Raw genomic sequence first — 55,687 nt, forward strand, 5'->3', positions numbered from 1 at the left:
GACCTGCGCGGCGAATCCTACGGCCTGCTCATCGACCAGATCGGCGAGGTGCTGCGCCTGCCCGAGGACGGCAAGGAAGACAACCCCGTCAACCTCGACTCCCGCATGGCCAAGCTCGCCGGCGGCGTCCACCGCCTCGACGGCCAGCTCATGGTCGTCCTCGACGTCGATCGCGTCCTCGAGCTCGCGCCCGAGATGATGGCAGCCTGATACGGCGGCATCGCCGTCATCGGGCCTGCAACTGAAAGCGCCCCGGCAAAGGGGAAGGAAGCAGAGGTTCACATGCGAACTTGTCTCGTCGTTGATGATTCCAGCGTCATCCGCAAGGTTGCGCGCCGGATCCTGGAGGGCCTCGACTTCCAGATCCTCGAAGCCGAAGACGGTGAGAAGGCGCTGGAAGCCTGCAAGCGCGGCTTGCCCGATGCGGTGCTGCTCGACTGGAACATGCCCGTCATGGACGGCTACGAGTTCCTCGGCCATCTCAGGCGCATGCCCGGCGGCGACCAGCCCAAGGTGGTGTTCTGCACCACCGAGAACGACGTCGCGCACATCGCGCGCGCGCTGCACGCCGGCGCCAACGAGTACATCATGAAGCCCTTCGACAAGGACATCGTGACGGCGAAATTCCAGGAAGTCGGCCTTATCTGAGCGACCGTCCGGAGGCTGAACGGATCCTTCGGCGCTTGTTTTCAACTGAACCGTTTCAGTCTGAGTTGGTGAGTAATGAGTGTTGCGTTCGCAGGTAATTCGACCACGGGCTCGTCGCGCGAGGCCGGGCCGTTGCGGGTCATGATCGTCGACGATTCCGTCGTCATTCGCGGTCTGATCTCGCGCTGGGTCGGTGCCGAGCACGACATGGAGGTTGCGGCCTCGCTGCGCACCGGGCTCGAGGCGGTCAACCAGATCGAACGCATCAACCCCGATGTCGCCGTGCTCGACATCGAAATGCCCGAGCTCGACGGCCTCTCGGCGCTGCCGCAACTGCTGGCGAAGAAGCGCGATCTGGTCATCATCATGGCCTCGACGCTGACCCGCCGTAACGCGGAGATCAGCTTCAAGGCGTTGTCGCTCGGCGCGGCCGACTACATTCCGAAGCCGGAATCGACGCGCGAGGCGTCGGCCGCGGACATCTTCCACCACGATTTGGTCCAGAAGATCCGCCACCTTGGCGCGCGCCTGCGCAGGAGGTCCACGGTTGCGAGCCCGCCGCTGGCGCCCGCGAGCCCCGCGCCGGTTGTACGTGCACCGGCCGTCGCGCGGCCCGCCGCGCCGGCTTCGGCCGCGCCGTCGGCGGGAGCGCCGGCCACGCGCCCGTTCTCGACCCAGGCGCCAAAGGTGCTGCTGATCGGCTCCTCAACCGGCGGTCCGCAGGCGCTGATGGCGCTCGTCACCGAGCTCGGCCCGGTGATCGATCGCGTCCCGGTGCTGATCACCCAGCACATGCCGCCGACCTTCACCACCATTCTTGCCGAGCATCTGGCGCGTTCGAGCCGCAAGCCGGCGGCCGAGGCGATCGACGGCGAGCCGGTGAAGCGGGGACGGATTTACCTGGCGCCCGGCGGCAAGCACATGCGCGTCGTGCGCAGCGGCACCGACGCTGTGATCGCGCTCGACGACGGCCCCGCCGTCAATTTCTGCAAGCCTGCGGTTGATCCGCTCTTCACCTCCGCCATCGACATCTGGCACGGCGGCATCCTGTCCGTGATCCTGACGGGCATGGGCGCCGACGGCATGCGCGGCGGCAAGGACATCGTCGCTGCCGGCGGCAGTGTCATCGCGCAGGACGAGGCTTCCAGCGTCGTCTGGGGCATGCCGGGCGCGGCCGCCAATGCCGGCATCTGCGCGGCGATCCTGCCGCTGAACCAGATCGGCGCCAAGGTCAATCGTCTGTTTGCGGGGGACCGCTCGTGACGCCGGTAGACTACGAATATTTGCGCAAGTTCCTGAAGGAGCGCTCCGGTCTCGACCTGTCGGCCGACAAGCAATATCTGGTCGAGAGCCGGCTGCTGCCGCTGGCCCGCAAGTCGAGCCTCTCGGGCATTGCCGATCTCGTATTGAAGATCAGAAATGGTGACGGCCGGCTCGCGACCGACGTGGTCGAAGCCATGACCACCAACGAGACCTTCTTCTTCCGCGACAAGATTCCGTTCGACCATTTGCGCGAGACGATCATTCCAGGTCTGGTCGAGAGGCGCGCGGCGCGCAGGTCACTCCGGATCTGGTCGGCGGCATCGTCGACGGGGCAGGAGCCCTATTCGATCGCGATGTGCCTGAAGGACATGGGTGCTGCGCTCGCCGGCTGGCGTATCGAGATCGTCGCCACCGATCTGTCGCAGGAGGTGCTGGAGAAATCCAAGGCCGGCATCTACAGCCAGTTCGAGGTGCAGCGCGGCCTGCCGATTCAGCTCCTCGTGAAACACTTCACGCAAGTCGGGGACGTCTGGCAGCTCAATCCTGACATTCGATCGATGGTGCAGTTCCGCCAGCTCAATCTGTTGCAGGACTTCTCCCATCTCGGCACGTTCGACGTGATCTTCTGCCGTAACGTGCTGATCTATTTCGACCAGGACACCAAGGCGGTGATCTTCGAGCGGATGGCGAAGGGCATGGCGGCCGATGGCACGCTGCTGCTTGGCGCCGCCGAATCCGTCATCGGCATCTCCGATGCGTTCCGCCCCATCGCCGATCGCGGCGGTCTCTACCAGCTCAACCCCTTGCGCTCCGGCCGCCCCATGGGCGGATTGATGCCGCCGTCGTTGAAGGTGGCTGCGGCGCGGTGATCTCATCTGTCATTCCGGGGCGGCGCGATAGCGCCGAGCCCGGAACGACACGCCTCACAAAATCGCATGTGGTAGAAACCGCGAGCGGTTGCCCGTGATCGGGCTCTCGTCTTCTCGGATCGAGAGCCACACGGCTCGTGAGCCAAGCCAGATCGCCGGGGCAAACTCGCCGGCAGAGATCCGCGCCGACAGGTTCGGCACCGGGACCTTCACGAGGAAGAACACGATGACCTGCACGACCAGTGCGATCGTCGCCCAGATCACGCAATCCAGCACATTGGCCGAATGGGCGATGGCGCTGACCAGCGGTGCCACGAAGCCGAGCAGGATGATCGTTCCCCCATCGTGCAGCGACCATTCGTCGGCGGGGAAAGGATAGCGGTTCAATGGCGGGAGGACGATGAGGCGGCGTTGGCGACCCCAAAAACAAAACCCCGCCATTTGCGGCGGGGTCCAGGCTGGAAGGAGCGAGCCCGAGGGCGCGCGACGTAAACCCAGGATCAGGCCGGGATGCGCTCGTCGGCCTCGTGCGGCTCGCGCAGCACGTAGCCGCGGCCCCACACCGTCTCGATGAAGTTGCGTCCCTCGGAGGCGTTGGCGAGCTTCTTGCGGAGCTTGCAGATGAAGACGTCGATGATCTTCAGCTCCGGCTCGTCCATGCCGCCATAGAGGTGGTTGAGGAACATTTCCTTGGTGAGGGTCGTGCCCTTGCGCAAGCTGAGGAGCTCCAGCATCTGATATTCCTTGCCGGTCAGATGCACGCGCTGGCCGCCGACTTCCACCGTCTTGGTGTCGAGGTTGACGACGAGGTCGCCGGTCTGGATGACCGACTGGGCATGGCCCTTGGAGCGGCGCACGATCGCGTGGATGCGGGCCACCAGCTCGTCCTTGTGGAAGGGCTTGGTCATGTAGTCGTCGGCGCCGACGCCGAGACCCTTGACCTTGTCCTCGATGCCGGCGAGGCCGGAGAGGATCAGAATCGGTGTCTTGATCTTGGAGACCCGGAGCTGCTTGAGCACGTCGTAGCCGGACATGTCGGGCAGATTGAGGTCGAGGAGAATAATGTCGTAATCGTATAGTTTACCGAGATCGACGCCTTCTTCCCCCAAATCGGTCGTGTAAACGTTGAAGCTCTCCGACTTCAACATCAGCTCGATCGACTGCGCGACGGCGCTGTCATCTTCAATCAGCAAAACGCGCATGCCAGTTCCCCATAGTCGCCGCTCCTGGGCGTCAGGTCGGCCGCATTCGCGGCACTCAACAAAACGCCTTTGAACAACTGATTCGGATCCTGACAACAGATGGTTAACAAACTCTGATTCTGGAACGCAAGTCCCCCCGGTGCAATTTTTGTCGAATCGCCCTAAGGTCTTGCGTGCGAAGCAGCTTTCGTCACCCGGTTCTGTTCAAGCTCCACTTTAAGAGGCGGGCCTAACCGACTCCCGCGACTCAGCCTTCTTCTGAAGGGAAGTCACGCTCAGTCTCAAAGACAGTGACGCAATGATTAATGATGCGGGTAAACACGAAGTTAAGCGCCGTTCAGAAATATGGCGAAACTTAAGGTTTTCACCTTGAGGCCCCCGGATGACGAAGGCGCGCACTTAATGAAGGCCCACCTATGAAGGCTTTGGCCGAACAGATCGGCGACATCGACGGCGTCAACATCTATGGCCGTGTAGTCGGCGTGCGCGGCCTCATGGTCGAGGTGGCCGGTCCCATTCACGCAATGTCGGTGGGTGCGCGGCTGGTGATCGAGACCGGTGCCAACCGTTCGATCCCCTGCGAGGTGATCGGCTTCTCCGGCAACAATGCCGTGGTGATGCCGTTCGCCGGCCTCGATGGCGTGCGCCGCGGGTGCAAGGCGGTCATCGCCAATGCCGCCAATCAAGTGCGGCCGTCGGCGGCCTGGCTCGGCCGTGTCGTCAATGCGCTGGGCGAGCCGATCGACGGCAAGGGGCCCCTGCCGCAAGGTTCCTCGCCGATGCCGTTCCGCAATACGCCGCCGCCCGCGCATTCACGCAAGCGCGTCGGTGCCCCGCTCGATCTCGGCGTGCGCGCGATGAACACCTTTCTCACCTGCTGCCGGGGCCAACGCATGGGTATCTTCGCGGGCTCCGGCGTCGGCAAGTCGGTGCTGCTGTCGATGCTGGCGCGCAACGTCGATGCCGATGTCAGCGTCATCGGCCTGATCGGCGAACGCGGCCGCGAGGTGCAGGAATTCTTGCAGGATGATCTCGGCGAGGAGGGCCTTGCGCGCTCCGTGGTGGTGGTGGCGACCTCGGACGAGCCCGCGCTTATGCGCCGCCAGGCGGCATATCTGACGCTCGCGGTCGCTGAGTATTTTCGCGACGAGGACAAGGACGTGCTCTGCCTGATGGACTCGGTGACGCGCTTTGCCATGGCCCAGCGCGAGATTGGTCTATCCGCTGGCGAGCCGCCGACTGCCAAGGGCTACACGCCGACCGTGTTCACCGAATTGCCCAAACTCCTGGAGCGCGCCGGACCCGGCCTGGGGGAGGGCGCCATCACCGCGATCTTCACGGTGCTGGTCGACGGCGACGATCATAATGAACCGATTGCGGACGCCGTCCGCGGCATCCTCGATGGCCATATCGTGATGCAGCGCTCGATCGCTGAGCGCGGTCGCTACCCCGCCATCAACATCCTCAAATCCGTCTCCCGCACCATGCCGAAATCGGCCGATCCGCAATTCTGGCCGACCATCCAGCGGGCACGGCAGGTGATGGCGACCTATGCCGACATGGAGGAATTGATCCGGCTCGGCGCCTACCGGGCCGGCTCCAGCCCTGAGGTCGACGAAGCGATCCGCCTGCACGAGCCGCTCGAGGCCTTCCTGCGCCAGCGCAAGGACGAAAATGCATCACTCGCGGGCGGCTATCGCCAGTTGGCGCAAATCCTGGGTGATTTGGAAACGGAACGCTAACTTTGTCAGGTCATCATCCGATCCCACAGAGTAGCAGAGCCGGTCTTGGCCGCAATCGGGCCTGTGGGGAGACCGGTGCCGTCCCACGTGCAGCGAGGGGACTTCTGGGGAGTACGAGTCGATGAAGTCACGTGATACCCTCATTCGCCTGAAGAAATTTCAGGTCGACGAGAAGCGCCGCCGGGTCACCCAGATCGAGACCATGATCGCCGACTTCCAGCGGATGTCGGTTGATCTCGAGCGCGAGATCCAGACCGAGCAGGAGCGCGCCGGGATCAACGATCCCTCGCACTTCGCCTACCCGACCTATGCCAAGGCCGCGATCCAGCGTCGCGAGAACCTGACCCGCTCGGCCGACGAGCTCAAGGGCCAGCTCGACGAAGCCAAGGCCGCATTGGCCGAAGCCTTCGAGGAGTTGAAGAAGGTCGAGCTCCTCGACGAGCGTGACCAGGCCCGCGAGCGCGCCGAAGAGAACGCCCGCGAGCAGGCCGATCTCGACAGCATCGGCCTGATGCGCGCCCGCATCGGCGCCGTCGCCTAACGGCGCCAGCAGCCCGACCGCCGAGAAATCTGCCAAACCCGGACCGCAAGGTCCGGGTTTTCATATTTGCTGTCCACAGTGGAGGCGCCGCGCCTCTTGGTGGTCAGGTTTGTCGCGCGCTATGGTAGCGACGTGCCTGGGCTTGCGCGGAAAGCGACGGGCGGTGGGGGGCTGAATGCTGACGCCAGCAGAGCTGGTCGGGCTGATTGAGGCGGTGGCAAAGGGCGATCAGGCCGCGTTCGAGCGGCTCTACGTCGCCACGCGCGCGAAACTTTATGGCGTCGTGCTCCGTATCTTGCGCCGGCAGGATCTCGCAGAGGAGGTCATTCAGGAGACCTACGTCAAGATCTGGAACAGCGCCGGCCAGTTCAATGCGGCCATGTCCTCGCCGATCACGTGGATGGCGTCGATCGCCCGCAACCGTGCGATCGACGTTGTTCGCAAGAAGTCGGAAGTCTCCATCGAGGAAGAGCCTCAGGCGATGGAGGTGGCGGCCGACAGTCCTGATCCGCTGGCGCGGAGGGAGATGACCGAGGAGTTGAAACGGCTCCTGGAATGTATCGGCCGGCTCGAGCCGGACCGCCAGCGGCTCGTGCTTCTGGCCTATTACAACGGCTGGAGCCGCGAGCAATTGGCGGAGAAATTCGTTGCGCCCGTCAACACGGTGAAGACGTGGCTGCGGCGCAGCATGCTGGATATCCGGGAGTGCCTCGGACTTTAGTGGATGATGAGAGTGTGTATGCTGGCGCAGCCTTCTTGCTTCACCTCTCCCGGAGGGAGAGGTCGGATTGCATCGCAAGATGCAATCCGGGTGAGGGCTTACGCTCTTTCACGGCACCTGAACCCCTCACCCGATTTGCATGCGAGGATGCTTCGCATCGTCCTGTGCAAATCGACCTCTCCCTCCGGGAGAGGTGAAGGGACGTGATGGCCTATAGTGAGGACCATATCGCGCTCGCCGCGGAATATGCGCTCGGTACGCTCGACGCCGACGAGCGCGCGCAGGTCGAGACCATGATGGCGGTGGACAAGGCGTTCGCCGATGTCGTGCAGGCCTGGGCGTTCCGGCTCGGCGCGCTCAACCAGATGGTCGGCTTGGTCGAGCCGCGTCCGATCGTGTGGGAGAACATCAGGTCCGAGATCGCGCGCACGACCCTTGCGCAGGAGCCGCATGTCGAGGCTGCACCGCCACCCATACCGGAATTGCCTTCGCTGGACATTGCCTCGTCGGAATCGTCGACGGCCGGCGTGCAGTCCCCGGAGCCGCAGCATCCCGAAGCGGAGCAGCCGCAGACATCGCGTGCCGAGCCCGACGCTATTCCGGAGATCGCGCCGCAGTTCATGCCGCAGGTCCATGCTCCGGATCTCAACGTCGGCCGCGCGCCGCAGGCGCCGGTCGTCGAGGACGGCAATGTGATCCGTCTCGAGGGGCGCGTGAAGCGCTGGCGCAACATCGCATCCGCCGTCGGCGCGCTTGCGGCCGCGCTGCTCGTGACGCTGTCGCTCCAGATATTCCTCCCTGATGCGTTGCCGGCTACCTTGCGTCCCGCGCCGCGCATCCAGACCGTGGAAGTGAAGACGCCGGCCGCGCCGCTCGCCGCCTCCGCGCAATATGTCGCGCTGCTGCAGGGCCAGGGCGGCGGCCCCGCCTTCATTCTCACCGTCGACGGCGCGACGCGGAATTTCACGGTCCGCAAGGTCGGCGCGACCCCGGAGCCCGGCAAGAGCTTCGAGCTCTGGCTGATCTCCGACAAGCTGCCCCGGCCGCGTTCGCTCGGCGTGATCGGCGCTAGCGATTTCACCGCGCGTCCGCTGCTCGCGTCCTACGATTCCGACGTCGTCAACGGCGCGACTTACGCCGTCACGGTCGAGCAGGCCGGCGGTTCGCCCAACGGCCAGCCGACCTCGGCACCGGTGTTTTCCGGCAAGCTGATCGAGACCGTGCCGCCGGCGCAGCCGGCGAAGTAGCCCAACATTTCATATCGTCCTGGCCAAAAGCGTCGTGGCCCGGATGGAGCGCAATCCGGACCATCGTTCGGCATTCCGCTCTGCTTCGAGCTACCAGCAGAACCTGTCGCCACGGTCCATCCCGTCGTCGTAATCCGACAAGTCCCGCCGAATCCCGCGTCCGATTTGAACCTAGCTGCACTTGGCGGCGTCAAATGCCCGGAATTTGCAGCGGCGCCGCCGAGCGCGATGCCGGAGAGGGCGAGAAAATCAGATGGATGCAGTGAAGGCTCCCGGCATCTTCATTCACCAATATGCGGGGCTGCCGCACGGTCCGGAGTTCGAGCACTGGCGCGAGCGGGTCTTCGGGTGCTGCGGCCTCGATATTGGGCCGAGCCGGGGCGACAGCATCGACTGCCGGCTCCAGGTCAGCGTCGTCGACAACATCGCGCTCGCCATTCCCGAAGGCGCTTCCGCACAATATTCACGTAGGCAGAGCCACCTCGCCGACGGCAGCGACGATCTCGTCCTGATTGTCGGACACGCGGGCCGCGTCCGCGTCGGGCAGAACGGTCACACCGTCGAACTCGCGCCGGCGCAGATGGTGCTCGTCGACATGAGCATCACCGGCACCGTCGGCCACACCGACGAGGAGCGCTTCACCACCATCCGCATGCCGCGCCGCGCGCTGCTCGACATCAATCCGCGCGCAGAGGAGAAGCTGTCGCAGGTGCTCTCCGACGGCGCGGTCGCCGAGACCATCTTCCGCTACCATGCGCTCGCCGCCAATCAGGCGCCGCATCTCGATGCGGTCGGGCAGCGTCTGACCGCGCAGCACATGATCGACCTCGTCGGCCTTCTGCTCGGGACCGACGCCGAGCATGCCAGCCTTGCGCGCGGACGCGGGCATGCGGCGGCCCGTCTCGATCTCATGCGCGCCGACGTGATGGCGGCGCTGGGCCGCAACGATCTCTGCCTGTCCGAGATCGCGACGCGCTCGGGCCTCAGCCCGCGCCAGGCGCAGCGCCTGTTCGAGCAGGCCGGCACGACCTTCACCGAATTCGTGCTGGAGCAGCGCCTGCTCCAGGCGCGCAAGCTGCTCGGCGATCCCCGCGCCAGGACGCGCAAGATCAGCGACATCGCACATTCCTCGGGCTTTTCCGATCTGTCCTATTTCAATCGCGCCTTCCGCAAGCGCTTCGGCGCGACGCCGTCGGAACTGCGCAAGGCGTGATCCGGGCTGTGCAATCTTGTCCGGCGCGTCAATGCTGCCGCAGTTGGTCCAGGCGGCGGAATGAGCTATATCTGGCTGCGGCGGATCGCTCGATCCGCATGTCGGTCGCTCGTATCGACCGTTGGGAAAGCGCAGTAGGCGGACATGGCGCGTATCGTCGTGCTCGGCGCCGGGTTTGCAGGTCTGTGGGCGGCCATCGGCGCTGCGCGCAAGCGCGACGAGATCGGCGCGAACAGCGACATCGAGATCCGCCTCGTCGACCGCAATCCCTATCACAACATCCGCGTCCGCAATTACGAGGCCGACCTCGGCGAGGTCGCGCTACCGCTGCCGCAACTGCTCGATCCGATCGGCGTCAGCCACAGCATCGGCGAAGTTGAAGCCATCGATCCGAACCGACGTGAAATCTCGCTGGTCACGAGCGGCGGTGAGGAGAGGTTGAACTATGACCGCCTCGTGCTGGCGCTCGGCAGCGAGGTGATGCGTCCCGACATTCCAGGCCTTGCCGAGCACGCTTTCGACGTCGATACCTATGCCGCGGCGCTCCGCCTCGAGGATCATCTCGTCTCGCTTGGACGCAGCGTGCCGGCGCCGGGGCGTTCGACGGTGGTAGTGGTTGGCGCCGGCTTCACCGGCATCGAGGTCGCGGCCGAGATGCCCGCGAAGCTAACGCGTGCGGGCATCAGCGGCAGCCGCCGCATCGTCCTCGTCGATCCCAATCCAGCGGTCGGCGCCACCATCGGCGCGCAGGCGCGTCCCGTGATCGAGACGGCCTTGGCCTCGCTCGATGTCGAGATGCGGCTTGGTATGCGCGTCGTCTCGGTCGAGGCTGCCGGCATGCGCCTGAGTTCGGGCGAGTTCATTTCGGCGCAGACGGTGATTTGGTGTGCCGGGCTCCGTGCAAGCCCCTTGGCGGCGAGCTTTCCGGACGCGCGCGATCGCCTCGGGCGCATCCTGGTTGATCCTTTCATGCGGGTTGCGGATGTCGGCGGTGTGTTCGCGGCCGGCGACGTTGCCTCGAGCGTGATCGACGGGCTGCATCCGACCGTGATGTCCTGTCAGTTCGCGCGGCCCATGGGCCGCTTCGCCGGTCACAACGTGGTGGCTGATCTCGCCGGTCTGCCGATGCTGCCGCTGCGGATCGACTGGTACGTGACCGTGCTCGATCTCGGCACCTGGGGCGCGCTCTACACGGAAGGCTGGAATCGTGAGGTGCGCGCCACCGGCGCGGCCGCGAAAGTGACCAAGGAGACGATCAACCGCAGGCGCATCTATCCGCCGCTCACAGGCAGCAGGGACGAGCTCTTCGCTGCCGCGGCGCCGACGGTGCAGACGCCGCCGCCGACGTACCGGGCGCGGTAGCCCCAAGCGCACTGTCGCGGTATCGCTGGCTACATCCGCGCCGAATTCATTTTCCGCAACATACACCAGACATGAGAAAGCGCCCGTGGGGGGCGGGCGCTTTCTGTAGTCGACTTGGGGTTGGGGTCGTCTACATATCCACGTGGCGACTTTGGGGGGCTGGTAAAGAGCCGCGTGAATTCACAAAACTCGTCAGGTCTCCTTAGCGAACGAGGGACGCGTTCGAACTGGTAATCACGACCGGCTGGCCGGCCTTGATGACGCGGGCGCTCTGGGTCAGGCCTTCATCCGAACCCGTCCGTGCCGTGATGCCGAGGCCCGCCACCACGATCCCTGCGACGAGGGCCACGACCACAATCTTCAGATGGGTCGCGCGGTCTGCGCTGTAGATCGAGTGGTTCATGGAAGCCTCCTGCCGCCATCTACCCGAAGTAGTCGCCAGCCCATTCAGGCAGGTTCATGCTTCCGGTGCCCAACAACCTAGTATTGGGAGGATTCGTTCCCAAGAGGCCATCACAACAGCGTGACAGGACGTGAAAGGTCGCGATCAAAAGCGATCTTTGGTCGTTCGATTATATAATTATTTCAACAATGTAATTGCCTGTGAGGCGCCTTTTCGGCTTTTGGCCCGCAAGCCGCCAAAAACTCAAAAACCATTTGCATGTGGCCAAAAAACACGCGGCTTCTTGAGCCAAATCAGATGCTTCCGACTGTTTTCAACCTCGCTCTAGGGTGGATTTCGGCCTGCGACAGCACGGTGGTCTGTGCCCGGAACCGTTCCACCAGGGAGCGGACGAAGGGACGAATTGCGGCAGAGGTGACCAGCACCGGCGCCTCGCCTTCGCGGGCGGCGCGCTCGAACGCCTCGCGCACGGCGGTCATGAACTCCGACAGTTTCGAGGGCTGCATCGCAAGACTGCGCTCTTCGCCCTGGCCGATGATCGACTCGGCAAATGCCTGTTCCCAGCGTGCCGACAGCGCGATCAGCGGCAAATAGCCGTTGTAGGAGGTGTTCTGCGCGCAGATCTGCCGCGCCAGCCGGGCGCGGACATGCTCGACCATGGTCGCGGGATTGCGTGAGAAGGCGAGCGAGTCGGCGATGCCTTCGAGGATGGTCGAGAGGTCGCGGATCGAGATGCGTTCGGCCAGCAGGAGTTGCAGCACGCGCTGGATGCCGGAGACCGTGACCTGTCCCGGCACGATGTCCTTGACCAGCTCGCTCTGCTCCTTCGGCAGCTCCTTGAGCAGCTTCTGCACCTCGCCATAAGAGAGCAGGTCCGACATGTTGGCCTTGAGCAGCTCGGTGAGGTGGGTCGAGAGCACGGTTGCGGCGTCGACCACGGTGTAGCCCTTCAGCGAGGCCTCTTCCTTGAAGCTGGCGTCGACCCAGGTCGCGGGCAGGCCGAAGGTCGGCTCGGTGGTGTGGATGCCGGGCACCTGCACCTGGCTGCCGCCGGGGTCCATGACCATGAACTGGTTCGGCCAGATCTTGCCGCTGCCGGCGTCGACCTCCTTGATCTTGATGATGTAAGTGTTGGCCTCGAGCTGGACGTTGTCGAGGATGCGCACCGCCGGCATCACGAAACCCATTTCGACCGCGAGCGAGCGGCGCAGCGCCTTGATCTGCTCGGTGAGGCGGTCGGTGCCATCGGGGCCGTTAACCAGCGGCAGCAGGGCATAGCCGAGCTCGATCTTGAGGTCGTCGATCTTGAGCGCAGCCGAGATCGGCTCTTCGGCCGCAGCCGCGCCCGGCGCACCCGGCGTGCCCGGAGCAGGCGCGGCCTTGGCGGCTTCCTCGGCCTTGATGCTGATTCTCTTGTTGGTGCGCGCCTGCCAGGCGAGCGCGCCGGCGCCGGCGCCGAGCGCGAGGAAGGGAAGGGTCGGAATGCCCGGCAGCGCCGCCAGCACCAGCATCACCGCCGAGGACATGGCCAGCGCCTGCGGGTAGCCGGAGAACTGCTTCATCAACGCCTTGTCGGCGGCGCCGGAGACGCCGGCCTTGGAGACGAGCAGGCCGGCCGCGGTCGAGACGATCAGCGCCGGCACCTGGGTGACGAGGCCGTCACCAACGGTCAGGAGCGTGTAGCTGCGGCCGGCGTCGGCGAAGGACATGCCCTGCTGCGCCACGCCGATGATCATGCCGCCGACCACGTTGATGAAGACGATCAGCAGGCCGGCGATGGCATCGCCGCGCACGAACTTGGAGGCACCGTCCATGGCACCGAAGAAGCCGCTCTCATCCTCCAGTTCCTTGCGTCGCTCCTTGGCGACCTTCTCGTCGATCAGGCCGGCGGAGAGATCGGCGTCGATTGCCATCTGCTTGCCGGGCATGGCGTCGAGGTGGAAGCGCGCGGCGACTTCGGCGATGCGGCCCGAACCCTTGGTGATGACGACGAAGTTGACGATGATCAGGATGGCGAAGACGATGATGCCGATGACGAAATTGCCGCCCATCACGAAGCTGCCGAAGGCCTCGATGACGTGACCGGCAGCAGCCGTGCCCTCGTGCCCGTGCGACAGGATCAGCCGGGTCGAGGCCATGTTGAGCGACAGGCGCAGCATGGTCGAGATCAGCAGGATGGTCGGGAAGGCGGAGAATTCCAGCGGCGCCTGGATGAACAGCGACGTCATCAGGATCAGGATCGAGAGCGTGATCGAGATCGCCAGGAACAGGTCCAGCACGATCGCGGGCAGGGGAAGGATCAGCACCACCAGGATGGTGAGGATGCCGAGCGCCAGCGCGATGTCGCCGCGCTTGAGGACGTTGACGATCTCGGAGACGGAGGGGATCCCGGGCCTTGCCCCGCCTACGCCTTGTCCAGCGGTGACATCAACCATGGTAGCTGCCTCCCCGCGCGACTGCCGTCCGCGCGCCCCAAACGTCTGCGCAGCGGCCGAGGGGCCGCCGTTCCGAAAGTGAGGCACCGCACTGGCGTCCACGGGGGCTCCCGTTCTACGCGGCTGACGACACTCGACTTCACCCGGCAATTTTTGCCCGGTGTATGGTTAGCAAAGGGTTAACGGAGGGGGAGGAAGAGGGGCGCTTGGGTGATTGAGCCCGTCATTCCGGGGCGCGCGAAGCGCGAACCCGGAATCCATCGTGCGGCGGAGTCGGTCGATGAATGGATTCCGGGTTCGCGCTGCGGGCGCCCCGGAATGACACCGGAGACTACTTCGCCTTCTCCATCTTGGTCACCGAGTAGCCCGAGGCGGCCTCCTCGGCCTCGAAGGTCACCCTGTCGCCGACCTTCACCTGCTTCAGCATCGCGGGATCCTTGACGCGGTAGACCATGGTCATGGGTTCCTCCATGCCGAGGCTTTTCGCGGGGCCGTGCTTGAGGGTGATCTTGCCGGCGCCCTCGTCGATCTTCTTGACCTCGCCGCTGATCGAGGCAGCGCCGGCCAGGGCTCCAGTGGCACCGCCTAACGTCAGCGCCAGCGCTGCAGTGATACGGATGATGCGGTTCATGGCAGTCTCCCTTTTCGCTACTTCACGGTGACGTGGCCGACCATGCCGTAGTCGCGGTGGTCGGGAATCAGACAGGAAAATTCGAACGTGCCGGCCTTGCTGAACTTCCAGAGGATCTCGGCCGTCTTGTTCGGGGCGAGACGCACCCCGTTCGGATCGTCGTGCTCCATGTGCGGATGCTTCTTCATCTCCACCGCATGGGCGAGATTCTCCTTAGGTGTCGCGAGCAGGAATTCGTGGTCTTCCTTGCCGACATTGCGCAGGACGAAGCGAATCTGCTCGCCGCGTTTGACTTCGATCCTGGCGGGTGTGTAGTCCATCTCGTTCATCAGAATCTCGATGCTGCGCGCGGGCTTGTTGGGATTGCCGGGCTCGCCAGCCGAAAAGGTCCCGTGCCCGTGCTTGTCGTGGGCAAGAGCCGGCGCGGCCGAGAGCGCGGTCAGCGCCAGGGCGAGCCTGATCGTTTTCTTCATCGTCGTCTCCAGTTGGTGGTTCATCGAACGCTCACATCTTGTGCTTCATTGGCGGACTGCCTGATTTTTTGTCGTGCCGGCTCTGCGGCCGGCGGCGTGACCTCATAGGCGACGGTACCTTTCGGGAATTGGTAGGGGCCGGGATCGCGATAGTCGTCGCGTGCGAGCTCCTCGCGAATCTTCATCACCGTGAACATTCCGCCCATCTCGATCGGCCCGAATTGGCCGGTACCGGTCATCATCGGCAGCGTGTTGTCGGGCGCGGGCATCTCCATGTTGCCCATCGCCATGCCGATCGAGCCCATCGCCATGCTGTCGGGCGCGAGCTTGCCGACGGCCTTGGCGAGATCCTTGCGCGATACGCCGATCAGGTTGCGCACGTCGTGGCCCATCGCATTCATGGTGTGGTGCGACTTGTGGCAATGGAACGCCCAATCGCCGGGATTGTCCGCGAGCACGTCGAACACACGCACCGCGCCGACCGGGACGTCCGTCGTCGTCTCCGGATATTGCGCGCTCTCCGGAATCCAGCCGCCGTCGGTGCAGGTCACGGCAAAGCTGTGGCCGTGCAGATGGATCGGATGGTTGGTCATGCTGAGATTGCCGATGCGCACGCGCACCTTGTCGCCGAGCCTGACCGGCAGCGGATCAATGCCGGGAAACACCCGTGCGTTCCAGGTCCACATGTTGAAGTCGGTCATCTCGTTGACCTGCGGCAGATAGGTGCCGGGATCGACGCGATAGGTGCTCATCACGAAGACGAAGTCGCGGTCCACGGGCCGGAAGCTCGAATCGCGCGGATGCACGACGACCATGCCCATCATGCCCATCGCCATCTGCACCATTTCGTCGGAATGCGGGTGATACATGAAGGTTCCGCTCTTCTTCATCTCGAACTCGTAGACGAAGGTTTTTCCCGGCTGAATATGCGGCTGGTTCAGCCCGCCGAGACCATCCATGCCGCTGGGAATGATCATGCCGTGCCAATGCACGGTGGTGTATTCGGGCAGCTTGTTGGTGACGAAGATGCGGAGCTTGTCGCCCTCGACGGCCTCGATGGTCGGGCCCGGCGACTGGCCGTTATAGCCCCACAAATTCACCTTCATGCCTTCGGCGAATTCGCGCACCACGGGCTCGGCGACGAGATGAAATTCCTTCCAGTCGCCGTTCATGCGGAACGGCAGCGACCAGCCGTTCAGCGTGACCACGGGACGATAGTCCGGGCCGCTGATCGGATGCAGCGGCGGCTGCATCACCACCTTGTCCATATGCGCAGCCTCCGGAATCGAAGCGGCCTGGACGCGGCCCTGAATCGCGGAGGCGCTGACGAGCGCGGCAGTGCCCAAAAATCCTCGGCGGGAAAACATGCTGGCCTCCATCTCAGTGGCCGCCATCGGGAGGCGCTGCCGCGGCGATGGTGGTTGGATTGTCGCTGCCGGGTGCAGGGGAGCCGCCGCCATTGACGGCGGTCTGCAAGTCCGACTGCGCGAGGAAGAACCGTTGCTTGGCGTCGATGGCGGCGCGCAACGACGCGAGGCGCTGTCGTGCCTCGGTGAGCAGCGCAAATATGTCGACCTGCATACTGGAGAAGCGCAGCTGCATCTCCTCGGTGATGATTTTTCGCAAAGGAACGATCTCGCGCTGGTAGTGGCTGGCGATGTCGTAGCTGGAACGATAGGTGCGATAAGCGTCGCGTGCTTCCGAACGCACATTGACGGCGCGCTCGGTGAGGCGGTTGAAGGCGAAATTGTAGATCTCCGCCGCCTGCCGCACGCGCACCTCGCCGCCGTCGAAGAGCGGAATCTGGAACTGCACGTCGAAGCCGCGCTCGCGAAACGGGGGGCCTTCCGGATCCCGGGTGCGGCGGGAAATGCCGGCGAGATCGAGCAGGGTGACGAAGCGCGTCGCCTCGGTGAGGTTCAGCGACTTCGCCAGCGCTGTCAGCTCCAGCCGCGCGATCTGCAAGTCGATGCGATGTGCGACCGCGTCGGCTTCGATCGTGGGCAATGCGTGCGGGCGTCGCGGCAGCGGCGGCAATTGGTTGGGCAGGCGGAAGTCGAGGCCGCCGTCCCACAGCCCCATCAGGCGCGCGAGCCTTTCGCGGGCGCTTGCTGTCGTTTGCCGCGCGGTGGCGAGGTCGGCGGTGGTCTCGGCGTAAAACACCTGCTCGCGTGCTTGGTCGAGCTTGTTGAGTGAGCCGGTCTCACCGAGCTTGACCGCGAGCTGTGCGGTCGATTCCGCCGTCGCTTTCGCGTCGGTCAGCAGCACCACCATCTCGCTGCCGGCAACGGCGCGCCAATAAGCGCGGCGGACGTCAGCGGCGAGCCGCAGCGTTGCCAGTGCGGCGCGCAACTGGGCCTGGCGAAAGCGGTCGCGCGCGATGTCGGAGCGGAACGGCAGGGTGGCGAGCGCAAGGATGTCGCCGACCACCTGGCGCTCGATCTCGCTGGCGCCTTTGCCTGAGATCCCCGAGATCGAAAACACGGGATGGGGCGGCAGGCTCTGCTCGACCAGATCGGTCTCGGCGAGCGCCAGCTCGTTATAGGCCGCTTGCAATCCCTTGTTGTTGAGCAGCGCAATCTGCACGGCAGCATCTGCGGTCAATGTCCGCGACAGCAATTGGCGCACGCGCCCGTCAACCGCGCCGGCGCCCTCGGTCGTTCGCACGAAGGCGACGTCCTTGTTGATGCTCTGATTCGTCAGCTCCGAGACTGTCGTCATGCCGCTGTCGGGCGAGAACGCAGCACAGCCGGCAAGACCGGATGCGCAAAGACCGAGCGCGGCGAGAACAAGCAGGGGGCGCGCGAGATGATGTATCATGGCGCGCTCCTACTGCTCTTGTTTTGGCTGCGGTGTGACCGCGTCGTTGCGGCCGCGCCATGGGGCCGGCGCCGCAGGCCGCAGGCTCGTGTAGGGCGCGATCGTCGACCGATAGCCGAGAGGCGCGACCTTGGCCGCGGGATCGGCAGGGTCCGCACTGGCGACGGGTATCGTTGCCGGCATGCAGCCGGACAACGCCAATGCGGCCAAGACCGGCGCCAAGGCCAGCAGCGGCCAATCGAATCGGAAGTGTCGTCCACGCGCAGCGAGTGCTGCGGCGGACTTCGCCCCGGAAAGCGTAAGCATGATTTATCCCTGATCTGTCGTAAGACCACACGCTCGCGCGGGGATGCGCGCGACCTGATGCCGTCGCGTCAGATCAGGCGATGGGAGGACGGTAGTGCAGGGGCGGCGCTGCGCTGTGCAGGATCGCCACGATCTCGGGCGCACAGGCGGAGACAGGCAGAAGCGGCTTGGCCACGCTGGGCAGATCGGCCGGCAGCGCGCTCACGCACATCATCGCGCAGCAGGGTCCGACTGTTCCCTTGCCGCCATGATCATGCGAGGCTGGCGCGTCCTGGTCGGCGGTCCGGTGATGCGTATGTGATCCGGCGTGGTGATCCGAGGTGCCGTCATGCGCGTGGCTGGCCGCCATCTGGTGATGCGCCGGCACGAGCTCAGCCAGCACGGCCTCATCGAGGCAGGGCGCCGGGCCATTGCTCCAGGCGAGGCCTGCTGCCGGCGCGACCACGCAGAACAGATAGGCCAAGGCAACGAAGCGCCCCAGCTTGATCCGCATCGATCGTGTCAATCGCAGCAACATCTTGCGTCGTTAAGTTCCCCGCGCGGCAGTGTTGCACACGCTGATTGCAAATTAATGGCAAAACGCGCCTTCGCCAAGCTCCTTCTTACCGCAGTGCACCGCGCATGCCCAATATCGCGCCACGATGCTTGACCATAAAGCATCCAGCGAACATGGTCCCGACCGTGCTTGCGCCAAATCACCCAGGACAGAGACCGGCCTCCTTCACGCCTGATTCCCGTCAGGCCTGGATGCGGCTCGCGACTGCGCTTGTGATCGGCTCGATCGGCGCCGTCGGCATGTGGGCGGTCGTGGTCGTGATTCCCGTGGTGCAGGCGGAATTCGGTGCCACACGCGGCGCGGTGTCGCTGGCCTTCACGCTGATGATGTTCGGTTTCGGGCTGGGCGGCGTGATCGCCGGCAAGATCACCGACCGGTTCGGCATCGTGCCCGCGATGGCAATCAGCATCGCCTTCCTCGGCGTCGCCAATGTGCTCGCGGGCTTATCAACTCAGCTCTGGCAGTTCGTGGCGGCGTATTTCCTGATCGGCCTTGGCACCTCCGCGACCTTCGCGCCGCTGATGGCGGAAGCCTCGCATTGGTTCGAGCGCTATCGTGGGCTGGCCGTGACCATCGTCGCCAGTGGCAATTATGTCGCCGGCACGATGTGGCCGCCGATCGTGAGCTGGGGCACACAGACTGCCGGCTGGCGCTACACCCATATCGGCATCGGTATCGTCTGCGCGAGCACGATGGCACTTCTGGTCCTCGTCCTCCGCGCGCAGATGAGCGACGATCATATCCGCGATCACGCCAATGCACCGCCGCCCCAGATCGATCTGAAGCTGTCGACCAACACACTGACGGTGCTGCTCTCGATTGCCAGCATCTCCTGCTGCGTCGCCATGGCGATGCCGCAGGTGCATATCGTCGCTTATTGCGGCGATCTTGGCTATGGCGTCGCGCGCGGCGCCGAGATGTTGTCGCTGATGATGGGCTGCGGCATCGTCAGCCGGATCGGCTCGGGCTATCTCGCCGACAAGATCGGCGGTATCCGCACGCTGCTGGTGGGATCGCTGGCGCAAGGCTTTGCGCTGGTATTCTATTTGTTTTTCGACAGCCTCACCTCGCTCTATCTCATCTCCGCGATGTTCGGCCTGTTCCAGGGTGGCATCGTGCCGAGCTATGCCATCATCGTGCGCGAGGCGATGCCGGCGAGCGAAGCCGCGACGCGCGTCGGCATCGTGATCTTTGCGTCCGTGTTCGGCATGTCCTTCGGCGGCTGGGTGTCGGGGGTCATCTTCGATGCCAGCGGCTCGTATGCCGCGGCGTTTGCGAACGGCGTGGCGTGGAACGCGCTGAACATCGGCATCGTCGTAGCGCTGCTGATTCGCGCGCGGATGAATGCGGTCAAGGCCGGCCCGGGCTTTGCGACTTAGGCCTCCTGTCCGGCTTTCAGCAGCGAGCCTCCGGTGATCTTGTAGCCGCCGTCGGCTATCGCTTGCGCTTCGCGCCCCGCTTCGCAGGTTTGGCGGCGGCGCGCGTCCTGGCTTTGGTGCCGGGCTGCACCCGCAGCCCGTCCACGAACACGTCGAGCATGCGCAGCACCGAGGACTGCCAGCCGGGCTGGTCGTGCATGTAGCACATGCCGATCAGGGCCCTGAGCAGGTCCTCCGGGCTGACATCGCCGCGCATCTGACCGGCTGCGACCGCGCGGTCGAGCAATGAGCCGATCGCCTTGGTCAGCCGCTCCATCGAGAAGGCGGCGAGCTCCGACGAGCTCTGATAGGTCAGCGCTAGCGCGGCCGACATGCCTTTCTTTGTGGCAACGAATTCGACGGCGGAGCGCAGCCACCGTCGCAGCGCGTCGACCGGATCGTTGGCGCTTCGCAGATGCTCGGCGAGCTCGCTGAGCTGCTCGACCTCGCGGCGGTAGACCGCCTCGAACAAATCCTCGCGTGTCGGGAAATGCCGGTAGAGCGTGCCGATGCCGACGCCGGCACGCTTTGCCACAGCTTCGAGGCTTGCCTCCGGGCCGCCCGCGCTGAACACGGCTTTCGCGGCTTCGAGCACGCGCTCGCGATTGCGCACGGCATCGGCGCGGGGCTTTCGGGTCTGGTCGGTCTGGTCGTCCATGCCGGCAGTGTAGATCACGAATTGGTTAGATTGAACCCTGGCTAGGATGCATCGCCTTGTTTGCGCACGGGCTTTGACGAATTCCAATATTTTCGCGGCGGCCCTTGTTAAGCGGAGGGTGCCTCCGTATCTTCCCTCGAGTGTTGGCCCCGGCTCCCGCCTGGCCGCTGCGTATCGGCCGCGGCCACGGCGGTGGCACGCTGCGCGATGACTCATGACCATATCTGATCGGAGCCTTGTATGAACCACTCCATCAGCCTCACCGTGAACGGTGCGCGGCGCGACTTCGTCCTCGACGACCCCCGCGTCACGCTGCTCGATCTTCTGCGTGAGCGCCTCCATCTGACCGGAACCAAGAAGGGATGCGACCGCGGCCAGTGCGGCGCCTGCACCATTCTCGCCGACGGCAAGCGCATCAATTCCTGCCTCGCGCTCGCCATCAGTCATGATGGCGCCGACATTCTCACCATTGAAGGCGTTGCGCGCGGCGACCAGCTTCATCCCGTGCAGGCCGCCTTCATCGCCCACGACGGCTTCCAGTGCGGCTTCTGCACACCCGGCCAGATCATGAGCGCCATCGGCATGATGAGTGAGGCGCAGCACGGCAACGAACCCGAGCGCATCCGCGAATGCATGAGCGGCAATCTGTGCCGCTGCGGCGCCTATGCCGGCATCGTCGATGCCGTGCTTGACGCGCAAGGACGCATGGACGAATCCAATCAGAGGCGCTCCGCATGAAACCGTTCGATTATGTCAGGCCCGGCACGGTTGCCGAGGCCATTGCCGCCGCGGCCCAGCCGGGCGCCGTCTATCTCGCCGCCGGCACCAATCTGCTCGATCTGATGAAGGGCGGCGTCAGCCGTCCGGATCGTCTCGTCGACGTCACGCATCTTGATGGACTCGATCGGATCGAACGTCTCGCCGACGGGTCGTTGCGCGTCGGCGCGCTCGTCAGCAACGCCGATCTCGCGCATGATTCCGAATTCGCGAGATCGTATCCCGCGGTCGCCGAAGCGCTCCTCTCCGGTGCATCCGCGCAACTGCGCAACGCAGCCACGGTCGGCGGCAATCTCTTGCAACGGACGCGCTGCGCGTATTTCTATGACACGGCGAGCCGTTGCAACAAGCGCGAGGCCGGCAGCGGCTGCGACGCCCGCGGCGGCGAGAACCGCAGTCATGCCGTGCTCGGCTGGACCGAGAGCTGCATCGCCACGCATCCGTCCGATTTCTGCGTCCCGCTGGTCGCACTCGACGCCGTTGTCGAGATCGAGGGTAGGACCGGCCGGCGCGAGATCGCGCTCGACGAACTGCACCGCCTGCCCGGCAACACCCCGGAGCGCGATACGGCGCTCGAACCCGGCGACCTCATCATTGCGGTGCGCCTGCCGCCTGCGGCGCGCAGCTTTGCCGCGCATGCGCGCTATCTCAAGGTTCGTGAGCGTACGTCTTATGCCTTTGCCGTGGTATCGGCCGCCGCCGCATTGCGGATCGAGAACGGCAAGATCGCCGAGGCACGGCTTGCACTTGGCAGCGTCGCGGCAAAGCCCTGGCGTGCCCGCGCCGCGGAGGACGTTCTCAGGAATGTCGCGCCCACGGTCGACGCCTTCCGGGACGCCGCCTGGCGCGCGCTCACTGATTCGAAGCCGTCCGGTGACAATGCTTACAAGATCGAGCTCGCGCGCCGAATTCTCGTGCGCGCGTTGACCCTGGCCGCGGCGGGCACGCCCGCGCGCCTGCCGGCACTGCCGGCCTCTCCCTTTGCCTCGACTTCCGGAGCCGTCCATGCCTGAGCTCAATCTCACGAGTGCGCCCGCCCATCTGCGCCACGGATCGAATATCGGCCAACCGCTGACGCGCCGTGACGGCGTCCTCAAGGTCACGGGGCGAGCGACCTATGCCGCCGACAATCATCCGCCCGGCATGCTGTTTGCGGTGATGGCCGTGGCCAGTATCGCGCGGGGTCACGTGACCTCGCTCGACGTCGCCGCCGCCAAGCGCCATCCCGGCGTCGTGGACGTCATGACCCCCGACCACAAGCCAGCGCTCGCGATCGACCCGGACATCAAGACCAACCCGTTCGTGTTCCGGATGGAGGTGTTGCAGAGCAATGAGGTCCGCTACGCGAACCAGCCGATCGCCGTCGTGATCGCGCAGACGCTGGAGGCCGCGACGGAAGGCGCGGCGCTGCTGGCACCGCGATACGAGACGCTGCCCCCGCTTGTCGGCCTCGACGCCGGCGAAAGCTTCGTGCCGCCGGTGGTCGGCGTCGGCAATCCCGCGGAGCATCACCAGGGCGATGTCGAGGCGGGCCTTGCCTCTGCCGAGAAGCAGATCGACGCGGTTTACGAGACGAGGCCGCAATATCACAACGCGATGGAGCCGCACGCGATCGTGGCGCATTGGGACGGCGATACACTCTCCATTGACACGCCGAGCCAGGCCATGGTGATGGCCCGCGCGCGCGTCGCCGAGCTGTTCGGCCTCGCGCCCGAGAAGATTCACATCCGCAGCCCCTTTCTCGGTGGCGGCTTCGGGTCGAAGGGATTCTTGACCGGTCCGCAGATCCTCGGCTTGATGGCTGCCAAGCTGGTCGGCAGGCCGGTCAAGCTCGTGCTGCGCCGTGAGCAGATGTATGGCCCGGTGGGCCACCGCGCGCCGACGCGTCAGCGGCTGCGCATCGGCGCGAACGGCGAGGGGCGCCTGACCGCGCTCGATCATCACGCCAGAACCGTATCGAGCACGTTCGATGATTTTTACGAGCCCGCGGCCGATGCCTCACACACGCTCTATGCAGCGCCTGCAATCCGCACCTCACATGACGCCGTCCGCGTCAACACCGGCACGCCGTTGTTCATGCGCGCGCCTGGCGAGGCGACGGGATCGATCGCGCTCGAAAGTGCGATCGACGAGATGGTATGGGCCTGCGGCATGGATCCGCTCGCCTTCCGCCTGAAGAACTATGCCGAGGTCGAGCCGATCACCGGAAAACCGTTCTCGTCCAAGGCGCTGCGCGCCTGCTACGAGCAGGGCGCGGCGCGGTTTGGCTGGGCGAAGCGTCCGCTGCAGCCGCGGCAGATGCGCGACGGTGCCGGCCTGCTGGTCGGCTGGGGCATGGGCACCGCGACCTTTCCGGCGCTGATGTTCCAGGCCGAAGCGCGCGCGGTGATCCGTCGTGACGGCTCCGGCGCCATGGAGATCGGCGCGCATGACATGGGGCAGGGCGCCTGGACCGCGCTGGCCCAGATCGCGGCCGACGAACTCGGGCTCGACATCGACCGCGTGGAATTCAAGGCCGGTACCTCGGACCTGCCCGACGGGGGCATCGCTGGTGGCTCGGCGCACACGGCGACCGCGGGTGCGGCGATCCACAGCGCCGGGGCGGCCGTGATTGCAAAGCTCGCCGATCTCGCCACGAATGACGAGCGCTCGCCACTGTTCGGCGCCGGCAATGCCGGCGTAGTTGCGCGCGACGGAAAGCTGTTTCGACGCGACGACGAAAGCCGCGGCGAGAGCTATGCCGAGATCCTGGCCCGCGCTGGCATCTCCGAGGTCGAGGCGCGCGGCACCGGCGCGCCGAACCCTGCAGCGATGGAGGAATACGCCATGCACGCCCACGGCGCAGTGTTCGCTGAGGTGAAGGTCGATCCCGAGCTCGGTCAGGTCCGGGTCACTCGCATGGTTGGCGCCTTCGCGGCGGGACGCATCGTCAATCCGCGGATGGTGCAGAGCCAGCTGTTCGGCGGCATGATCTGGGGTCTGTCCTTCGCGCTGCACGAGGAGGCCATCACCGACCGCCGCTCCGGTCGCATCATGAACGCCAATCTCGGCGAGTACCACATTCCCGTGAACGCCGACGTGCCGCCGCTCGACGTGATCACGGTCGAGGAGCATGACCCCCACGTCAATGCGCTGGGCATCAAGGGTGTCGGCGAGATCGGCATCACCGGCAGTGCCGGCGCGGTCGCCAACGCGGTCTGGCATGCGACCGGCGTGCGCGTCCGCCGCTTCCCGATCCGGATCGAGGAGTTGCTGACGCAGCGTTGAGGCTTCTTCTTGACCTCTCCCGCTTGCCCTACCAGATTCACACATCTCGAAAATGGAATCATCCTCAATGACTTAGCAAAAGCCAGGTTTTGGACGCTCACGCGCTGCAGAATCGAGACAAGTGACTCGGATGACTCACTTTTTGGGCTTAATCGGCGAATGGCTCCGACAGAGATGCGTGAATACGGTAGCCCGCTTGCCTGCGGGAGAGGGGGCGAACCGCCCGTATCAGAACGTCGGCGGCGTGCAGGCCGAGATCACTTCGCACGGCTTGCCGCCGACGCAGCGGAAGCGATGCGGGCGGCGGCTCTCGAAATAATAGGCATCGCCCGGGTTGAGGATGCGCCGCTCGTCCTCCACGGTGACTTCGAGCTTTCCGGAGATCACGATGCCGCCTTCCTCGCCGTCATGGACGAGGTGGACGCGCCCGGTGTCGCTGCCGGGCTCGTAGCGCTCCTTCAGGATCTGGAGGCTGCGGCCGAACAGATTGTCGCCGACTTGCCGGTAGGAGATCGGCTTCTTGCCGACCTCGGTCAGTTCCTCCGCGCGGTAGAAGATCTTGCGCCTCGACTCCGGCTCCAGCGCGAAGAACTCGGCGAGTCCCATCGGGATGCCGTCAAGGATGCGCTTGAGCGCGCCGACCGACGGGTTCATCTGGTTGGATTCGATCAGCGAAATCGTCGAATTGGTGACGCCGGCGCGTTTTGCCAGCTCACGCTGCGACAGCTTGTTGCGCGCCCGGATGAATCGCAGCCGTCCACCGATGTCGACGCTCATGCCTTGGTCCTTGCCTTGATCCGTGTTGCAAGTGTTGCGGATCGCGCAAATATGGACCGGCAGCTCCAGTTAAATCAATGGCTTGCAGCTGATCAGAAAAGGACTTGTTGCGCTTTGTAAGCCGTGGCTCTGCTGGCAAGTCAGCAAAGGAGCGCGGCCGTGACCCTTCATCAGATTCCGAACACTATCAAGACCGACTCGTTCTGGATGCCGTTCACGGCCAACCGTCAGTTCAAGAAGGCGCCCCGCCTGTTCTCCTCGGCCGAGGGCATGCACTACACCACCGTCGATGGCCGCAAGGTGATCGATGGCTCCGCCGGCCTGTGGTGCGTCAATGCTGGCCATGGCCGCAAGCAGATTGCGGCTGCGGTCGAGCGCCAGCTCATGACGCTGGACTTTGCGCCGTCGTTCCAGATGGGCCATCCGCTGGCGTTCGACTTCGCCGAGCGTCTCGCCGAGATCGCGCCGAAGGGCCTCGATCGGGTCTTCTTCACCAACTCCGGCTCCGAGTCGGTCGACACCGCGCTGAAGATCGCGCTGGCCTATCATCGCGCCAACGGTCAGGCGAGCCGCACCCGCCTGATCGGCCGCGAGCGCGGCTATCACGGCGTCGGCTTCGGCGGCACCTCGGTCGGCGGCATGGTCGCCAATCGCCGCGCCTTCGCCACCCTGCTGCCGGGCGTCGACCATATCCGTCACACCCACGATCTCACTCGCAATGCCTTCGCCAAGGATCAGCCTGAGCACGGCGCCGAGCTTGCTGACGATCTCGAGCGTCTTGTCGGCCTGCACGGTGCCGAGACGATCGCCGCCGTCATCGTCGAGCCGGTGCCGGGTTCGACCGCGGTGCTGCCGCCGCCGAAGGGCTATCTCCAGCGCCTGCGCGCAATCTGCGACAAGCACGGCATTCTCCTGATCTTCGACGAGGTCATCACTGGCTTCGGCCGGCTCGGCACGCCATTTGCCGCCAACTTCTTCGGCGTCACGCCGGACCTGATGACGACGGCCAAAGGCATCACCAACGGCACCATTCCCTGCGGCGCGGTGTTCGCGAGCCGCAAGGTACATGACGGCCTGATGGTCGGCCCCGAGAACCAGATGGAGCTGTTCCACGGCTACACCTATTCCGCGCATCCGACCGCCTGCGCCGCCGGCATCGCGACGCTCGACATCTACAAGGACGAAGGCCTGCTCACGCGCGGCGCGTCGATCGCCGAATATTGGCGCGATGCGCTGCATTCGCTCAGAGGCCTGCCGAACGTCGTCGACATCCGCAATTGCGGCCTGATGGGCGCGGTCGAGCTCGCGCCGCGCGACGGCGTCGTCGGCGCGCGCGGCTACGACGTGATGGTCGACTGCTTCAACACGGGGCTTTACCTGCGCATGAGCGGCGACAGCTTCGCGATGTCGCCGCCGCTCATCGTCGAGAAGAGCCACATCAACCAGATGGTCTCGATCCTCGGCGATGCCATCAAGAAGGTGGCCTAATAATTGCTCCTGCGGTTCACGGAGTTTCTTCTTGCAGCGGCGCGCGTGATGCCGCGGGAGTTTGACGAAGCGTGAAAGTCTTGATCCTCGGCAGCGGTGTCATCGGTGTCACCTCTGCCTACTATCTTGCGCGTGCCGGTCATGAGGTGACGGTCGTCGACCGCCAGCCGGAGCCGGCGCTGGAGACCTCTTTCGCCAATGCCGGCGAGGTGTCGCCCGGCTATTCTTCGCCCTGGGCCGGCCCAGGCGTGCCGGTGAAGGCGGTCAAGTGGCTGTTGATGAAGCACGGCCCGCTGGTGATCCGGCCGAAGCTCGATCCTGTCATGTGGGTCTGGCTGCTCAAGCTGCTGCGCAACTGCACCAGCGCGCGCTATGCGGTCAACAAGAGCCGGATGATTCCGATCGCGGAATACAGCCGCGATGCCTTGCGCGATCTGCGCCGCGACATCGGTATTCAGTATGACGAACGCTCGCGGGGAACGCTGCAACTGTTCCGCTATCAGGCGCAGCTCGATGGCACGGCTGAGGACATCACCGTGCTCAAGCAGTACGGCGTGCCGTTCGAGCTGCTGAGCCGCGAGGGCTGCATCGCGGTCGAGCCGGCGCTCGGCGGCGTGAAGGAGAAGTTCGTCGGCGGGCTTCGCTTGCCCCAGGACGAGACCGGCGACTGCCACATGTTCACGCAGGCGCTGGCCAAGCATGCCGAGGCGCTCGGCGTGCGCTTCATGTTCAACACGAGCATCGATCGCATCGTCACCGACGGGGCGCAGGTCAGCGGTGTCGCGACCAGTGCCGGCCTGTTGCAGGCAGACGCTTACGTCCTCGCGCTCGGAAGCTGGTCGTCGCGGCTCGTGGCCCGGCTCGGCATTTCGCTCCCGGTCTATCCGGTGAAGGGCTATTCGATCACGGTGCCGATCAAGGACGCCTCCGGCGCGCCGGAATCCACCGTGATGGACGAGAGCTACAAGGTCGCGATCACCCGCCTCGGCAATCGCATCCGCGTCGGCGGCACCGCGGAAATCTCCGGCTATTCGAGCAAGCTCTACGATGCACGCCGCGCTACGCTCGATCATTCGCTCACCGACCTGTTTCCACGCGGCGGCGATCTTGCCAAGGCGATCTTCTGGAGCGGCCTGCGCCCGATGACGCCGGACGGCCCGCCCGTGATTGGTCCGACGCAATACGCCAACCTCCATCTCAACACCGGCCACGGCACGCTCGGCTGGACCATGGCCTGCGGCTCGGGGCGCGTGCTCGCCGACATGCTGTCGGGCAGGAATCCAGACATCGACGTCAGCGCGCTGACGGTGGACCGGTACGCGCATCGGTTTGGCTAAAGCTCCATCCGCTCGTCATTGCGAGCGCAGCGAAGCAAATCCAGTATCTTTCCGCGGCGACACTCTGGATTGCTTCGTCGCAAGGGCTCCTCGCAATGACGATGTGGAGGCGGCGCGGCGCATTTCTCTCAACGCCGAGTGCGGCGAGAGAAGCGAAACACGGGGCTACCCTGCCCCCGTCACGCAATTCACCCACAGCACCACCGCCTTGGCATCCTGCGCAGGATTGGAAAACCGGTGCGGCCGCCGGCTCGCGAAGCGAAAGCTGTCGCCGGTCTTCAGCGACCACGTCTCGCTGTCTACCGTCAGCATCATCTCACCTTCGAGCACCAGCCCGGCCTCCTCGCCATCATGGGTGTAGAGTTCGTCGCCCGTCGAACCGCCGGGCTCCAGATGCACCAGGAACAAATTGAGCTTGTTGTCGGCACTCGCCGGACTCAGCAACTGCTTTGAGACGCCGCTGCGCCAGAGCTTCAGCTCGGGCCGCTGAAGCCCCCGCGTCACCACCTGGTCCGATGCGCCGTCGGCGCTGGGGCTCGCGCCGAACAATGCGGCGATGCCGACGCCGAACACGTCTGCGAGCGTCGCCAGCACGCGCAGCGAGGGTGACGACATGCCGCGCTCGATCTGGCTGAGGAAGCCGATCGAAAGTGAGGTGCGCGCCGCCACCGTCTCCAGCGAAAACTCCCTGACGCGCCGGAGATCCCTGATGCGGCGGCCAACCGCGACGTCCATCGCCGGCTCGGCGGGCTTGGTGATGGCCTTGAGGCTAGTCTTGGCCTTCACCTTCTTGGCCGACTTGGCGGCGGCCGGCTTGCGCATTCTTTTGCCACCGCTCACGTCAGACCGCTTCCTTCATGTGCATGAAAACCGCTTGCGCGCGCCGCGAAAGTGTGACCAAATTTTCATATCGGTGAAAATAGGCCGAAACGGCGTGGCCCGCAACGTCTGATCACAACATGCGCGAGCGCCGCCATCGGCCAGGCCCAAAGGGGGATGTGATGAAGCGTTTTGGTCTGGCCGCGGTCGCGGCATTGGCGATTGCAGCCGTGGCTCCGGCCTCGGGCCAGCAGGTGCTGAAAGTCGGTTCGACGCCGACAGGCATTCCCTTCACCTTCCTCGACACCAAGACCAATACCATTCAGGGCATCATGGTCGATCTGGTCACCGAGATCGGCAAGGATGCCGGTTTCAACGTACAGATCGAGCCGATGCAGTTCTCGGCGCTGATTCCGTCGCTGACCTCGAGCAAGATCGACATCATCGCCGCTGCGATGTTCATCACGCCCCCGCGCAAGGAGGTCGTCGACTTCTCCGACCCGATCTACACTTACGGCGAGGGCCTCGTCGTGCCGAAGAGCGACACCAAGGCCTATGCGTCTCAGGAAGATCTGAAGGGCGAGACCGTGGGCGCCCAGGTCGGCACCGCCTTCGTTGACGCGCTGAAGAAGTCCGGCCTGTTCGCCGAGGTCAAAGCCTACGACACCATTCCCGACATCCTGCGCGACGTGAACACGGGCCGCCTCAAGGCCGGCTATGCCGACTATCCGATCCTCGCCTACAATCTGAAACAGGGCGGCTTCCCCGAAGTGCGCCTGGTCGACGGCTACAAGGCCGTCACGGTCGGCTCGGTCGGCATTGGCGTGCGCAAGGGCGAGACCGCGCTGCTCGGCAAGATCAACGCATCGCTCGCGAAGCTCAAGGCCAACGGCACCATTGCCAAGATCCTGGATAAATGGGGTCTGAAGGCGCAAGGTTGATCGATGAAGGCTGGCCGATGAAAGGCTTCTGGCGCGACACCGTCGAGTTCTTCCCGATCCTGTTGAACGGCGTCGCACTGACGATCATCGTCACGGTCGGCTCGCTGCTGCTCTCGACGGTGCTCGGCCTCGTCTGGGCGATGATGCGGGTCTCGGGCATCAAGGTGCTGTCGATGCTCAGCGCCAGCCTGATCAATGTGATCCGCGGCATCCCGATCATCGTGCTGTTGTTCTATCTCTACTTCGTGATGCCGGATCTCGGCGTCACGTTGTCGGCCTTGCAGGCCGCAATCCTGGGGCTCGGCATTGCCTACTCGGCCTATCAGGCCGAGAATTTCCGCGCCGGTATCGAGGCGATTGACAAAGGACAGATCGAAGCGGCGCAGTCGATCGGCATGGGCTGGTGGCTGACGATGCGCCGCGTTGTGCTGCCGCAGGCGGTCCGCATCGTGCTACCTCCTTATGGCAACGTCATGATCATGATGCTGAAGGATTCCTCGCAGGCCTCCACCATCACCGTCGCCGAGCTTGCCCTGCAAGGCAAGCTGATCGCCTCGTCGACGTTCAAGAACACCAGCGTGTTCACCCTTGTTGCGCTGATGTATCTCACCATGAGCATTCCCTTGATCCTGCTGGTCCGTCACTTCGAGAAGCGGGCCGGCAAGCGATGATCGAACTGAACGACGTCCACAAGAGCTTTGGCAAAGTCGAGGTGCTCAAGGGCATCACGGCCTCCGTTCAGAAGGGCGAGGTGGTCTGCATCATCGGGCCATCAGGCTCCGGCAAGTCGACCATCCTGCGCTGTATCAACGGCCTCGAAAGCTACGACCGCGGCGAGATCAGTGTCGAGGGATTGAAGGTCGACCGCGACGCGCCGTCAATCGTGAACATCCGTACCCAGGTCTCGATGGTGTTTCAGCGCTTTAACCTGTTTCCACACCGCACGGTGCTGGAGAACGTGATCGAGGGGCCGCTGTATGTGAAGAAGGAGGCGCGTGCGCAGGCGCTGGAGCGCGGCCGCGCGCTGCTCGCCCAGGTCGGGCTCGCCGAGAAGGCCGATGCGCATCCGCCGCAACTCTCAGGCGGCCAGCAGCAGCGCGTCGCGATCGCGCGGGCGCTGGCGATGCAGCCCAAGGCGATCCTGTTCGACGAGCCGACCTCGGCTCTCGACCCTGAACTGGTCGGCGACGTCCTCGGCGTGATGCGCAAGCTCGCCGACGACGGCATGACCATGGTCGTCGTCACCCACGAGATGGGCTTTGCCGGCGACGTCGCCGATCGCGTGCTGTTCATCGACGGCGGCGTCATCGTCGAGCAGGGGCCGGCCAAGGCATTGCTCAATCAACCCCGGCATCCGCGCACGCAGGATTTTTTGCGCCGCGTGCTGCATCCGCTCTGATCGGTCTTCGCCATGAACGTGCGCCTGCCTCTGCCGCCCTCTGTCTATGCCGACACCGCGATCGCGCCGGTCGCCATGCCGCCGCTCGATGTCGACAAGACCGTCTCCGTCGCGATCGTCGGCGGCGGCTATACCGGCCTGTCCACGGCGTTGCATCTGGCCGAGCAGGGTGTCGAGGCATTGGTGCTGGAGGCGCAGGAGCCCGGCTGGGGCGCATCCGGCAACAATGGCGGCCACACCAATCCCGGATTGAAGCACGACCCCGATCAGATCGAGGCCGATTTCGGCGCAGATCTCGGCCGCCGTATGATCGACTTCTCCTACGGCACCACGAATTTCACCCACGAATTGATCCGCCGTTACCAGATTCCCTGCGAGGCGCGGCAGAACGGCACGCTGCGCGCCGCCTATTACGAGGCCAGCGCCGCCGCGATCGAGAACACCGCGCAGCAATGCATCCGCCGCGGCATGCCGGTGTCATTCCTGAACCGCGAGCAGTTGCGCGAGATGACCGGCACCGATCGCTATATCGGGGCGATGCTGGACACGCGTGGCGGCGATCTGCATCCTCTCAGCTATGCTCGCGGCCTCGCGCGCGCGGCGATCTCGGCCGGCGCGAGGGTTTTTGGTGAGACGCCGGCGCTGTCGCTGCGCCGCGACGGCACGCGCTGGCGCATCGCGACGCCGCGCGCGATCGTGCATGCCGAAAAAGTCCTGCTCGCCACCAACGGCTTCACCGACGATCTCTGGCCGGCACTTCGCCGCACCATCGTGCCGGTGTTTTCCTCGATCGCCGCCACCACGCCGCTCCCTGACGCTGTCGCGCGCTCGATCATGCCGACACGTCCCGTGCTCTACGAGAGCGGCCATATCACAGTCTATTACCGCATCGATCAGCAGAACCGCCTGTTGATGGGCGGCCGCGGCCCGATGCGTTGGATAAGTTCGCCGAACGACGTCGCCTACCTCATGCGCTACGCCGAGCGGCTATGGCCGCAGCTCAAGGGCGTCGCCTGGACGCATGGCTGGAACAGCCGGCTCGCGATCACCGGCGATCATTATCCGCATGTGCATGAGCCCGCGGAGAACATCCTGATCTCGCTCGGCTGCAACGGCCGCGGCGTTGCGCTCTCCACCGCGATGGGCGCGCAGCTCGCGCGCAGGCTGATCGGCGGGCCAAAGGTGGAGATCGACATGCCCATCACGGGCATTAAGCCGATCCCGATGCACGCGCTCTGGCCGCTCGGCGTGACGAGCGCCGTCATCGCGGGCCGCGTGCGAGATCGGTTAGGCATCTAGATCGTTAGAGATGTAGAGAAGGCGCCGCCGACGCAGCGCCTTGCTCGATCCGATGTTCAGCAGCGGCCCTGTTTCCACAGGCCGGGCGGGCAGCCCATGCCGCGCCAGCCGACCTTGCGCCCGTGGTACCATCCCGGCGGCGTGCCATGGTGATAATGGCCCATCGCGTGGCCATGGCCATGACCGTGCCCGTGTCCATGACCATGACCATGACCATGACCGCCCTTGGGCAGGGCAGGGCCGGCAAATGTGAGGCCGGCTGCAACGATCAGCGACGCGGCGAGCGCAAGTTTCTTCATCATGTCCTCCACTGGGGCGAGCGCATTTGTCCGTTCAATGAACGAACGGTGGGCAGGTAAGTTCCCTGCCAATGTGGAGGAGTCGTGACGCTCGCGCAGACGCGCAATCGCGCACCAGTTCGATCCGCGTTGGCACAGTGCATCCGTGCGCTCAGCCTTCCACCACCGCTTCGGCCCACGGTTGGAAAATCTCGACCGCGCCTGAATTGGTCTCGCCCTCGCGCATCACCACGCTCGGGCAGGCGAACTTCATCGGTAGCGCCTGCATCTGCGTTTCCTGATAGTCGAATCGCGCCGCCAGCGTCTTGCGCGCGTCCGCCGGCAGGCGCGCATCGCCGATGACGACCGCGCCTTCGCTGGCGTCGATGCGCGGCTGGTGGATGGCGGCATCGAGGTCCATGCCAAAATCCATCGCAAAGGAGACGAGTTGCATCACCGCCGGCAGGATGCGGCGGCCGCCCGAGGCGCCGACCGCGAGGCGCTTGCCATCCGGGGTCTCGGCGATGACGGGCGTGTAGTTGGTGAGACAACGCTTGCCAGGTGCGAGCGAGTTGGTGGTGCCAGGTGTCGGATCGAACCACATGATGCCGTTGTTCATGGGGATGCCGGTGTGCGGCGTGACGTATTTCGAGCCGAAGGTGGAAAGCAGCGTCTGCGTCACCGCGGCCATGTTGCCGTGGCGATCGACCACGGAGAAGTGGGTGGTGCAGGCCGGCGCCAGGTATTCCGCGCCGAGCGAGCGCTTGCCATCGGCATCGCCCATGTCGCCCAGCCGCTGGCGATAGGCCGATTGCAGCGCCAGCGCATATTCGGCGTAGGCGGCCGCGTCCGGTGTGCCGCCCGGCTTCAGGTTCTGCTGCAACAGGCGTAGCGCATGCGCCATCGTCGGTCCGGCCGTGAGCTCCGGCGTCGCAAACACCTTGCCGGCGCGATAGGGAATCGCCAGCGGCTCGCGCAGGTGGCTGCGGAACGCGGCGAGATCCTCCGTCGACAGCGAGCCGCCGTCGGCCTTGATGTCGGATGCAATGCTTCTCGCGAGGTCGCCCTCGTAAAAATCGCGCGGGCCAGCGGCTGCGAGATGGGCCAGCGTTGCCTTCAGCTTGTCCTGCGGCAGCCGCGTCTCGGCCTTGATGCCCCAGGGCGCATTCGGCGGCAGGCCGTCCCTCAGGAAGATGTCCGCGCTGGCGGGATAGCGCCGGAGCTCAGCGGCGGAGCTCGCGATCATGAGCGTCGTCCACCAGTCGACCAGGAGGCCTTCGCCGGCGATCGTCGCGGCGGGCGCGACCAGATCCTTCCACGGCATCCTGGCGTGGCGGCGATGCGCTTCCTCCATGCCGGCGACGACGCCGGGCACCGCGATCGAGCCAGGCCCGTGAATGTTGCGATCGTCCTTAACCCGCGGCCAGGGGAACAGGTCGGAGGCGGCGCCTTCGCCCGTAATCGGATAGTCGGCGACGCGCAGGCTCTGCGGTGCGCACATGCCGTAGTCGATCACTTCGTAGCGATTGTCCTTGGCGCGGTAGAGCACCATCGCGCCGCCGCCGCCCATGCCGCTCATCCAGGGCTCCAGCACGTTCAGCGCGAAGGTCGTAGCGACGACGGCGTCAACACAGTCACCGCCTGCCGCTAGCACGTCTGCGCCGATCTCGGCCGCCCGCCGCGATTGCGCGGCGACGATGCCGCCCTTGGCTCTGACTGCGGGTTTGCGGATGTGCTGGGCGCGGCTGAACTGGTGAGGCATCATGTCGTCTTTGTCTTCGGTTGTCTTGGCTGGCTAGGCGCGCGGACAATGGCACACTGCCGACAACGAGAACATCCAAAGCGAGGAGCGACATGGCTGGTGTGAGGCAGACGCGGGATGGTGCGGGGTGGCAACCGCCTGCCAAGCCCTCATGCCCGGGCTTGACCCGAACATCCAGGTCTCCCGCAAGCGGCCCAAGAACGGCGATGGCCGGGACGAGCCCGGCCATGACGAACACGCAGCGAATAGGACGACGCGGAGCTGCCGCTCAGAGCGAGCGGTTCAACCGGCTGGCCCGATACTTGGCGCGCCATTTCGGGCCGGGCCCGCGCATGTAGTGAAGCTCGGGGCGGTACGGGTCACCGGCGACCCGGATCAAGGTCTGCCACTTGGTGGCCACGAAGTTCAGGGGCTGGCGAAGGAGGCTCAGTGAAGGGAGCAACATTGGCATCACCTCAATGCGGCTTGCCGAGCATGGCGGTGAAGGGAAGATCGAAAATCTCCTCGCCGTCGTCATCGCTGACATGGATCACCCAGTCGCGCCAGTCCTCGTTGCTCGGCGTCAGGATCATCGATCGCATGATCTGGGCGGCGCGGTCGCGGGCCTCGGTGAGATTGGAGACGGCGGCGCCGTAGCGATCGATCAGGGTGCCCTCGGTATTGGAGCAGTGAAAGTAGACCTGGACCATCTACGCCTCCTGTAGGGAGCGATTGGGATGGCAAATTGATACCACCCGAGGCATTCGCGAAACATTCGGGTCGAACCCGGTAAGGGAATTTACGGAGATTGGTCGCCGGCGAGGTCGTTACAGGTTTAATCACAGGCGGGTGATGATCAACTGGACCGCGCTTGGGCGGCTTGGAACAACCTCCGACGAAAGCCGGGGGGCGACATGGGTCCTTCGCGAAGGCAGCGTCGGGAATGCCATCCGCTTCGATCGGAACGGCACATGTTCATTGCGGATTACAAGAGCACGACGTCGTCGCGGCCTGGAGGCTTGCATCTGGCCGCCGCGGGGATCAAGACTCTGCGGCACATTAAGACCATGCGACCCACGGAGTTTTCGAGTGAAAGCCGTCCATACTGAGCTGCACCGCAGCCATGATCCGCAATTCTTCCTGGTTCGCGGGGTCGTCAAGCGCACCACCGAGCAGCCCGAGCGCGCCGATCGCCTGCTCAAGGGATTGAGGGACGGCAAGCATCAGCTGGTCGAGCCGACGAAATTCGGGCAGGGACCCCGCGCGCGCATCCACAGTCCGGAATATCTGTCCTTCCTGAGCGAAGCCTGGGAGGCCTGGACGGCGCTCGGCGATTCCGGCCCGGAGATGATCGGCAATATCCATCCGGTGCGCCACGCGGCGACTTATCCCACCCATATCGTCGGCAAGCTCGGCTGGCACACCGCCGACACGGCGGCGCCAATCGGGCCGGGCACGTGGGCGGCCGCCTGTGCCGCGACCGACGTCGCGGTCACCGCGGCGCAGATGGTGACGGCGAGGATGCGACCTATGCGCTCTGCCGTCCACCGGGCCATCACGCCTATCGCGACATGGCGGGCGGTTTCTGCTTTCTCAACAACAGTGCGATCGCGGCGGCGCATCTACGGCAGAAGCACGAGCGTGTCGTCATCCTCGACGTCGACGTCCATCATGGCAACGGCACGCAAGGCATCTTCTACGGGCGGCCTGACGTCTACACGATCTCGATCCATGCCGATCCGGTTGCATATTATCCGTTCGTGTGGGGCTATGCCCATGAGCACGGCGAGGGTCCGGGTCTCGGCACCAACCTCAACATTCCCCTCGCCATCGGCACCGGCGATGATGGCTACATGCAGGCGCTGGACGTTGCGCGCAAGGCGATCGAGTCGTTTGCGCCGGGCGCGCTCGTCGTCGCCCTCGGTCTCGATGCCTCCGAACACGACCCGCTGAAGGGATTGGCCGTCACCACACCAGGCTTCCGCCGCATCGGCCAGGCCATCGCGAAGATGGGCCTGCCCACCGTGTTCGTGCAGGAGGGTGGCTATCTCTCGGATATTTTGGGCGCGAACCTCACCTCAGTGCTGGCAGGATTCGAAGAGGCGCGGTGAGCTTCAAACATCCCGCTCGCCGCGAACGCCTAGCCGACGTGCTGCATCTCGGCTTCGTCCGCGACCATGTCGAGCATGATCGTGGTCAATCCCTTCGCCGTACAATCCTTCGATCTTGCGCCGACCTCCTCATAGCTGCCGACGAGACGGCGCCGCCAGCTTCAATATCGCTGCAGTTCGTCCGCGGTCAGATCGGGATAACATCCGACAACGCCATTCCCTTCTGATCTGATTGAGCTATTCTTCGAAAGAGTTAGGGAACGCGTCCAGTCTGAGGTGAAGTCGGGCCCCAAATCTATGGTTGAGGGGGGTTCTTCGACGGAATGATGGTCGGGCAGAAATCACCATGCTGGAGAACGAGCCGGGCACGGGAACGGAGAGCGGGCTGAAGCGCTGGCTCGAGGGCATCGGTCTCGGCCACTACACCGATCTCTTTGCGCAGCACCGTCTCGATCTCGACGTCATGCCGGACCTGACCGAATCCGATCTGGTCGAGCTCGGATTGCCGCTCGGTGATCGCAAGCGGCTTCAGCGAGCCATGTCGGCGCTGTTCCAGGCCGAAACGGCAGAGCCTTCGGCGGCAGTGGCGCCGCCGCTAACGCGGCCGGAGGTCGGCGCGGAACGACGCCAGCTCACCACCATGTTCTGCGACATGGTGGATTCCACCTCGCTATCGGTTCAGTTCGATCCGGAAGACGTGCGCGACATGATTGCGAGCTTCCGCGAAACTTGCGTCCGCGTGGTCAAGCATTACGAGGGCTTTGCCGCTCGTTTCGTCGGCGACGGTATCCTGATCTATTTTGGCTATCCGACCGCTCATGAGGACGATGCCGAGCGCGCAGTTCGCGCCGGGCTCGAGATCGTGCGGGTGCTGTCGAGCGCGCACGCGATCGAGCCGCGCGGTGCGCTCAGCCACTCGCCCGCCGTCCGCATCGGGATTGCGACCGGCCTCGTCGTGGTCGGCGATCTCGTCGGACAGGGCACCGAAGAGCGCGATTCCGCGGTCGGAGAAACCGTCAATCTCGCCGCGCGGCTGCAAGGCCTGGCGCCGCCCAACGGAGTCGTGATCTCCGCATCGACCCAAGCGCTGCTGAAGGGGAAGTTCGACTACCGCAGTCTCGGCGTCCATGACTTGAAGGGCATCTCCGAGAAAGCGCAGGCCTGGCACGTGGTGCGCGCCTCGCGGATGGAGACCCGCTTCGCCGCCGCCATGGGCACGCGGCTGACGCCGCTCGTCAACCGCGAGGAGGAGATCGCGCTGCTGATGGGACGCTGGCAGCAGGCCAAAGACGGCGACGGCCAGGTCGTCGTCAAGTTCGGCGAGCCCGGCATCGGCAAGTCGCGCATCATCCAGGAAATCTTCGCGCGGATATCCGCCGATCGCCATGGCCAGGTCTCGCTCCAGTGCTCGCCTTACTACACCTCCACGGCGTTCCATCCGTTCGCCGAGCAGCTCAAATTCTCCCTCGGCCTCGATCGGGAGGATGCGTCCGCGCTGTCGCTGGCGAGCCTGGAGACCGCGATCGCCACCGCGCATGGCGACATCGAGCAGGTCGCGCCGCTGTTTGCCGCGCTGCTGTCGATACCGACCGGCGACCGCTATCCGCGGCTCGACCTTTCGCCGCAGCAGCAGAAGGATGCGACCGTCACGGCGCTGGTCAATCACTTCCTGGGCCTTGCGCGCGAGATGCCGTTGGTGATCGCGTTCGAGGATTTGCATTGGATCGACCCGACCTCACGCGAGGTGATCGACCTGCTGGTCGAGCGGGTGCAGAACCGGCCGATCCTGGTCATCATCACCGCGCGATCCGAATTCCAGCCGAGCTGGAACGCGCATTCGCACATCACGACCCTGGTGCTGAACCGCCTGAGCCGGCCGCTGCGCACGACGCTGGTCGAGCGCGTCGCCGGCAGGGAGCTGCCCAAGGAGGTCGTCGAGGAGATCATCGTCAAGACCGACGGCGTGCCGCTGTTCCTGGAAGAGCTGACCAAGACGGTCCTAGAATCCAACCTCCTGACCGAGCGGCACGGGCGCTACGTGCTGTCGGGTCCGTGGCGGCAGCTCGCGATCCCGGCGACCCTGACGGACTCGCTGATGGCGCGACTGGACCGCATGGGACCGTTCAAGCGGGTCGCCCAGATCGGCGCCACGATCGGGCGCGAGTTTTCCTACGAGACGCTGCACGCAGTCGCCAACACGCCAGCCGAGCAGATCGAAGCCGCGCTCAATCACCTGGAGCAGGCGGGCCTGATCATGCGCCGCGGCCATCCGCCGGACGCGCTCTACTCCTTCAAGCACGTGATGATCCAGAACGCCGCGCATGCGAGCCTCTTGCACAGCGAGCGCCGCAAGCTGCACTCCCGGATCGCCCAGGTGCTCGCCGAGATGTATCCGGAGAAGACCGAGCGCGAACCGGAGCTGCTCGCTTATCACCTGACCGAATCCGGCCAGAGCGAGGGTGCCGCCAGCTTTTGGCTCAAGGCCGGCAAGCAGGCGGCCAAGAGCGGCGCCAATCTGGAAGCGATCGGTCATCTGCGCCGCGGCTTGAGCGTCGTGCAGGCCAATGCGCGCGTGCAGGGCGCCGACCAGATCGAGCTCGAGCTCCGGATCGCACTCGGCACCGCCCTGATCGCCGCCAAAGGCTATGCCGTGCAGGAGGTCGAGCAGAACTACATCCGCGCGCTCGAACTTGGCCAGCAACTCGACGACGACGAAAAGGCCTTCGCCGCCACGCGCGGGCTCTGGGTGTGCCATTTCATCCGCGCCGATCTCACGCGCGCGCACGATCTCAGCGTCGAGCTGTTGAGATTCGCCAAGCGCGAGCGGCTGAACCAGCGGGCGGAGCCGGCGCAGCAGACCGGTTATCTGATCGAGGCGCACCGCGCGATCGCGATGACCATGCTCTATCGCGGCCGCTTTGCCGCCGCGCAGCATCATCTGCATCGCTGCATCAACCTCTACAGTCCCGACCTGCATTCCGGTCTGATGGAGCGCCACGGCATCGATCCCGGCGTGGTCTCGCTGTCCTATCTCGGGTATCTTCTGTGGTTCCTCGGCCGTCCGGACGCGGCGCGCCAGCACAGCGAGCAGGCGATCGCGAACGCCGAGAAGATCCGACATCCCTTCACGCTCGCCTTCGCACTCGTGTTCGGCGCCTATCTCCGCCAGCATTTGCGCGACGTCGAGGGCACGCGTGATCACGCCAATCGCGCGATGATCATCGCCACCGAGCACAATTTCCTGCACTGGAAGCAGCAGGCGGCGATCCTGCGCGGCTGGGCACTGGCTCAGCTCGGCGAAGCCGACGAAGGCCTCAGCCAGATGCGCGTCGGCCTCGACGAGTATGAGGCGATGGATTCCTGGCTCGCCGGCTGCTGGTTTCGCTGCCTGCTCGCGGAGTCCTATGCCAAGCTCGGGATGCGCGACGCTGCCTTGCGGGCACTGGACGGCGCGCTCGCGACCGCAAGACGGACCGGCGATCACTCCTACCTCGCCGAAGTCTATCGCCTGCAAGGCGAGATCACGCTGTCGGACGGTGCCCCGGCATCGGTGCGGGAGGCCGAGGATATGTTCGGCCTGTCGCTGGAGACCGCGCGCAAGCAGGGCGCATTGTCCTGGGAGCTTCGCACCGCCGTCAGCCTGGCACGGCTGTGGCACGAGGCCGGCAGGCGCGAGCACGCAAGTCTCCTGCTTGTGCCCATCGTCGGCAGGTTCAGCGAGGGCTTCTACACGCCGGACCTGAAGCAGGCGATGCAACTGATCAACGACCTCGGTGCGGAGGCGCCCGTTCGTGAACAGGTCGTCCCCTGACATGAGCGATCTTGCCGCAGAGGGTGCGCGCTTCTGCACTGGCACCGCTGCGTTTTCGGGGCATTGAACGGGGTTCCAGGCGGATGGCGAATGCTTCGTTTCATTTTACCTTGATTCCGTTTGTGAGTTTGCAGCGTCTCCCAGCGCGGCTATGACTGCGGCCCGATGGCCCATTTGAGCGCGCCCATGCATTCCGTTGCCCTGCTGACCGCCAGCTACGCCAAGGATATCGAGCGCTTTTCGCTGCTCAGCGAGAGCATCGACACCTGGCTCTCGGGATACACGCGGCATTATGTTCTCGTTAACGATGAGGACGTGCCGCTGTTCGAGCGGTTTGCCTCCGACAAGCGCGTGATCGTTCCGGCCTCGCGTTACCTGCCGAAATGGCTCTTCGCGCTCCCGCCGGCTCTCCAGTTCATCAGCAGCCGGCGCGTCTGGCTCTCGCTGCTCTCGTCACCGGTGCACGGCTGGCACATCCAGCAGATCCTCAAGATCGCCGGCGTTCTCAACGCGCCGGAGCAGCGCGTCTGCATCCTGGATTCGGACAATCTCTTCTTCCGCGAATTCGACGTTGGCCAGTACGCCGGCGGCGAGAAGACGCCGCTCTTCGTTACTCCAAAGGCGATCGGCGCCGACCACCCGTTGCATGGCCTGTGGCTCCGCACCGTCGATCAGCTTCTGGGTATCGAGGAGCGCTCGTTTCCGGCAGACGATTATGTCGGCAACGCGCTGGTCTGGGACAAGGACACTGCGCGGGCGATGACCGGCGCCATCAAGGCGGCGACAGGACTGAACTGGGTCCTGGCGCTATGCCGCAAGAAGAAGTTTTCCGAATACCTGCTCTATGGTCATTTCGTCGCGAGCTCACCCGCGCATCTGGCTGCGCATCGGGTCACGGAAAACAGTATTGCGGTGTCGCACTGGGACGACACGCGTCTCGACCGTCCGGCCATCGAAGCGATGATGCGCGCGGCCTCGCCAGAACAGGTCGCGCTCTGCATCCAATCCTATTCGTCGACTTCGATCGTCGACATCCGCGAGGTATTCCGGTTGAATTCGCGCGACCAGCGCGCGCCGAGCCTGTCGCCTGACCTTATGGGCGAGGCTGCAGCATTCGAGGTGCCGAAAACGCGCTAGAACATGATCCGACCCCGAAGGGCGGCGTTCGCGCAAAATGTGCAGCGGTTTTTCCTCGCGACAAACGCGGAACGCGTTTGCGCGGAGATCATGCTCAAACGATAGCGCGCTCAAGCATCCTTCGTGAACTTGCTGATGACGTCCATGAACGGCTTCGGCTTGAACTCGCCGTCGAGCGGCAGAGGACGGTTCGGCTGCTTGTCCTTGCGCGCGAAGGTGCCGTTGATCCAACTGTAGCGATCCGAGATGCCCCAGGTCAGGATCGAGCGCACCGGTCCGCTGCTTGAGATGGCCGTCAGCAGATCGTCGACGCGCTTGGCGACGATGGCGTCGCGCTCCGCCGGGCTCCCCGCGAGCTTCTGATCGTCGACATCGAGTTCGGTGACGAGCACCTCGAGCCCCCAGGAACGCAGCTCGGTGACGAACTCGGCGAGCCCGTGTGTGTCGATTTCGAGCTCGGCATGCAGATGCGATTGCAGTCCGACGGCGTGAAGCGGAACGCCCTGGTCGAGCAGGTCCATGATCAGGTTGCGGTAGGCCGTGCGCTTGGCGATGAAGGAGTCCTTGGCCGATTCGATGTCATATTCGTTGATCGCGAGCTTGACGAAGGGATCGGCCGCGGCGGCGGTGCGGAAGGCCAGCGGAATCCAGCCGTGACCAAGATGCTGCGTCCAGAACGTGTCGCGCCGGTCGGTGATCTTCTTCGGATTGTCCGGGATCGGCTCGTTGACGACGTCCCACGACGTCAGCTTGTTCTTGTAGTAGGATACGACGGTGCCGATGTGATCGACGAAGGCGCGCTCGACGCCCTTGCCGTCCTTGATCTGCTTGGTCCAGTCGGGAATGTCGTGATACCAGGCAAGCGCGTGGCCGCGCATCGTCAAATCGTTCGCCTGCGCAAAATCCAAGATCGCGTCGGCACGCTCGAAAGCAAATGTGTGCGCATCCGGCCGCAGCATCGGCCATTTCAGCTCGAGCACCGGCACCACCTGAGTGCAATAGGTGCTGATGGCGTCCCCAAGCCGAGGATCGGCTTGCAGGTCCCAGAGCGTGGCCGCAGCGCCAAAGCCCGGACGGCGCTGGGCACGCTTCGACGCCGGCACTGCAGACGCGGATGCCCCCGCCGCGAGCGTTGCGGCGCTGCCGAGCAAGAATTCGCGTCGGTCGAGCCTAGTCACGCGTGAGGCTGCATCGCCGCTTTGGCGATCTCGTAATAGTGAAGCGCGCCCTTCTCGAGCGTCAGATTGTCCAACACATAGTCCCGCGGTGCGAAGTCCCCCGCGCCGACGTGTGACCAGAAGCGGGCCCAGCCGGATCCGAAGCCATCCGCATCCGTGAAGGTCATGCCGCAGCGCGCGTCGAAATAGGGGACCGAGGACACGCCGCCCTCGTACCTCACCTTGTGCGGAAAATATTTCGGATCCTGCCACGGCCCGCCGCGATCCCAGGCAAAGACCGGCACGCCGCTCGACAGCGCCTGCTGGCAGGCGATGCCCTGGCTCTCGTGCTCGCACAGGAAGACCATGCTGCGGCAGCGCGCCAGCGCCGCCTTGTAGTCGTCCTCCCTGTAATGGCCGTAGCGGATCACTTCGACAGTGCGGCCGCTTGCTTCGAGATGCCTGCGGATCGGCTCGATCAGCTCCGCCTCGTAGCGCCCGTAATCCCAGCGGATCTTGTCGTAGAGCAGCACGTCGACGCTCTTCTGCTCGGTTGGCGCTGGTGTCCACAAATCGGTCTCGATGCCGACGGGCCAGGCGCCGACATGGGGCCAGTGCGGACGGAACATGTCGGCGTACCAGGCACATGGCACCAGCACGCGCTTCACGTTGAGATCCTTCAGACTCGCCGGCGCATCGAGCGGGTGGTCGTACATGGCGACGCCGAGCAGCAGCGGGTTTTTCCACTTGAACCAGTCGAGCACGAACGGCCGGCCGATGATGCAGGCCAGTTCCTCGGGGTGCTTCTGGATGTAGCGATAGTCGTTGACTCGGTAGCGGATGCCGAGCCGATCGAGGCCCGCACACAGATTGAGGAGCACGCGCCGCTGGCCGCTGATATAGGACTTGCCAACCAGCAAGCGCCGCAGCAGCGGCCGGAGATGGCGGTCACCGGGAAACCAGCGGTCGTCCCGTTCTTCGAAGAAGAGGTTGAGGACCATCCTGTCGCCGCCAGCGTTGCCGGAGGTTGCCGGCACAAGCGGCGCGTCGGTGCCGCGATGCGGCCGAGAGGCCGGCTTCGCCCGTGCTTGTTCCGCAACGTCCATGTCAGTCACATCAGCACATCGGAGGAGTCGGGGCGACGTTGCGATATCATTGTTTCTTTTCCGTGATCCCGCCGGCCCGTTCAAGGACAGGGCAAATTTAACGCTAACGCGCGATAAGCGCGCGATTGCTCCATTCGCGGTCCGATTTGCAGACTTATGCGGCTATCTTGCCGGCGCCAGCGCGCCGTCCGATCGCTCCACCAAAGTCCAAGTGTTTTAACGCTTCGTTAATCCTCACGGCCGTTACCGGTCCCGAGTCCGCATGCTGAATCGCCATTTCTCCATTTATCTCGTCGCCTACATCTTGCCTGCGGCGGTGGGGTTCTTCGCGGTTACGGCCTACACACGGTTGCTGACGCCGGCGGAGTACGGCGTCTATGTGGTTGGCATCAGTCTTGCGGGAATCCTGGGCGCGATCTTTTTCGCCTGGATCAAGCTGTCGGTATCCCGCTATCAGGCGATCTCGGCGGAAGTGGATTTTCGCGGCACGGCGATGGTCGCCTTTGCGCTGACGGCCGCGGTTCTCTGCGCGACGACCCCGCTGGTCTTCCTGTTCCGAAGCGACGTCAGCATCGAGCTGCTGATCGCCAGCATGTTCGTCGCGATCATGGCCAATGCGGTCGATGTCGGCCAGGAGTTCGAGCGCGCCAAGCTGCGGCCCTACCGCTTCGCGGCGATCTCGATCGTGCGCAGCGTGTCGAGCGTGGGCTTTGGGCTCGCCGGGATCTGGCTCGGCTGGGGTGGATTGGGGCTGCTCGCGGCATTCGGCCTCGGCTCGCTCGCCGGCATCATCCTGAATTTGGTCGGTGACCGCACCAAGATCGGACGTTTCCAGCGCAGCCAGTTCATGCAGCTGGCGCGCTACGGTCTTCCGTTGACGCTGGCCGGGCTTTCCGTTGCGGTCTACTCGGCCTGCGACCGTCTCATCGTCGCTTATCTGCTCGGCAACGATGCCGCCGGCATTTTTGGCGTTGCTGCGGACCTGCCGCGCCAGTTCATGGTCATGATCGCCTCCAGCGTTGCCGCGGCGACGGTGCCGCTGGTGTTCCGGTCGTTGTCGGAGAAAAACAATGACACGACGCGGGAGCGGCTAACCGAAAGCCTCGAGCTGCTGCTCGTCGTCGTTGCGCCCGTGGCGGTCTGGCTTGCGCTGGCGGCGGACCAGGTCGCCGGCACGCTGGTCGGCGTCGACTTCCGCGCAGGCGTGTCCGCGCTGCTGCCGACTCTGGTGCTCGCCCGCTTGTTCGGGATCGCCAATCAGTTCTATGTCCAGATCAGCTTCCAACTCGCCGAACGCCCCTTCATGCTGGCGGCACAGTCCTTCCTCACGCTGGTTGTCAGCGTGATCCTGATGTTCGCGCTGGTCGCCGGCTATGGCCTCTACGGTGCGGCGCTGGCGACTTTCGCGACCGAAGCGATCGGCTTCCTCGTGGCTGTCCTCTTGATGCATCGGGCCCACCCGGTCCCGTTCGACCTCAATCGCCTCGCCGCTGTTGCCGCTTCCGCTGCGGTGATGGCGGCCGCGATCCTGATCGCGCGATCGCAAGCGGGCGGCACCGGTCTCGGGTCGCTCATCGTCGTGAGCCTCGCCGGTGGCTTCGCTTACGCCGCCGCGGCGTGGCTGCTGAACGTCGCGAACGTGCGAACGTTGTCGCTGCGCCTCCTGCGAACGTTCAACCGGAAGGCGCTGGGCGTTTAGCGATCATGGCGAGCCTGACCCGCTCCCGGCATTGTCCCGTGCAGCTGAACCAGGTTAGCCGGACATTCTGCCGCAGCGATCGAGGCCGGCTTCGGGCCAGCTTCGGCCGGGGGCCGCCTTCCGCCGATGTGAACCGTCGTATAGGAGAGATTTGTCGCGGGAACGTGCCGAATCTCGCCACAGACGGAACGTAAGGCGGATGCGATTTCTTAATCCAGAGATAGCAATTTGACATTTGACCGACACCAGCGGACTGGCAGTTCGACCGAGGATGGCATGAAAAACCGATCGACGACGGCGCAATCCACCAGAGCGGTGCTGCGTCAGGGGCCTACCGGGATCATTGCGCTTGCGACGCTGGCCATGTTCGCGGCGGTGGCGCCGGCGACGGCTGCCAAGCAGGCCCGTCAGCCGGTCGAGGCGGTGGCGCCGCGCGTAGCCGGCGAGCCGATCATGGCGATCGTGTCGATCAAGAGCCAGCAGGTCACCTTCTACGATTCCGACGGCTGGATCCTGCGCGCGCCGGTGTCGACAGGCACCACGGGACGCGAGACGCCGGCGGGCGTCTTTGCCATCATCGAGAAGGACAAGGACCACCGCTCGACCATGTATGATGATGCCTGGATGCCGCATATGCAGCGCATCACCTGGAACGGCATCGCGCTGCACGGCGGTCCGCTGCCCGGGTATGCCGCCTCACATGGCTGCGTGCGGATGCCGTTCGGCTTTGCCGAGAATCTGTTCGACAAGACGTATATCGGGATGCGCGTGATCATCTCGCCGGACGATACGGTCCCGACCGCGTTCTCCCACCCTTCGCTTTTCATGCCGAAGCGGGAGGCCATTGCGGCGGCGCCGAGCCGTGCCGACAAGCTCTCCGCCGAGGCGGAGGAGGCCACCAGGGCCGCCGACGAGGCCAAGAAGGCGGCATCGGCAGCCGCAAAAGAAGCCGCTTCGCTGCCGGCGGCGCTGCGCAAGCTGGAACAGCAGAAGGCTCGCGCCGACGCCGAGCTCGCTTTCGCCGACAAGATGCTCGCGAACGCGAAGACCGATCAGGCCCGGACCAAGGCCGAGGAGCTGAAGCAGAAGGCCGCCGCCAAGGCTGCGGATGCAGCGACGCAGCTCGATGCCGCAAAGGCCGCGGCGCAGCCGAAGCGCGAGGCGGTCGCCGCCACCAAGGAGGCCGCCATGGTCGCCGCGGCCAGGAAAGCCGACGCCGTGAAGGCGGCGACCGATGCAAAGCTCGCGCTCGAGCCGGTCTCGGTCTACATCAGCCGTGCGACGCAGAAGCTGTACGTGCGGCGAAACACCCACAAGCCGGCGCCCGATGGCGGCGGCGAGGTGTTCGACACCAGCATCGAGGTCCCCGTCACGATCCGCAACCCAGACCAGCCGCTCGGCACGCATATTTTCACGGCGATGGCGAGGACCGATACGGGCCTGCGCTGGAGCGTGGTCACGATCGAAAACGGCGACGAGGCGAGGGCCGCGCTCGACCGGATCACCATCCCGCAGGACGTGCTCGACCGTATCGCGCCGACCGCGTTGCCGCGCTCCTCGATCATCATCTCGGACGAGCCGTTGAGCAGCGAGACCAATTACCGCACCGAGTTCGTTGCGGTGCTGAGCAATCAGCCGCAGGGCGGCTTCATCACGCGCAAGCCGACCGCGCCTGCCATGATCGCGAGCGATGACGGCTGGGACAATGGCGGCAACGGCTTCGGCTTCTTCTTCCAGCGCGATCCGTACGTGCAACCGGTCAATCCGCGCCGGAGAGGCCAGTATCAGTATTACCAATCGACGCAGCCGGTGCAGCGAGGCTTTTGGTAGGGACGCCGAGATCGCCTGCGGCGCAGGCTTACGGCCGCGCCGTGATCACCAAAGCCTGAATCTTGGCTTCGACCGGTCCGGAGCCATGGCGCATCCGGATCGCCTCAGTGACCGCGTCAGTCGCCGCCTGAAGGTCGCCGCCGCTTCTTGCCTCGATCTCGCCGCGCAGCGGCGTGCCCTGGCAGTAGGCGATCGCCACGTCTTCCGCTGTTGGCGCGCGGCTGATTGCGGATCGCGTTTCGATCGAGACGCTGCCAAAACCTGCCCGTTCGAGATCGGCCCTGATGATCGCATGGTCGAAATAGCCGTGCGGTGTCCGGGCCATGAAACGCGGCGGATCATCGGGAAACAGCTTGGCCAAGGCGATCGTTGCATCGTGGGCGAACACGTTGTCCTCGATGCGGTCCCAGACGTTGAAGAGGAACGTGCCGCTCGGCTTCAAAACGCGCTTTGCTTCGGAATAGCCCTTGACGCGATCCGGAAAGAACATGGCGCCGAACTGGCAGCAGACCACGTCGAATTCCGCGTCGCCGAACGCAAGAGCCAACGCATCCGCCTGGCGCCAGACAATGCGGGCATCGTCCGCCTGACGCTGCGCTGCAACCGCGAGCATCGGCTCGCTGAGATCGGTCGCAACATAGCGGACGCTGCGCGGCAGCGCCGCCGCCACGGCGCGCGTCACCGCGCCGGTGCCGGCCGCGATCTCGAGCAGTACGAAAGGCGAGAGCGCAGCGACCCGTCTTGCGATGTCGTCGGCATAGGCGGCGAAGATCATCGGGACGAGATATTCGTCGTAGAGTTTTGGGACGGAGCCGGCGAAAATCTTGTCGGTGTCGGACATGCTTGCCTCGCTGAAGGTTCAGACGCGAGATCAAGCTACCATGGACCGCTAGCTCAGCGCGCAAGCAAAGATGTGAACCAGGCCGGTTTCCGCATCGGGCGCGCTCCAGGCGATGTCGGCCAAGCCGGCCATTCGTTCTACGATTTCGCGCCGTCGCACCGCGCAGACGCCCGCCGTCGATAGCGGGTTGAGCGGGATGTAAGGCGCGCAGCGTCCTATCGCGCGTGCGATCGCGCGCGACAGATTAGATGATCGAGCGAGATGTACCCGGGTCCGTAAGCCATGAGGGCGAGTGCCATGGCCGTCCAAGTGAGGTGAATCGGCCAGCCGTCGGGCACGGTGAGCTCGACGATGACGGTCATGAGCAATAATCCGAGCGCAGCGAACCGTGTGCCGAGACCCAGCACCAGCAGGATTGGAAACATGATCTCGCCACATCCCGACAGGAAGGCCATTACCGCCGGCGCAGGAAAGTGATAGGGCCCGCCGGGCAGGTGCAGCATGAACTCGTCGCTGAACAGCGTCACCGCGGTGTCGTTGAGTCTGAGGAAGCCGTCCCACTTGAGAATGCCCGAGCGCCAGAAGGGAACGGCGAGCGCCGCGCGCAGCACGAGCTGAACGAGCGAGGGCGCGGCAATCGTCCGTACCAGAGAGTTGGCGTTGTCGAGCAGCAGCCCAAGTGATGGCAGGGCGCTTCCCGCAGTCATGCGTTGATCGGTGATCATCATGCGTCTCCGAGAGCAAGCGAAGTGAATGCGCCAGCCTCGATCAGGCCGGTGATGTTGGAAGCGAGATCGAAATCGGGGCATGCATCCAGCGCCGACGCGGCGGCCCCGCCGAGTGGCTCGCCCGAAGCAAGGCGTTCGGCAAACACTGCGCCGCCGGGCGGAAGGCGACGCACCATAACGTCGAATTCGGGCCGGGTGATCAACGCGTCTTCCAGCGTCGACGCGTCAATGCGCCCGATCGGTGCGTCATCGCGGTTGGCGGCAAAGATCGTCACTGCCGAGAAGGACGAGCGCACGATGCGCAGCGCCGGATGCGCGATGAAGACTAGATCGGCCAACCGTTCCGAGGCGAAGGCCGCCAGCGCAGCGGCCGACAACGGCGCGGCGTCCTGCGCATGGTAGGCATCGAGCCACGCCCGCTCGATGCGTGCAACATCCGCAAGCCAGGGCATTGTCTGCGCATACTCATATCGTGTGATGAAGTCGGCAAACTCGCGGCCATATTCGAACAGCAGCGGGGAAGTCGGGGGGCTGCTGCAGATGTGGAAGCGCGCCATGGCACGGAAGAAATCAGGACCGGTGATGCGCTGCACCGCCGGATAGATCGCGGCGAGGGCATCGATCAGGCTCACCGTGACATTGTTGCGGTAGACAGCGTAGCGCTTGCCGGCGGCCTTGCCGTTCGGACCCGCCACGATCGCGGGCGCCGCCCGCGTGGGGTCCAGCAGTCCCGGCGTAAAGGCGGCGGCAAAGGACAGGCCCTGCTCAGGCGGCATGACGGTCTCCCGCAGTTGCAGTCTTATTGCAGCGATCGAGGATTGCCTGTGCGGCGGCGGCTTCCGCCTGCAACACCGGCCAGTCCGGAATCTTGCTATCCCATTCGATCAGCGTCGGCACGCCACCGCGGCGCCGGATGACGATCTCGAATAGCTTCCATACGGCATCCGCGACCGGGCCGTCATGGCTGTCGATCAGCAGCAGGTCGCCTTCGTCATCGGCCTGCTCTGCGTGGCCGGCGAGGTGGATCTCCCCGACGTGCGCCAGCGGAAATTCCGCGAGGTACTCAAGCGCGGAGAATCCGTGATTGGCCGCGGATACGAAGACGTTGTTGATGTCGAGCAGCAGCCCGCAGCCGGTGCGTTCGGCAATGGCGCGGATGAAATCGGTCTCGCTCATCGACGATTCGCGAAAGGCGACATAGGTGGACGGATTTTCCAATAGCAACGGACGGCAGATCGCGTCCTGCACCTGGTCGATGTGGTCGCAGACGCAAGCCAGCGTCGCTTCGGTGTAGGGCAGCGGCAGAAGATCGTTGAAGAAGCTGGTCTCATGCGTTGACCAGGCAAGGTGTTCGGACACCAGCGCTGGTTGGTAGCGAGCTACCAAATCTCGGAAGCGGGCCAGATGCGCCTTATCGAGCGGCTGGGGTCCGCCGATCGACATGCAGACGCCGTGCAGCGACAGCGGATGGTCGCGGCGGATCGCCTCCAGCGCGCGATGCGGCGGGCCGCCCGCGCCCATATAGTTTTCGGCATGCACCTCGAAGAAGCCGCATTGCCGGCCCGTGCTCAGGATGGCCTGGAGGTGCTCGGGCTTGAAGCTCGTCCCGGCAACACCGCCGATGGGAGCGGAGTAGCGGAGTGGCACCGCAGACGCCTCGGGCACGATTGCCGTCGTCATGGATTCCTCCGCTCTTCACCGTTGTCGTGGGCGCGACGCGGTGCGTTAGACCGGCTTGAGCGAACCTTTCTTGCCGTTCGGCAGCTCGATGCTGGTGCAGGTGCCGCCCTGCACGAACTTCCAGGCGTTGCCCTGGAAATCGACGGTGGATGTGCCCTGGCAGCTCGTGCCCGGCCCCGCCGCGCAATCGTTCTGGCCCTTGAGCGCGACGCCGAAGCATTTTTCCTTTCTGGCGGCGACGGCCGCATCGGCCTCCGCCTTGGTCAGCGGACCGGCGGCGGCGAGGGTGGCGAGGGCGGTTGACACCGCGCCGGCGAGAACGATCGACGTGACGACGTGCTTGGCAGACATCGGAGTTTCTCCTGTTCGAAATGGCATCGCCTGGCAGGCGAAAGCGCATAATCTCCTTCGCTCCGCGCGCAGCCCGCGTTACTGCGCAGCTGCTCACGAATCCGTGAGACCGCTTGGATCTGGCGCACGAAGGCGCGCTTGGGTCAGAATTAGCGGGCAATCGGCTGTTCAAATCCAATGCGGTTGGCAAAATCCGCCCAGCACGGGCATGATGCGGATATGAAAGCCATGCTGCTCAAGCCCGAACACTACACCCGCTCGCCGTGGAAAAACGGCGGCGGCGTTTTCACCGACATCGCGGATGCCCATCGCGCTGACGCACCAGTGAAGGATTGGGACAGTCTGCTCTGGCGCTTTGCCAGTACGCCTATCGTTACGCCCGGTCCGTTCTCCTACATGCCCGGCATCGACCGCCTCCAGATGGTTGTCGGCGGGCGCGGGCTGGTGCTGAAGTCGCCTGCGCAGGAATTCGATGAACGAGAACCTTTCACGACTGTGCGGTTCGCCGGGGAGCTCGAGATCGTGACCGAGCTCGAGGCCGGTCCGGTCGAGGTCGTGAACCTGATGGCGCGGCGTGGTGCGGTCGAGATCGAGCTCGAAGCGCTCAGGCAGGCCGGCGATCGACCGTTGTTTGCCGGCACGCATCTGGTTTACGCGGTTCGGGGCGATTGCCGCATCCGTCTTGGCGGGGAGCGTTTCGCGATTTCCGATGGCGGCACGCTGAAGGTCGAACTCACCGAGCCATCGAGCCTCGCGCTCGCATCGGGTTTGGCGGTGTTGGGGTCGATCCGGATCGTCGGCTAGATGGCGCCTCCCCAAACGGCGGCTGCGCACAAACCGGGCAACTGGCCAGGTTGACGCCGTCGCGCCGGAGCAAGATATCTGCCCGATGCAGACCGCCGCTCAAAGGGGCAGAATATGGACGCGCCAGACATTCACGCCCCCGCCACGCAAACCGACAATGTCGTCGACTGGTTGACCAACGGCACGCGCGACGAGCGCTTCGTCGATAACATCTTCGCGCAGATGTGCGTCCGCCTCCAGCAGGCCGGCATCCCGCTCAAGCGGTCGACGCTTCACATCCTGATCCATCACCCGCAATGGCTGGGAGCTCGGATGATGTGGTCCGACGGGATGCGCGAGGCGGAGATTGCACTTGTCGACTACGACGTTCGCGAGCGCTCCGAATACATCGGCAGCGCCGCCAACGAGATCCTTGAAGGCGCCGCCGAGGTGCGCGAGCGGCTGGAGCAGGATCGTTCGCTCGGCCGCAAGCACGCGCTCTACGACGAGATGCGGGCGCGAGGCCTGACCGATTATGTGGCCTGGCCGCTCTACCACACGCTCGGCAAGCGCCACCTCGTCACCTTCGCCACCGACCGTCCCGGCGGGTTCGACGATGCGCATATCGCCGGCCTGAAGAAGCTGCTGCCGGTGCTGGCGCTGGTCAGCGAGATCCGCGTCAAGAACCGCCTGGCGCGCACGCTGCTCGAGACCTATGTCGGCCACCATGCCGGCGAACTGATCCTGGCCGGCGCCACCAGGCGCGGTACCGGCACGACGGTGCGCGCCGCGATCATGATCTGCGATCTCAGAGATTTCACAAAAATCTCGGACAATTGGCCGCGCGATGACGTCATCGATCTCCTCAACGACTATTTCGACGCGATGTCCGAACCCATCGCACGGTATGGCGGCGAGATCCTAAAATTCATCGGCGACGGGCTGCTCGCCATCTTCCCGCTCAGCCAGCCCGACGCTTGCGCCAACCTGCTCCATGCCGTGGCCGAAGCCCGCAAGGCCATGGCCGCGTTGAACGAGCGGAACAGTGCGACCAGCCGCGCGCCGCTCAATTACGGCATCGGCGTCCATGTCGGCGACGTGATGTACGGCAATATCGGTTCAACCAGCCGACTCGATTTCACCGTGATCGGCCCCGCCGTCAACATGGCCTCGCGCTTGGAGGCGCTCACGAAGCAACTCGGACGAACGGTGCTGCTGTCGCGCGCCTTCGCCGAACTGGTGGAGAAGGAGTTCACGCTGGAGCATGTCGGCCAACACGAGGTGCGCGGCTTCAGCGACCCGATCGAACTGTTTGCGTATTAGGGGTGAGCGGCGAACCGCGCCGGCTGAATTGGACCCAGCGGCGGCTATTTGCGGTTCGCTCCGGTAGAGCCGGAGTTCGGCATGGCCTGCTGACCGCCCTGGGTTTGCCTGGGGTCGTTGTCCCCTGGCCGGGTCGTTGATGACTTGGCCGGCGCGCTCGCGCCGCCGCTGTTGTTATCCGATGACGTATTAAGGCCCGAGGCGCCGGCCCCGGTCGTGCCGCCTGTACCGGTAGAATCGATGCTCGACCCCGTCCTGGACGCACCCGCGCCGCCTTGCGCAAGCGCGATGGATTGAGACGCGAGCGCCGCAATGAGCCCTGCGATGACGAGTGCTTTCATGTCCGCTCCTTCGAAGCCAGGCAGCCCCGGCCCGGCGGTCCGGGGGCGGGGGTCGAGCCGAGGCCGCCATTTGCCGGAATTTGTGGAACCCCGGCGGCAGGCCAATGCGCGGGAACGCGGGGCGTTCCTATTCCCGGTTGGCTGCGAAGCAATGCCGCTAGGCCGACCAGCGATCCTGCTCTTCCTGGTGAGCGTGCTCGTTCAGGCGGTCGGCGATTTGATCCGCAATCTGCTCCGACTCGGCCGAGGCGACGGGGTCGCCCTTGTGTGTCTTCAATTTGTCCTTGTCGGCTTCGATCGGGAAGTCGTCAGGGGTCAGTCCGGCTTCCTTGCTCATGGCGCGCCTCGTTGTGTCCAGAGTCCGGAAAACACGCGTGAAGGCTGATCGTTGCTATGAAGACAAGGGCCCCATTGACAGAGCAAAATCAGGCGCCGCCAACTGCCCGGATGACGGTCCCGCTCCCGCCGCAGGTGGCGCAGGGAGCGCCGTCAATGCGCCCCTTGCCGTGACAATCCGGACAAACATCTTCGCCGGTCCCGGTTGTTCCCCGCGGGGCTTCGTCACCGGGATTGAGCGTTGGCTGCGTCCCCGTCTTTGCGCTTTGCACGTCGAAAGCCTTCGCCTTGGTCATCTGCGCCTCCTCGAAAGGACTGCAACGCGCCTCGCCGTAGGAAGTGCCAATTGGTTGAGACCGTGCGAGCCGAGACCTCGGAATATCTCTCCCACCGGGAACAGCGCGATCGCATATGACAGCTGCGAGGGCACGGAACGTGCTCGGCCAGCATGGTTCGCCACGACCCGCTGAGCCGGCTCATCGCCATGTGGGTCCAAAGATTTGGCCGCAACCGAGGCCTCATCCTGAGCGCCTGCCGCCGGGACGACGTCGATTTCGGAGCCCGCCGAACCTGTGACGGCGAGCCCCGCCAGGGCGGCAGCGTCAGTCTATTCGGACATTGATTGTCTCTACGGCCGATCGCTCACGCGGCGTGCCGGCCGGTGATTGCTATTTTTCGACAGCCCCCGACCAGTCCTTGAAGCCGCCGACGTTGTAGACCTTCTCGTACCCCATATCCTTCAACAGCTTCCCGGCCAGGGCCGATCTGCCGCCAGACGCGCAGTAGAGAATGACGGTCTTGCTCTTGTCGAACGCCTTGTCGTGATACGGCGACTCCGGATCGGCGCGAAACTCCAGCATCCCGCGCGAGACATTCACGGCGCCCGCGATCTTGCCGCTGGCGGCAACTTCCGGGGCATCGCGAACGTCCACCACAAGCGTGTCGCCGTTCTTGATCATCTCGGCCGCTTGGTCCGAGGTGATCTTGGGGACTGCCGCGTTCGCGGCTTCCAGCATTTGCTTGACGCTTGTTGACATCTTTTCTCTCTCCCTTGCTGCCCTCGCATGAGGATAGCACATGGATTTGTGCTTCGCCTGCTCCTGACGGTGGGCGTCGGCCCCATGGATTCCACCGCGCCGAACGATGGCAAAGCCCTATTGCCGATGCAGGATTGTACGAATAGGCTCCGTCCCGAAAGCGCTCAACGGTCCTCGATCGGCCGCACATCCATGCCCAAATTCCTTCGCATCGGAGTCCTTCAGTCGAACGTATCCGGATACACCTCGAAGGCCTGGTGCATTCGGCGGGTCGGCTCGGCGGTCTTCCTGAAATGGGGCGCCGTGGAGGTCAATGGCGCCGGCGATGGGCGCAAGGTCTCCTGGTCGCGATCGCCGCAGGAGAAGACGATCCGTTGCGGCACGGCGCAGCGCGCGCAGGACTATGCCAAAGCAGCGATCGCCCGGCGCCGCAGCCATCGCTATGAGCCGCTGACCGGACCGATCGCGCTGCGGCGTCGGTCCGCCAACGCTGGCGCCGAGCTCAAGCAGGCGCTCGCCACAATTCTGATCGTCGATATCGTCGGCTCCACCGCGAAGGCTGCGAAGCTCGGCGATGCGCGTTGGACCAAGGTGATGGGCCATTATTACGCGGCCGTCCGCAAGGAGTTGAAGAGCTCGCGCGGCAAGGAAGTCGTGACCACCGGCGACGGCGTGCTGGCGACGTTCAAGAAGCCCGCCGCCGGCGTCAATTGCGCGACCGCGATTCAGAAAGCCGTGCGCACGCTGGGCCTCGAGATCAGGGTCGGCTTGCACGCCGGCGAATA

General features: G+C 64.8%; 53 protein-coding genes and 3 pseudogenes (1 of these 56 cut by a window edge). 28 read left to right on the forward strand and 28 right to left on the reverse strand.

Features of this window, described 5'->3' with window-relative positions:
- The 4 genes from IVB12_RS31035 to IVB12_RS31050 all read left to right on the forward strand — a co-directional run.
- Positions 1-210, forward strand: a 210-nt coding sequence (locus tag IVB12_RS31035; RefSeq protein WP_247304965.1) for a chemotaxis protein CheW, incomplete at its 5' end; no start/stop codon positions are given.
- A 72-nt stretch (positions 211-282) separates the two neighbouring features.
- Positions 283-648 carry a response regulator gene (locus IVB12_RS31040; protein WP_007600538.1) on the forward strand — a complete coding sequence of 122 codons (366 nt, stop codon included), beginning with the start codon at positions 283-285 and terminating at the stop codon, positions 646-648.
- A gap of 75 nt (positions 649-723) precedes the next feature.
- A complete protein-coding gene (locus tag IVB12_RS31045) occupies positions 724-1,911 on the forward strand; it encodes a chemotaxis response regulator protein-glutamate methylesterase (RefSeq protein ID WP_247304966.1) in 1,188 nt (395 codons plus the stop codon).
- Positions 1,908-2,780 (forward strand): protein-glutamate O-methyltransferase CheR, encoded by an 873-nt coding sequence (locus tag IVB12_RS31050; RefSeq protein ID WP_247304968.1) that lies wholly within the window; start codon positions 1,908-1,910, stop codon positions 2,778-2,780. Before IVB12_RS31045 ends, IVB12_RS31050 begins: the two co-directional genes overlap by 4 nt.
- A 141-nt stretch (positions 2,781-2,921) precedes the next feature.
- Here IVB12_RS31050 and IVB12_RS38515 read toward each other — a convergent pair.
- Together IVB12_RS38515 and IVB12_RS31060 are read right to left on the reverse strand one after the other, a co-directional pair.
- Positions 2,922-3,107 (reverse strand): annotated as a pseudogene (locus tag IVB12_RS38515) (DUF350 domain-containing protein); the annotation flags it as partial.
- Between the two features lie 173 nt (positions 3,108-3,280).
- Complete coding sequence (locus IVB12_RS31060) at positions 3,281-3,982, reverse strand: response regulator transcription factor (RefSeq protein WP_016848562.1); 702 nt, start codon at positions 3,980-3,982, stop codon at positions 3,281-3,283.
- Between the two features lie 416 nt (positions 3,983-4,398).
- Here IVB12_RS31060 and fliI point away from each other — a divergent pair, with 416 nt between their 5' ends.
- From fliI to IVB12_RS31090, 6 genes are all read left to right on the forward strand, one after another.
- On the forward strand, positions 4,399-5,724 hold the full coding sequence (gene fliI, locus IVB12_RS31065; protein ID WP_247304974.1) for a flagellar protein export ATPase FliI: 1,326 nt from the start codon (positions 4,399-4,401) through the stop codon (positions 5,722-5,724).
- Positions 5,725-5,845: 121 nt separating this feature from the next.
- Entirely contained in the window at positions 5,846-6,265 is a 420-nt protein-coding gene (gene fliJ / locus IVB12_RS31070) for a flagellar export protein FliJ (protein ID WP_011084990.1), read from the forward strand.
- Between the two features lie 175 nt (positions 6,266-6,440).
- Complete coding sequence (locus tag IVB12_RS31075; protein ID WP_247304976.1) at positions 6,441-6,986, forward strand: sigma-70 family RNA polymerase sigma factor; 546 nt, start codon at positions 6,441-6,443, stop codon at positions 6,984-6,986.
- Between the two features lie 206 nt (positions 6,987-7,192).
- The gene (locus IVB12_RS31080; RefSeq protein WP_247305627.1) at positions 7,193-8,233 is read left to right on the forward strand and encodes an anti-sigma factor; all 1,041 of its coding nucleotides are present in this window, start codon (positions 7,193-7,195) and stop codon (positions 8,231-8,233) included.
- A 253-nt stretch (positions 8,234-8,486) separates the two neighbouring features.
- Positions 8,487-9,446: an AraC family transcriptional regulator gene (locus tag IVB12_RS31085; RefSeq protein WP_247304978.1), complete on the forward strand. Its 960-nt coding sequence runs from the start codon at positions 8,487-8,489 to the stop codon at positions 9,444-9,446.
- Between the two features lie 144 nt (positions 9,447-9,590).
- A complete protein-coding gene (locus IVB12_RS31090) occupies positions 9,591-10,808 on the forward strand; it encodes an NAD(P)/FAD-dependent oxidoreductase (protein ID WP_247304981.1) in 1,218 nt (405 codons plus the stop codon).
- A gap of 202 nt (positions 10,809-11,010) precedes the next feature.
- Here IVB12_RS31090 and IVB12_RS31095 read toward each other — a convergent pair whose 3' ends face one another.
- The 8 genes from IVB12_RS31095 to IVB12_RS31130 all read right to left on the reverse strand — a co-directional run bounded on the left by IVB12_RS31095 (position 11,011) and on the right by IVB12_RS31130 (position 18,369).
- On the reverse strand, positions 11,011-11,211 hold the full coding sequence (locus IVB12_RS31095) for a hypothetical protein (RefSeq protein WP_247280847.1): 201 nt from the start codon (positions 11,209-11,211) through the stop codon (positions 11,011-11,013).
- Between the two features lie 293 nt (positions 11,212-11,504).
- Entirely contained in the window at positions 11,505-13,646 is a 2,142-nt protein-coding gene (flhA, locus tag IVB12_RS31100) for a flagellar biosynthesis protein FlhA (RefSeq protein ID WP_247304984.1), read from the reverse strand.
- Between the two features lie 331 nt (positions 13,647-13,977).
- Positions 13,978-14,277: a copper-binding protein gene (locus IVB12_RS31105; RefSeq protein ID WP_247304986.1), complete on the reverse strand. Its 300-nt coding sequence runs from the start codon at positions 14,275-14,277 to the stop codon at positions 13,978-13,980.
- Between the two features lie 17 nt (positions 14,278-14,294).
- Positions 14,295-14,750, reverse strand: a complete 456-nt coding sequence (locus tag IVB12_RS31110; RefSeq protein ID WP_247304989.1) for a cupredoxin family protein — start codon at positions 14,748-14,750, stop codon at positions 14,295-14,297.
- 20 nt (positions 14,751-14,770) lie between these two features.
- Entirely contained in the window at positions 14,771-16,117 is a 1,347-nt protein-coding gene (locus tag IVB12_RS31115; protein ID WP_247304991.1) for a copper oxidase, read from the reverse strand.
- Between the two features lie 13 nt (positions 16,118-16,130).
- Positions 16,131-17,570: a TolC family protein gene (locus tag IVB12_RS31120; RefSeq protein WP_247304994.1), complete on the reverse strand. Its 1,440-nt coding sequence runs from the start codon at positions 17,568-17,570 to the stop codon at positions 16,131-16,133.
- Positions 17,571-17,579: 9 nt separating this feature from the next.
- Positions 17,580-17,876 carry a hypothetical protein gene (locus tag IVB12_RS31125; protein ID WP_247304996.1) on the reverse strand — a complete coding sequence of 99 codons (297 nt, stop codon included), beginning with the start codon at positions 17,874-17,876 and terminating at the stop codon, positions 17,580-17,582.
- A 73-nt stretch (positions 17,877-17,949) separates the two neighbouring features.
- Positions 17,950-18,369 (reverse strand): hypothetical protein, encoded by a 420-nt coding sequence (locus IVB12_RS31130; protein WP_247304999.1) that lies wholly within the window; start codon positions 18,367-18,369, stop codon positions 17,950-17,952.
- A gap of 176 nt (positions 18,370-18,545) precedes the next feature.
- On the opposite strand from IVB12_RS31130, the gene IVB12_RS31135 reads away from it, so the two are divergent.
- Complete coding sequence (locus IVB12_RS31135) at positions 18,546-19,811, forward strand: MFS transporter (RefSeq protein WP_247305001.1); 1,266 nt, start codon at positions 18,546-18,548, stop codon at positions 19,809-19,811.
- Positions 19,812-19,866: 55 nt separating this feature from the next.
- Here the strand turns inward: IVB12_RS31135 and IVB12_RS31140 are convergent, their stop codons facing one another.
- Positions 19,867-20,508, reverse strand: a complete 642-nt coding sequence (locus IVB12_RS31140; protein ID WP_247305630.1) for a TetR/AcrR family transcriptional regulator — start codon at positions 20,506-20,508, stop codon at positions 19,867-19,869.
- Between the two features lie 240 nt (positions 20,509-20,748).
- Here IVB12_RS31140 and IVB12_RS31145 point away from each other — a divergent pair, with 240 nt between their 5' ends.
- From IVB12_RS31145 to IVB12_RS31155, 3 genes are read left to right on the forward strand one after another with little or no spacing between them, the layout of a single operon-like run.
- Positions 20,749-21,246 carry a 2Fe-2S iron-sulfur cluster-binding protein gene (locus IVB12_RS31145; protein WP_247305002.1) on the forward strand — a complete coding sequence of 166 codons (498 nt, stop codon included), beginning with the start codon at positions 20,749-20,751 and terminating at the stop codon, positions 21,244-21,246.
- On the forward strand, positions 21,243-22,298 hold the full coding sequence (locus IVB12_RS31150) for a xanthine dehydrogenase family protein subunit M (protein ID WP_247305004.1): 1,056 nt from the start codon (positions 21,243-21,245) through the stop codon (positions 22,296-22,298). Before IVB12_RS31145 ends, IVB12_RS31150 begins: the two co-directional genes overlap by 4 nt.
- Entirely contained in the window at positions 22,291-24,552 is a 2,262-nt protein-coding gene (locus tag IVB12_RS31155) for a xanthine dehydrogenase family protein molybdopterin-binding subunit (RefSeq protein ID WP_247305006.1), read from the forward strand. Before IVB12_RS31150 ends, IVB12_RS31155 begins: the two co-directional genes overlap by 8 nt.
- 228 nt (positions 24,553-24,780) lie before the next feature.
- Here the strand turns inward: IVB12_RS31155 and IVB12_RS31160 are convergent, their stop codons facing one another.
- The gene (locus IVB12_RS31160) at positions 24,781-25,329 is read right to left on the reverse strand and encodes a cupin domain-containing protein (protein ID WP_247280835.1); all 549 of its coding nucleotides are present in this window, start codon (positions 25,327-25,329) and stop codon (positions 24,781-24,783) included.
- A gap of 159 nt (positions 25,330-25,488) precedes the next feature.
- On the opposite strand from IVB12_RS31160, the gene IVB12_RS31165 reads away from it, so the two are divergent.
- Complete coding sequence (locus tag IVB12_RS31165; protein ID WP_247305008.1) at positions 25,489-26,817, forward strand: aspartate aminotransferase family protein; 1,329 nt, start codon at positions 25,489-25,491, stop codon at positions 26,815-26,817.
- Positions 26,818-26,888: 71 nt separating this feature from the next.
- Entirely contained in the window at positions 26,889-28,154 is a 1,266-nt protein-coding gene (locus tag IVB12_RS31170; RefSeq protein WP_247305010.1) for a D-amino acid dehydrogenase, read from the forward strand.
- 165 nt (positions 28,155-28,319) lie between these two features.
- On the opposite strand, the gene IVB12_RS31175 is transcribed toward IVB12_RS31170, so the two are convergent.
- Complete coding sequence (locus IVB12_RS31175) at positions 28,320-28,976, reverse strand: XRE family transcriptional regulator (protein WP_247305011.1); 657 nt, start codon at positions 28,974-28,976, stop codon at positions 28,320-28,322.
- Positions 28,977-29,155: 179 nt separating this feature from the next.
- Here IVB12_RS31175 and IVB12_RS31180 point away from each other — a divergent pair, with 179 nt between their 5' ends.
- Genes IVB12_RS31180 through IVB12_RS31195 form a run of 4 tightly spaced genes read left to right on the forward strand, consistent with a single transcriptional unit; the run spans position 29,156 to position 32,612 of the window.
- Complete coding sequence (locus IVB12_RS31180) at positions 29,156-29,914, forward strand: ABC transporter substrate-binding protein (RefSeq protein WP_247305013.1); 759 nt, start codon at positions 29,156-29,158, stop codon at positions 29,912-29,914.
- 17 nt (positions 29,915-29,931) lie between these two features.
- On the forward strand, positions 29,932-30,585 hold the full coding sequence (locus IVB12_RS31185) for an amino acid ABC transporter permease (protein WP_247305632.1): 654 nt from the start codon (positions 29,932-29,934) through the stop codon (positions 30,583-30,585).
- Positions 30,582-31,313 (forward strand): amino acid ABC transporter ATP-binding protein, encoded by a 732-nt coding sequence (locus tag IVB12_RS31190; protein WP_247305016.1) that lies wholly within the window; start codon positions 30,582-30,584, stop codon positions 31,311-31,313. Before IVB12_RS31185 ends, IVB12_RS31190 begins: the two co-directional genes overlap by 4 nt.
- Positions 31,314-31,325: 12 nt before the next feature.
- A complete protein-coding gene (locus IVB12_RS31195; RefSeq protein WP_247305018.1) occupies positions 31,326-32,612 on the forward strand; it encodes an FAD-binding oxidoreductase in 1,287 nt (428 codons plus the stop codon).
- 56 nt (positions 32,613-32,668) lie between these two features.
- Here IVB12_RS31195 and IVB12_RS31200 read toward each other — a convergent pair whose 3' ends face one another.
- The 4 genes from IVB12_RS31200 to IVB12_RS31215 all read right to left on the reverse strand — a co-directional run bounded on the left by IVB12_RS31200 (position 32,669) and on the right by IVB12_RS31215 (position 35,341).
- Entirely contained in the window at positions 32,669-32,911 is a 243-nt protein-coding gene (locus tag IVB12_RS31200; protein ID WP_247305020.1) for a hypothetical protein, read from the reverse strand.
- Between the two features lie 151 nt (positions 32,912-33,062).
- Positions 33,063-34,652 (reverse strand): gamma-glutamyltransferase, encoded by a 1,590-nt coding sequence (locus IVB12_RS31205; protein ID WP_247305635.1) that lies wholly within the window; start codon positions 34,650-34,652, stop codon positions 33,063-33,065.
- Positions 34,653-34,920: 268 nt separating this feature from the next.
- Positions 34,921-35,097 carry a hypothetical protein gene (locus tag IVB12_RS31210; RefSeq protein WP_247305023.1) on the reverse strand — a complete coding sequence of 59 codons (177 nt, stop codon included), beginning with the start codon at positions 35,095-35,097 and terminating at the stop codon, positions 34,921-34,923.
- Between the two features lie 10 nt (positions 35,098-35,107).
- Positions 35,108-35,341 (reverse strand): hypothetical protein, encoded by a 234-nt coding sequence (locus IVB12_RS31215; protein ID WP_091884042.1) that lies wholly within the window; start codon positions 35,339-35,341, stop codon positions 35,108-35,110.
- 379 nt (positions 35,342-35,720) lie between these two features.
- On the opposite strand from IVB12_RS31215, the pseudogene IVB12_RS31220 reads away from it, so the two are divergent.
- Positions 35,721-36,742, forward strand: a pseudogene (locus IVB12_RS31220) (histone deacetylase family protein).
- A 29-nt stretch (positions 36,743-36,771) separates the two neighbouring features.
- Here IVB12_RS31220 and IVB12_RS31225 read toward each other — a convergent pair.
- Positions 36,772-36,888: pseudogene (locus tag IVB12_RS31225) on the reverse strand (LLM class flavin-dependent oxidoreductase); the annotation flags it as partial.
- A gap of 200 nt (positions 36,889-37,088) precedes the next feature.
- Here IVB12_RS31225 and IVB12_RS31230 point away from each other — a divergent pair.
- Together IVB12_RS31230 and IVB12_RS31235 are read left to right on the forward strand one after the other, a co-directional pair.
- Positions 37,089-40,553 (forward strand): AAA family ATPase, encoded by a 3,465-nt coding sequence (locus IVB12_RS31230; RefSeq protein ID WP_247305026.1) that lies wholly within the window; start codon positions 37,089-37,091, stop codon positions 40,551-40,553.
- Positions 40,554-40,739: 186 nt separating this feature from the next.
- On the forward strand, positions 40,740-41,690 hold the full coding sequence (locus IVB12_RS31235) for a DUF6492 family protein (RefSeq protein ID WP_247305029.1): 951 nt from the start codon (positions 40,740-40,742) through the stop codon (positions 41,688-41,690).
- 110 nt (positions 41,691-41,800) lie between these two features.
- On the opposite strand, the gene IVB12_RS31240 is transcribed toward IVB12_RS31235, so the two are convergent.
- Complete coding sequence (locus tag IVB12_RS31240) at positions 41,801-42,868, reverse strand: endo-1,4-beta-xylanase (RefSeq protein WP_247305032.1); 1,068 nt, start codon at positions 42,866-42,868, stop codon at positions 41,801-41,803.
- On the reverse strand, positions 42,865-43,953 hold the full coding sequence (locus tag IVB12_RS31245; RefSeq protein ID WP_247305035.1) for a glycosyltransferase family 1 protein: 1,089 nt from the start codon (positions 43,951-43,953) through the stop codon (positions 42,865-42,867). The genes IVB12_RS31240 and IVB12_RS31245 overlap by 4 nt, the downstream gene beginning before the upstream one ends.
- A 262-nt stretch (positions 43,954-44,215) precedes the next feature.
- On the opposite strand from IVB12_RS31245, the gene IVB12_RS31250 reads away from it, so the two are divergent.
- Both IVB12_RS31250 and IVB12_RS31255 read left to right on the forward strand, forming a co-directional pair.
- The gene (locus tag IVB12_RS31250) at positions 44,216-45,652 is read left to right on the forward strand and encodes an oligosaccharide flippase family protein (protein WP_247305038.1); all 1,437 of its coding nucleotides are present in this window, start codon (positions 44,216-44,218) and stop codon (positions 45,650-45,652) included.
- 276 nt (positions 45,653-45,928) lie between these two features.
- Positions 45,929-47,482 carry a L,D-transpeptidase gene (locus IVB12_RS31255; RefSeq protein ID WP_247305041.1) on the forward strand — a complete coding sequence of 518 codons (1,554 nt, stop codon included), beginning with the start codon at positions 45,929-45,931 and terminating at the stop codon, positions 47,480-47,482.
- Between the two features lie 28 nt (positions 47,483-47,510).
- Here the strand turns inward: IVB12_RS31255 and IVB12_RS31260 are convergent, their stop codons facing one another.
- The 5 genes from IVB12_RS31260 to IVB12_RS31280 all read right to left on the reverse strand — a co-directional run bounded on the left by IVB12_RS31260 (position 47,511) and on the right by IVB12_RS31280 (position 51,082).
- On the reverse strand, positions 47,511-48,323 hold the full coding sequence (locus IVB12_RS31260) for a class I SAM-dependent methyltransferase (protein WP_247305044.1): 813 nt from the start codon (positions 48,321-48,323) through the stop codon (positions 47,511-47,513).
- 215 nt (positions 48,324-48,538) lie between these two features.
- A complete protein-coding gene (locus IVB12_RS31265; RefSeq protein WP_247305047.1) occupies positions 48,539-49,048 on the reverse strand; it encodes a DoxX family protein in 510 nt (169 codons plus the stop codon).
- On the reverse strand, positions 49,048-49,827 hold the full coding sequence (locus IVB12_RS31270; protein WP_247305050.1) for a DNA-binding domain-containing protein: 780 nt from the start codon (positions 49,825-49,827) through the stop codon (positions 49,048-49,050). The genes IVB12_RS31265 and IVB12_RS31270 overlap by 1 nt, the downstream gene beginning before the upstream one ends.
- Positions 49,817-50,731 carry a DUF692 domain-containing protein gene (locus IVB12_RS31275; RefSeq protein ID WP_247305053.1) on the reverse strand — a complete coding sequence of 305 codons (915 nt, stop codon included), beginning with the start codon at positions 50,729-50,731 and terminating at the stop codon, positions 49,817-49,819. The genes IVB12_RS31270 and IVB12_RS31275 overlap by 11 nt, the downstream gene beginning before the upstream one ends.
- A gap of 45 nt (positions 50,732-50,776) precedes the next feature.
- Positions 50,777-51,082: a DUF2282 domain-containing protein gene (locus IVB12_RS31280; RefSeq protein ID WP_247305056.1), complete on the reverse strand. Its 306-nt coding sequence runs from the start codon at positions 51,080-51,082 to the stop codon at positions 50,777-50,779.
- Positions 51,083-51,301: 219 nt separating this feature from the next.
- On the opposite strand from IVB12_RS31280, the gene IVB12_RS31285 reads away from it, so the two are divergent.
- Positions 51,302-51,886: a HutD family protein gene (locus IVB12_RS31285; protein ID WP_247305060.1), complete on the forward strand. Its 585-nt coding sequence runs from the start codon at positions 51,302-51,304 to the stop codon at positions 51,884-51,886.
- 114 nt (positions 51,887-52,000) lie between these two features.
- Entirely contained in the window at positions 52,001-53,188 is a 1,188-nt protein-coding gene (locus IVB12_RS31290; protein ID WP_247305063.1) for an adenylate/guanylate cyclase domain-containing protein, read from the forward strand.
- Between the two features lie 44 nt (positions 53,189-53,232).
- Here the strand turns inward: IVB12_RS31290 and IVB12_RS31295 are convergent, their stop codons facing one another.
- The 3 genes from IVB12_RS31295 to IVB12_RS31310 form a co-directional block, all read right to left on the reverse strand.
- Positions 53,233-53,529 (reverse strand): hypothetical protein, encoded by a 297-nt coding sequence (locus IVB12_RS31295; protein ID WP_247305066.1) that lies wholly within the window; start codon positions 53,527-53,529, stop codon positions 53,233-53,235.
- Between the two features lie 157 nt (positions 53,530-53,686).
- On the reverse strand, positions 53,687-53,866 hold the full coding sequence (locus IVB12_RS31300) for a hypothetical protein (protein ID WP_247280810.1): 180 nt from the start codon (positions 53,864-53,866) through the stop codon (positions 53,687-53,689).
- A 667-nt stretch (positions 53,867-54,533) separates the two neighbouring features.
- Positions 54,534-54,902, reverse strand: a complete 369-nt coding sequence (locus tag IVB12_RS31310; protein WP_247280808.1) for a rhodanese-like domain-containing protein — start codon at positions 54,900-54,902, stop codon at positions 54,534-54,536.
- A gap of 192 nt (positions 54,903-55,094) precedes the next feature.
- On the opposite strand from IVB12_RS31310, the gene IVB12_RS31315 reads away from it, so the two are divergent.
- Positions 55,095-55,687, forward strand: the 5' portion of a protein-coding gene (locus IVB12_RS31315) for an adenylate/guanylate cyclase domain-containing protein (RefSeq protein WP_247305074.1). 205 nt of this gene lie beyond the right edge of the window; 593 of the gene's 798 nt are visible here — the first part of the coding sequence; its start codon is at positions 55,095-55,097; its stop codon lies off the right edge, out of view.

Source organism: Bradyrhizobium sp. 179 (genome assembly GCF_023073535.1).
Lineage (GTDB): Bacteria > Pseudomonadota > Alphaproteobacteria > Rhizobiales > Xanthobacteraceae > Bradyrhizobium.

Excerpts from the sequence above, each read along its gene's own strand:
- IVB12_RS31040 (WP_007600538.1), top strand. The coding sequence starts at position 283 with ATGCGAACTTGTCTCGTCGTTGATGATTCCAGCGTCATCCGCAAGGTT.
- IVB12_RS31045 (WP_247304966.1), top strand. The coding sequence starts at position 724 with ATGAGTGTTGCGTTCGCAGGTAATTCGACCACGGGCTCGTCGCGCGAG.
- IVB12_RS31060 (WP_016848562.1), bottom strand. The coding sequence starts at position 3,982 with ATGCGCGTTTTGCTGATTGAAGATGACAGCGCCGTCGCGCAGTCGATC.
- fliI (WP_247304974.1), top strand. The coding sequence starts at position 4,399 with ATGAAGGCTTTGGCCGAACAGATCGGCGACATCGACGGCGTCAACATC.
- fliJ (WP_011084990.1), top strand. The coding sequence starts at position 5,846 with ATGAAGTCACGTGATACCCTCATTCGCCTGAAGAAATTTCAGGTCGAC.
- IVB12_RS31075 (WP_247304976.1), top strand. The coding sequence starts at position 6,441 with ATGCTGACGCCAGCAGAGCTGGTCGGGCTGATTGAGGCGGTGGCAAAG.
- IVB12_RS31080 (WP_247305627.1), top strand. The coding sequence starts at position 7,193 with ATGGCCTATAGTGAGGACCATATCGCGCTCGCCGCGGAATATGCGCTC.
- IVB12_RS31085 (WP_247304978.1), top strand. The coding sequence starts at position 8,487 with ATGGATGCAGTGAAGGCTCCCGGCATCTTCATTCACCAATATGCGGGG.
- IVB12_RS31090 (WP_247304981.1), top strand. The coding sequence starts at position 9,591 with ATGGCGCGTATCGTCGTGCTCGGCGCCGGGTTTGCAGGTCTGTGGGCG.
- IVB12_RS31095 (WP_247280847.1), bottom strand. The coding sequence starts at position 11,211 with ATGAACCACTCGATCTACAGCGCAGACCGCGCGACCCATCTGAAGATT.
- flhA (WP_247304984.1), bottom strand. The coding sequence starts at position 13,646 with ATGGTTGATGTCACCGCTGGACAAGGCGTAGGCGGGGCAAGGCCCGGG.
- IVB12_RS31105 (WP_247304986.1), bottom strand. The coding sequence starts at position 14,277 with ATGAACCGCATCATCCGTATCACTGCAGCGCTGGCGCTGACGTTAGGC.
- IVB12_RS31110 (WP_247304989.1), bottom strand. The coding sequence starts at position 14,750 with ATGAAGAAAACGATCAGGCTCGCCCTGGCGCTGACCGCGCTCTCGGCC.
- IVB12_RS31115 (WP_247304991.1), bottom strand. The coding sequence starts at position 16,117 with ATGTTTTCCCGCCGAGGATTTTTGGGCACTGCCGCGCTCGTCAGCGCC.
- IVB12_RS31120 (WP_247304994.1), bottom strand. The coding sequence starts at position 17,570 with ATGATACATCATCTCGCGCGCCCCCTGCTTGTTCTCGCCGCGCTCGGT.
- IVB12_RS31125 (WP_247304996.1), bottom strand. The coding sequence starts at position 17,876 with ATGCTTACGCTTTCCGGGGCGAAGTCCGCCGCAGCACTCGCTGCGCGT.
- IVB12_RS31130 (WP_247304999.1), bottom strand. The coding sequence starts at position 18,369 with ATGCGGATCAAGCTGGGGCGCTTCGTTGCCTTGGCCTATCTGTTCTGC.
- IVB12_RS31135 (WP_247305001.1), top strand. The coding sequence starts at position 18,546 with ATGGTCCCGACCGTGCTTGCGCCAAATCACCCAGGACAGAGACCGGCC.
- IVB12_RS31140 (WP_247305630.1), bottom strand. The coding sequence starts at position 20,508 with ATGGACGACCAGACCGACCAGACCCGAAAGCCCCGCGCCGATGCCGTG.
- IVB12_RS31145 (WP_247305002.1), top strand. The coding sequence starts at position 20,749 with ATGAACCACTCCATCAGCCTCACCGTGAACGGTGCGCGGCGCGACTTC.
- IVB12_RS31150 (WP_247305004.1), top strand. The coding sequence starts at position 21,243 with ATGAAACCGTTCGATTATGTCAGGCCCGGCACGGTTGCCGAGGCCATT.
- IVB12_RS31155 (WP_247305006.1), top strand. The coding sequence starts at position 22,291 with ATGCCTGAGCTCAATCTCACGAGTGCGCCCGCCCATCTGCGCCACGGA.
- IVB12_RS31160 (WP_247280835.1), bottom strand. The coding sequence starts at position 25,329 with ATGAGCGTCGACATCGGTGGACGGCTGCGATTCATCCGGGCGCGCAAC.
- IVB12_RS31175 (WP_247305011.1), bottom strand. The coding sequence starts at position 28,976 with ATGCGCAAGCCGGCCGCCGCCAAGTCGGCCAAGAAGGTGAAGGCCAAG.
- IVB12_RS31180 (WP_247305013.1), top strand. The coding sequence starts at position 29,156 with ATGAAGCGTTTTGGTCTGGCCGCGGTCGCGGCATTGGCGATTGCAGCC.
- IVB12_RS31185 (WP_247305632.1), top strand. The coding sequence starts at position 29,932 with ATGAAAGGCTTCTGGCGCGACACCGTCGAGTTCTTCCCGATCCTGTTG.
- IVB12_RS31190 (WP_247305016.1), top strand. The coding sequence starts at position 30,582 with ATGATCGAACTGAACGACGTCCACAAGAGCTTTGGCAAAGTCGAGGTG.
- IVB12_RS31195 (WP_247305018.1), top strand. The coding sequence starts at position 31,326 with ATGAACGTGCGCCTGCCTCTGCCGCCCTCTGTCTATGCCGACACCGCG.
- IVB12_RS31200 (WP_247305020.1), bottom strand. The coding sequence starts at position 32,911 with ATGAAGAAACTTGCGCTCGCCGCGTCGCTGATCGTTGCAGCCGGCCTC.
- IVB12_RS31205 (WP_247305635.1), bottom strand. The coding sequence starts at position 34,652 with ATGCCTCACCAGTTCAGCCGCGCCCAGCACATCCGCAAACCCGCAGTC.
- IVB12_RS31210 (WP_247305023.1), bottom strand. The coding sequence starts at position 35,097 with ATGTTGCTCCCTTCACTGAGCCTCCTTCGCCAGCCCCTGAACTTCGTG.
- IVB12_RS31215 (WP_091884042.1), bottom strand. The coding sequence starts at position 35,341 with ATGGTCCAGGTCTACTTTCACTGCTCCAATACCGAGGGCACCCTGATC.
- IVB12_RS31230 (WP_247305026.1), top strand. The coding sequence starts at position 37,089 with ATGCTGGAGAACGAGCCGGGCACGGGAACGGAGAGCGGGCTGAAGCGC.
- IVB12_RS31235 (WP_247305029.1), top strand. The coding sequence starts at position 40,740 with ATGCATTCCGTTGCCCTGCTGACCGCCAGCTACGCCAAGGATATCGAG.
- IVB12_RS31245 (WP_247305035.1), bottom strand. The coding sequence starts at position 43,953 with ATGGACGTTGCGGAACAAGCACGGGCGAAGCCGGCCTCTCGGCCGCAT.
- IVB12_RS31250 (WP_247305038.1), top strand. The coding sequence starts at position 44,216 with ATGCTGAATCGCCATTTCTCCATTTATCTCGTCGCCTACATCTTGCCT.
- IVB12_RS31255 (WP_247305041.1), top strand. The coding sequence starts at position 45,929 with ATGAAAAACCGATCGACGACGGCGCAATCCACCAGAGCGGTGCTGCGT.
- IVB12_RS31260 (WP_247305044.1), bottom strand. The coding sequence starts at position 48,323 with ATGTCCGACACCGACAAGATTTTCGCCGGCTCCGTCCCAAAACTCTAC.
- IVB12_RS31265 (WP_247305047.1), bottom strand. The coding sequence starts at position 49,048 with ATGATCACCGATCAACGCATGACTGCGGGAAGCGCCCTGCCATCACTT.
- IVB12_RS31270 (WP_247305050.1), bottom strand. The coding sequence starts at position 49,827 with ATGCCGCCTGAGCAGGGCCTGTCCTTTGCCGCCGCCTTTACGCCGGGA.
- IVB12_RS31275 (WP_247305053.1), bottom strand. The coding sequence starts at position 50,731 with ATGACGACGGCAATCGTGCCCGAGGCGTCTGCGGTGCCACTCCGCTAC.
- IVB12_RS31280 (WP_247305056.1), bottom strand. The coding sequence starts at position 51,082 with ATGTCTGCCAAGCACGTCGTCACGTCGATCGTTCTCGCCGGCGCGGTG.
- IVB12_RS31285 (WP_247305060.1), top strand. The coding sequence starts at position 51,302 with ATGAAAGCCATGCTGCTCAAGCCCGAACACTACACCCGCTCGCCGTGG.
- IVB12_RS31290 (WP_247305063.1), top strand. The coding sequence starts at position 52,001 with ATGGACGCGCCAGACATTCACGCCCCCGCCACGCAAACCGACAATGTC.
- IVB12_RS31295 (WP_247305066.1), bottom strand. The coding sequence starts at position 53,529 with ATGAAAGCACTCGTCATCGCAGGGCTCATTGCGGCGCTCGCGTCTCAA.
- IVB12_RS31300 (WP_247280810.1), bottom strand. The coding sequence starts at position 53,866 with ATGAGCAAGGAAGCCGGACTGACCCCTGACGACTTCCCGATCGAAGCC.
- IVB12_RS31310 (WP_247280808.1), bottom strand. The coding sequence starts at position 54,902 with ATGTCAACAAGCGTCAAGCAAATGCTGGAAGCCGCGAACGCGGCAGTC.